Origin of the sequence: Streptomyces sp. NPDC052101, assembly GCF_040680235.1 — a bacterium.
Taxonomy (GTDB): Bacteria; Actinomycetota; Actinomycetes; order Streptomycetales; family Streptomycetaceae; genus Streptomyces.
The window spans coordinates 56348-112928 of sequence record NZ_JBFAWH010000019.1 but is presented as its reverse complement, the minus strand read 5'-3'; the positions used below and the strand labels follow the sequence as shown (position 1 = coordinate 112928).

The 56581-nt window shown below is 69.0% G+C and carries 55 protein-coding genes and 1 pseudogene (2 of these 56 cut by a window edge); 31 read left to right on the top strand and 25 right to left on the bottom strand.

All coding sequences use genetic code 11. From position 1 onward, the window contains the following. Together AB0L75_RS29880 and AB0L75_RS29875 are read right to left on the bottom strand one after the other, a co-directional pair. On the bottom strand, positions 1-668 hold the 5' portion of the coding sequence (locus AB0L75_RS29880) for a choice-of-anchor P family protein (protein WP_365186974.1). The gene continues 1771 nt to the left of window position 1, outside the view; 668 of the gene's 2439 nt are visible here — the first part of the coding sequence; the start codon lies at positions 666-668; its stop codon lies off the left edge, out of view. 594 nt (positions 669-1262) lie between these two features. After that, entirely contained in the window at positions 1263-2246 is a 984-nt protein-coding gene (locus AB0L75_RS29875) for a hypothetical protein (protein WP_365186971.1), read from the bottom strand. Positions 2247-2499: 253 nt separating this feature from the next. Between AB0L75_RS29875 and AB0L75_RS29870 the strand changes: the two genes are divergently transcribed. Both AB0L75_RS29870 and AB0L75_RS29865 read left to right on the top strand, forming a co-directional pair. Continuing rightward, positions 2500-3150 (top strand): papain-like cysteine protease family protein, encoded by a 651-nt coding sequence (locus AB0L75_RS29870; protein WP_365186968.1) that lies wholly within the window; start codon positions 2500-2502, stop codon positions 3148-3150. A 139-nt stretch (positions 3151-3289) separates the two neighbouring features. Beyond that, entirely contained in the window at positions 3290-4084 is a 795-nt protein-coding gene (locus tag AB0L75_RS29865; protein WP_365186965.1) for a hypothetical protein, read from the top strand. Between the two features lie 343 nt (positions 4085-4427). Here AB0L75_RS29865 and AB0L75_RS29860 read toward each other — a convergent pair whose 3' ends face one another. Beyond that, positions 4428-5336: a LysR family transcriptional regulator gene (locus AB0L75_RS29860; RefSeq protein ID WP_365186963.1), complete on the bottom strand. Its 909-nt coding sequence runs from the start codon at positions 5334-5336 to the stop codon at positions 4428-4430. A gap of 193 nt (positions 5337-5529) precedes the next feature. Between AB0L75_RS29860 and AB0L75_RS29855 the strand changes: the two genes are divergently transcribed. Beyond that, positions 5530-6225 (top strand): type 1 glutamine amidotransferase domain-containing protein, encoded by a 696-nt coding sequence (locus tag AB0L75_RS29855; RefSeq protein ID WP_365186960.1) that lies wholly within the window; start codon positions 5530-5532, stop codon positions 6223-6225. Positions 6226-6342: 117 nt separating this feature from the next. On the opposite strand, the gene AB0L75_RS29850 is transcribed toward AB0L75_RS29855, so the two are convergent. Beyond that, positions 6343-7272: a GNAT family N-acetyltransferase gene (locus tag AB0L75_RS29850; protein ID WP_365186957.1), complete on the bottom strand. Its 930-nt coding sequence runs from the start codon at positions 7270-7272 to the stop codon at positions 6343-6345. Between the two features lie 1064 nt (positions 7273-8336). Between AB0L75_RS29850 and AB0L75_RS29845 the strand changes: the two genes are divergently transcribed. The 3 genes from AB0L75_RS29845 to AB0L75_RS29835 all read left to right on the top strand — a co-directional run bounded on the left by AB0L75_RS29845 (position 8337) and on the right by AB0L75_RS29835 (position 15662). Continuing rightward, the gene (locus AB0L75_RS29845) at positions 8337-12179 is read left to right on the top strand and encodes an amino acid adenylation domain-containing protein (protein WP_365186954.1); all 3843 of its coding nucleotides are present in this window, start codon (positions 8337-8339) and stop codon (positions 12177-12179) included. A gap of 166 nt (positions 12180-12345) precedes the next feature. Beyond that, positions 12346-13350, top strand: a complete 1005-nt coding sequence (locus AB0L75_RS29840) for a DUF1259 domain-containing protein (protein WP_365186951.1) — start codon at positions 12346-12348, stop codon at positions 13348-13350. A 566-nt stretch (positions 13351-13916) separates the two neighbouring features. Then, a complete protein-coding gene (locus tag AB0L75_RS29835; protein ID WP_365186948.1) occupies positions 13917-15662 on the top strand; it encodes a TIGR03767 family metallophosphoesterase in 1746 nt (581 codons plus the stop codon). 1432 nt (positions 15663-17094) lie between these two features. On the opposite strand, the gene AB0L75_RS29830 is transcribed toward AB0L75_RS29835, so the two are convergent. Further along, positions 17095-17946 carry a methyltransferase domain-containing protein gene (locus tag AB0L75_RS29830; protein ID WP_365186945.1) on the bottom strand — a complete coding sequence of 284 codons (852 nt, stop codon included), beginning with the start codon at positions 17944-17946 and terminating at the stop codon, positions 17095-17097. Positions 17947-18082: 136 nt separating this feature from the next. On the opposite strand from AB0L75_RS29830, the gene AB0L75_RS29825 reads away from it, so the two are divergent. After that, positions 18083-18667 carry a TetR/AcrR family transcriptional regulator gene (locus AB0L75_RS29825; protein ID WP_365186942.1) on the top strand — a complete coding sequence of 195 codons (585 nt, stop codon included), beginning with the start codon at positions 18083-18085 and terminating at the stop codon, positions 18665-18667. A gap of 281 nt (positions 18668-18948) precedes the next feature. Further along, on the top strand, positions 18949-19377 hold the full coding sequence (locus AB0L75_RS29820; RefSeq protein WP_365186939.1) for a VOC family protein: 429 nt from the start codon (positions 18949-18951) through the stop codon (positions 19375-19377). Here the strand turns inward: AB0L75_RS29820 and AB0L75_RS29815 are convergent. Together AB0L75_RS29815 and AB0L75_RS29810 are read right to left on the bottom strand one after the other, a co-directional pair. Further along, a complete protein-coding gene (locus AB0L75_RS29815; RefSeq protein WP_365186936.1) occupies positions 19374-20081 on the bottom strand; it encodes an FAD binding domain-containing protein in 708 nt (235 codons plus the stop codon). The genes AB0L75_RS29820 and AB0L75_RS29815 overlap by 4 nt on opposite strands. A 163-nt stretch (positions 20082-20244) precedes the next feature. After that, positions 20245-20556: a hypothetical protein gene (locus AB0L75_RS29810; RefSeq protein ID WP_365186933.1), complete on the bottom strand. Its 312-nt coding sequence runs from the start codon at positions 20554-20556 to the stop codon at positions 20245-20247. A 204-nt stretch (positions 20557-20760) separates the two neighbouring features. On the opposite strand from AB0L75_RS29810, the gene AB0L75_RS29805 reads away from it, so the two are divergent. Further along, positions 20761-21597, top strand: coding sequence for a DUF2182 domain-containing protein (locus tag AB0L75_RS29805; protein WP_365186930.1), 837 nt, complete (start codon positions 20761-20763; stop codon positions 21595-21597). A gap of 276 nt (positions 21598-21873) precedes the next feature. Here the strand turns inward: AB0L75_RS29805 and AB0L75_RS29800 are convergent, their stop codons facing one another. Next, positions 21874-22407 (bottom strand): hypothetical protein, encoded by a 534-nt coding sequence (locus AB0L75_RS29800; protein ID WP_365186927.1) that lies wholly within the window; start codon positions 22405-22407, stop codon positions 21874-21876. A gap of 103 nt (positions 22408-22510) precedes the next feature. Between AB0L75_RS29800 and AB0L75_RS29795 the strand changes: the two genes are divergently transcribed. Together AB0L75_RS29795 and AB0L75_RS29790 are read left to right on the top strand one after the other, a co-directional pair. Continuing rightward, positions 22511-23269 carry an IclR family transcriptional regulator C-terminal domain-containing protein gene (locus tag AB0L75_RS29795; RefSeq protein WP_365186924.1) on the top strand — a complete coding sequence of 253 codons (759 nt, stop codon included), beginning with the start codon at positions 22511-22513 and terminating at the stop codon, positions 23267-23269. 203 nt (positions 23270-23472) lie between these two features. Beyond that, on the top strand, positions 23473-24540 hold the full coding sequence (locus tag AB0L75_RS29790) for a PP2C family protein-serine/threonine phosphatase (RefSeq protein WP_365187062.1): 1068 nt from the start codon (positions 23473-23475) through the stop codon (positions 24538-24540). Here AB0L75_RS29790 and AB0L75_RS29785 read toward each other — a convergent pair. Next, positions 24537-24962: an ATP-binding protein gene (locus AB0L75_RS29785; protein WP_365186921.1), complete on the bottom strand. Its 426-nt coding sequence runs from the start codon at positions 24960-24962 to the stop codon at positions 24537-24539. The genes AB0L75_RS29790 and AB0L75_RS29785 overlap by 4 nt on opposite strands. Positions 24963-25157: 195 nt before the next feature. Between AB0L75_RS29785 and AB0L75_RS29780 the strand changes: the two genes are divergently transcribed. The 4 genes from AB0L75_RS29780 to AB0L75_RS29765 all read left to right on the top strand — a co-directional run bounded on the left by AB0L75_RS29780 (position 25158) and on the right by AB0L75_RS29765 (position 29541). Next, on the top strand, positions 25158-25925 hold the full coding sequence (locus AB0L75_RS29780; protein WP_365186918.1) for an IclR family transcriptional regulator: 768 nt from the start codon (positions 25158-25160) through the stop codon (positions 25923-25925). Positions 25926-25970: 45 nt separating this feature from the next. Continuing rightward, positions 25971-27500: a glycerol kinase GlpK gene (gene glpK / locus AB0L75_RS29775; protein ID WP_365186915.1), complete on the top strand. Its 1530-nt coding sequence runs from the start codon at positions 25971-25973 to the stop codon at positions 27498-27500. Positions 27501-27584: 84 nt separating this feature from the next. Further along, positions 27585-28292, top strand: a complete 708-nt coding sequence (locus AB0L75_RS29770; protein WP_365186912.1) for an AAA family ATPase — start codon at positions 27585-27587, stop codon at positions 28290-28292. Between the two features lie 364 nt (positions 28293-28656). Next, the gene (locus AB0L75_RS29765; RefSeq protein WP_365186909.1) at positions 28657-29541 is read left to right on the top strand and encodes an alkaline phosphatase family protein; all 885 of its coding nucleotides are present in this window, start codon (positions 28657-28659) and stop codon (positions 29539-29541) included. 208 nt (positions 29542-29749) lie between these two features. Here the strand turns inward: AB0L75_RS29765 and fabV are convergent, their stop codons facing one another. Both fabV and AB0L75_RS29755 read right to left on the bottom strand, forming a co-directional pair. Then, complete coding sequence (gene fabV / locus AB0L75_RS29760; RefSeq protein WP_365186907.1) at positions 29750-30958, bottom strand: enoyl-[acyl-carrier-protein] reductase FabV; 1209 nt, start codon at positions 30956-30958, stop codon at positions 29750-29752. Positions 30959-31293: 335 nt separating this feature from the next. Beyond that, positions 31294-31944 (bottom strand): TetR family transcriptional regulator C-terminal domain-containing protein, encoded by a 651-nt coding sequence (locus AB0L75_RS29755; RefSeq protein WP_365186904.1) that lies wholly within the window; start codon positions 31942-31944, stop codon positions 31294-31296. Positions 31945-32015: 71 nt separating this feature from the next. Between AB0L75_RS29755 and AB0L75_RS29750 the strand changes: the two genes are divergently transcribed. The 3 genes from AB0L75_RS29750 to AB0L75_RS29740 all read left to right on the top strand — a co-directional run bounded on the left by AB0L75_RS29750 (position 32016) and on the right by AB0L75_RS29740 (position 33670). Continuing rightward, positions 32016-32252, top strand: a complete 237-nt coding sequence (locus AB0L75_RS29750) for a hypothetical protein (RefSeq protein ID WP_365186901.1) — start codon at positions 32016-32018, stop codon at positions 32250-32252. Further along, a complete protein-coding gene (locus AB0L75_RS29745; RefSeq protein WP_365186899.1) occupies positions 32249-32407 on the top strand; it encodes a hypothetical protein in 159 nt (52 codons plus the stop codon). Before AB0L75_RS29750 ends, AB0L75_RS29745 begins: the two co-directional genes overlap by 4 nt. 195 nt (positions 32408-32602) lie before the next feature. Continuing rightward, positions 32603-33670, top strand: coding sequence for a pentapeptide repeat-containing protein (locus AB0L75_RS29740; RefSeq protein WP_365186897.1), 1068 nt, complete (start codon positions 32603-32605; stop codon positions 33668-33670). A gap of 15 nt (positions 33671-33685) precedes the next feature. On the opposite strand, the gene AB0L75_RS29735 is transcribed toward AB0L75_RS29740, so the two are convergent. Both AB0L75_RS29735 and AB0L75_RS29730 read right to left on the bottom strand, forming a co-directional pair. Further along, positions 33686-33856 (bottom strand): hypothetical protein, encoded by a 171-nt coding sequence (locus AB0L75_RS29735; protein WP_365186894.1) that lies wholly within the window; start codon positions 33854-33856, stop codon positions 33686-33688. 124 nt (positions 33857-33980) lie between these two features. After that, positions 33981-34106, bottom strand: a complete 126-nt coding sequence (locus AB0L75_RS29730; RefSeq protein ID WP_365186891.1) for a GNAT family protein — start codon at positions 34104-34106, stop codon at positions 33981-33983. An 838-nt stretch (positions 34107-34944) separates the two neighbouring features. Here AB0L75_RS29730 and AB0L75_RS29725 point away from each other — a divergent pair. Continuing rightward, positions 34945-35241, top strand: coding sequence for a hypothetical protein (locus AB0L75_RS29725; protein ID WP_365186888.1), 297 nt, complete (start codon positions 34945-34947; stop codon positions 35239-35241). 237 nt (positions 35242-35478) lie between these two features. Here the strand turns inward: AB0L75_RS29725 and AB0L75_RS29720 are convergent, their stop codons facing one another. The 5 genes from AB0L75_RS29720 to AB0L75_RS29700 all read right to left on the bottom strand — a co-directional run bounded on the left by AB0L75_RS29720 (position 35479) and on the right by AB0L75_RS29700 (position 40193). Continuing rightward, on the bottom strand, positions 35479-36699 hold the full coding sequence (locus tag AB0L75_RS29720) for a S53 family peptidase (protein ID WP_365186886.1): 1221 nt from the start codon (positions 36697-36699) through the stop codon (positions 35479-35481). Between the two features lie 524 nt (positions 36700-37223). Beyond that, the gene (locus tag AB0L75_RS29715; protein ID WP_365186883.1) at positions 37224-37589 is read right to left on the bottom strand and encodes a hypothetical protein; all 366 of its coding nucleotides are present in this window, start codon (positions 37587-37589) and stop codon (positions 37224-37226) included. A 120-nt stretch (positions 37590-37709) separates the two neighbouring features. Beyond that, complete coding sequence (locus tag AB0L75_RS29710; protein ID WP_365186881.1) at positions 37710-37943, bottom strand: hypothetical protein; 234 nt, start codon at positions 37941-37943, stop codon at positions 37710-37712. 195 nt (positions 37944-38138) lie between these two features. Continuing rightward, positions 38139-39104, bottom strand: a complete 966-nt coding sequence (locus tag AB0L75_RS29705; protein WP_365186878.1) for a LuxR C-terminal-related transcriptional regulator — start codon at positions 39102-39104, stop codon at positions 38139-38141. Positions 39105-39167: 63 nt separating this feature from the next. Next, positions 39168-40193 (bottom strand): YncE family protein, encoded by a 1026-nt coding sequence (locus tag AB0L75_RS29700; protein WP_365186876.1) that lies wholly within the window; start codon positions 40191-40193, stop codon positions 39168-39170. Between the two features lie 270 nt (positions 40194-40463). Between AB0L75_RS29700 and AB0L75_RS29695 the strand changes: the two genes are divergently transcribed. Both AB0L75_RS29695 and AB0L75_RS29690 read left to right on the top strand, forming a co-directional pair. Continuing rightward, positions 40464-41204 (top strand): hypothetical protein, encoded by a 741-nt coding sequence (locus tag AB0L75_RS29695; RefSeq protein WP_365186873.1) that lies wholly within the window; start codon positions 40464-40466, stop codon positions 41202-41204. A gap of 96 nt (positions 41205-41300) precedes the next feature. Beyond that, the gene (locus AB0L75_RS29690) at positions 41301-42146 is read left to right on the top strand and encodes an SDR family oxidoreductase (RefSeq protein WP_365186870.1); all 846 of its coding nucleotides are present in this window, start codon (positions 41301-41303) and stop codon (positions 42144-42146) included. A 26-nt stretch (positions 42147-42172) separates the two neighbouring features. On the opposite strand, the gene AB0L75_RS29685 is transcribed toward AB0L75_RS29690, so the two are convergent. After that, positions 42173-42673 (bottom strand): DUF3592 domain-containing protein, encoded by a 501-nt coding sequence (locus tag AB0L75_RS29685; RefSeq protein ID WP_365186867.1) that lies wholly within the window; start codon positions 42671-42673, stop codon positions 42173-42175. Positions 42674-42901: 228 nt separating this feature from the next. Between AB0L75_RS29685 and AB0L75_RS29680 the strand changes: the two genes are divergently transcribed. Beyond that, positions 42902-44278, top strand: a complete 1377-nt coding sequence (locus AB0L75_RS29680) for a glycoside hydrolase family 43 protein (RefSeq protein ID WP_365186864.1) — start codon at positions 42902-42904, stop codon at positions 44276-44278. A 47-nt stretch (positions 44279-44325) separates the two neighbouring features. On the opposite strand, the gene cynR is transcribed toward AB0L75_RS29680, so the two are convergent. Next, entirely contained in the window at positions 44326-45234 is a 909-nt protein-coding gene (gene cynR / locus AB0L75_RS29675; protein WP_365186861.1) for a transcriptional regulator CynR, read from the bottom strand. A 136-nt stretch (positions 45235-45370) separates the two neighbouring features. Here cynR and AB0L75_RS29670 point away from each other — a divergent pair, with 136 nt between their 5' ends. Together AB0L75_RS29670 and cynS are read left to right on the top strand one after the other, a co-directional pair. Next, on the top strand, positions 45371-45964 hold the full coding sequence (locus AB0L75_RS29670; protein WP_365186858.1) for a carbonic anhydrase: 594 nt from the start codon (positions 45371-45373) through the stop codon (positions 45962-45964). Between the two features lie 113 nt (positions 45965-46077). Continuing rightward, positions 46078-46548, top strand: a complete 471-nt coding sequence (cynS, locus tag AB0L75_RS29665; RefSeq protein WP_365187059.1) for a cyanase — start codon at positions 46078-46080, stop codon at positions 46546-46548. A gap of 52 nt (positions 46549-46600) precedes the next feature. Here cynS and AB0L75_RS29660 read toward each other — a convergent pair whose 3' ends face one another. From AB0L75_RS29660 to AB0L75_RS29640, 5 genes are all read right to left on the bottom strand, one after another. Then, positions 46601-47530 carry a phosphorothioated DNA-binding restriction endonuclease gene (locus tag AB0L75_RS29660; protein WP_365186855.1) on the bottom strand — a complete coding sequence of 310 codons (930 nt, stop codon included), beginning with the start codon at positions 47528-47530 and terminating at the stop codon, positions 46601-46603. 33 nt (positions 47531-47563) lie between these two features. After that, positions 47564-47992 (bottom strand): nuclear transport factor 2 family protein, encoded by a 429-nt coding sequence (locus AB0L75_RS29655; protein WP_365186852.1) that lies wholly within the window; start codon positions 47990-47992, stop codon positions 47564-47566. A 200-nt stretch (positions 47993-48192) separates the two neighbouring features. Beyond that, the gene (locus AB0L75_RS29650) at positions 48193-48675 is read right to left on the bottom strand and encodes a carboxymuconolactone decarboxylase family protein (RefSeq protein WP_365186849.1); all 483 of its coding nucleotides are present in this window, start codon (positions 48673-48675) and stop codon (positions 48193-48195) included. Positions 48676-48903: 228 nt separating this feature from the next. After that, the gene (locus AB0L75_RS29645) at positions 48904-49464 is read right to left on the bottom strand and encodes a nitroreductase family protein (RefSeq protein ID WP_365186846.1); all 561 of its coding nucleotides are present in this window, start codon (positions 49462-49464) and stop codon (positions 48904-48906) included. Positions 49465-49652: 188 nt separating this feature from the next. Further along, positions 49653-50735 carry a S1 family peptidase gene (locus AB0L75_RS29640; protein ID WP_365186843.1) on the bottom strand — a complete coding sequence of 361 codons (1083 nt, stop codon included), beginning with the start codon at positions 50733-50735 and terminating at the stop codon, positions 49653-49655. A 505-nt stretch (positions 50736-51240) separates the two neighbouring features. Here AB0L75_RS29640 and AB0L75_RS29635 point away from each other — a divergent pair. From AB0L75_RS29635 to AB0L75_RS29605, 7 genes and pseudogenes are all read left to right on the top strand, one after another. Next, a pseudogene (locus AB0L75_RS29635) lies at positions 51241-52407 on the top strand (epoxide hydrolase). Between the two features lie 144 nt (positions 52408-52551). Beyond that, the gene (locus AB0L75_RS29630; protein WP_365186840.1) at positions 52552-53031 is read left to right on the top strand and encodes a DUF3574 domain-containing protein; all 480 of its coding nucleotides are present in this window, start codon (positions 52552-52554) and stop codon (positions 53029-53031) included. 185 nt (positions 53032-53216) lie between these two features. Continuing rightward, positions 53217-53594, top strand: a complete 378-nt coding sequence (locus AB0L75_RS29625; protein ID WP_365186837.1) for a potassium-transporting ATPase subunit C — start codon at positions 53217-53219, stop codon at positions 53592-53594. Between the two features lie 180 nt (positions 53595-53774). Continuing rightward, the gene (locus tag AB0L75_RS29620) at positions 53775-54017 is read left to right on the top strand and encodes a hypothetical protein (RefSeq protein ID WP_365186834.1); all 243 of its coding nucleotides are present in this window, start codon (positions 53775-53777) and stop codon (positions 54015-54017) included. A gap of 179 nt (positions 54018-54196) precedes the next feature. After that, positions 54197-54679: a DUF6083 domain-containing protein gene (locus tag AB0L75_RS29615; protein WP_365186831.1), complete on the top strand. Its 483-nt coding sequence runs from the start codon at positions 54197-54199 to the stop codon at positions 54677-54679. 125 nt (positions 54680-54804) lie between these two features. Beyond that, positions 54805-55626: an alpha/beta fold hydrolase gene (locus tag AB0L75_RS29610; RefSeq protein ID WP_365186828.1), complete on the top strand. Its 822-nt coding sequence runs from the start codon at positions 54805-54807 to the stop codon at positions 55624-55626. 620 nt (positions 55627-56246) lie between these two features. Next, positions 56247-56581, top strand: partial view of an amidohydrolase family protein gene (locus AB0L75_RS29605; RefSeq protein ID WP_365186825.1) — the 5' end (the start) only. Its footprint extends 457 nt past the window's final position; the window shows 335 of its 792 coding nt (coding positions 1-335); its start codon is at positions 56247-56249; the stop codon falls past the right edge of the window.

Below are 56581 nucleotides of genomic sequence, written 5' to 3'. Positions count from 1 at the left end.
TCGAGGGCCGTGTACAGCTTGCCGGCAGCGCTCCCACCCTGCGGCCGCTGGTACGTCACCATGACCGAGCCCGTCGGGCCGACCGCGATGTCCCCGTAGTCCCCGGACCCCGCCGCCTGCGGGGCGGAGAAGGCCCCGACACCGGAGGCACCGGCACCGGTGACCTTGGCTCCGACCGCGGTGATCGCGTTGTTGTGGCCGCCGTCGGTCCACACCGCCCAGACGCTGCCGGCCCCGGTGGTGATGGTGGGCTGGTCGGGCTGATCGCCGGAGGCGAAGTCGGCCAGCCGGGAGAAGGTCTTCCCGCCGTCCGTCGAGAGGACGATGTGGACGGCGCCGGATGTCGTGTCGGCGTCCAGGTAGACCAGGAAGAGGTTTCCGAAGGAGTCCCAGGACAGGCTGGGATCACAGCATGACTTCGCCAGGCCGTCATTGCCGTCGGTGATGGTCCGGTGCGTCCAGGTCGCCCCGTGATCGGTGCTGTACGCCGCGGTCATGCCGACGCCGGCCCCGTCACCGTTGTTCGACACGGCCGCCAGGTGGCTCGGGTTCGTTGGATCGACCGCGATGGCGCCCTCGGCCTGATTCCCCGCGCTCCGCGTGACATTGACGACCGCGCCGACCGTCGCCGCCCGCGCCGGCGCCGCCAGCGCCGCCGTCAGCCCCAACCCCCCGGCTAAAAGCAACAGGCTCGTGGTCAGCGCCGTACAAGCACGTCTGATGGAGCCACGTCTCTTGCGCATGCGATCCCCTCCCCGTTGGCGGCGTCCACCGCGCGAATGGCATGATCGCGACAAACGAGTCGCGATGTCCGAGGCTAGGCGCCTGGTGTTCCTGCGGAAGGGGTGCAGCTGTGAACGTTCTGTGCGGTCCTGCCCGTTACCGGAACCACTGGGATCCAGTTCTTGGGCCCTGCCGCCGCCCGCGCCAGGTCGGGGTCGGTCGGGTCGGGGCGACGGCGACCGGCAGCGCGGTGGTGGCGGCTGTCAGCAGAAGGAACCGGCCGTCAGCAGCCCACGGTCACCGGACGACCCGGGGCGGGTGTGCCGACCGGAGGGGTGTCGTGCGCGGTGTGGCCGCGGCCGTGGCCGTCGCGAACGGACCCTGGTCCGTGCCGGTGAGGAACAGCCCGCAGTCGGCGTCCGTGGAGCTCTGCGACGCGTTGGCATTGACCTTGACGAACAGCGGCCGTACAGCGAAGCGGCCATCCGTGGCGAGGCAGCGCAAGCGGCTCCGCCACGAGCGACGCGGTGGCAACCGCCTCAGTCCCATTCCCATGTGATGCCGAGGACGCCCGGCCGAATCTGCTGCTCCACGAGGTGGACCGAGCCATAGGCGTTCAGTGTCAGATCGGCGATCGCCTCAGGAGGGGCGGTCGCCGAGGGACGGGCGAAGCGACGGCAGTGGACGGGCAGGGCGGCGCGGTCGAAGCCGACCTGGAGGACATACTGACCGCCGCCGTAGGTGAAACCACGAACGTACTCATGGCTGGGCTCGCCGGTTCCGTCCTCGAAGCGGTACCCCAGGACGGCGGTCTCCCCGACTCTCAGCCGCCCGTCGAAGAGCAGCTCGACGACGATCACCCCTGAAGCGCCGTGCCGCCGGATCCGCCCGACCCGGCAGTTGCCGAGACCGCGTACCCGTACCCGTTCCGTGTCGCAGCCCGGGTCGCCGTGATAAATGGCGAGATAGCGGTCGACGCCATCGCGATGGGCCCGTACGACATGGTGCGAGTCGCGGGCGGCGAGTTCTCGATCGGCACCGATGTGAACGTGCTCGTAGTGGATCACGGTGTGCAGCCCGCCGTCCGCCGGTGCCGCCAGACTCGCCAGCAGCGATTCGACCGCGGCGGCGGGTTCGAGGAGGGTGCGATACGGGCGGGCCGGGGGATGGTCGCTGGTGGCACGCGGGCCCAGCAGGCGGGTGAGGGCGTGCGAGGGAAGTTCCAGGACCTCCTCGAGCGCGGTGACGGCACGAAGCGACTCGGGCCGCTCGGGCCGCCGCACACCGCGCTGCCAGTAGCTGAGGCTGGTCACACCGACACGTATGCCGCGCTGGGCCAGCCGGTGCTGCACACGATGCAGAGCCAGCCCGCGTGCGGCAAGCGCGGCCCGGAGCGCGACGGAGAACGGGCCGGTGCGCAGGGCTTCGGCGAGTTCGGCCTCGGGGGTGGGGCGGCGGGAGGAGCGGAGGGCGGGGTCGCCGGGGCGTGGGGTGGCACGGCGATTGGCACTGTGAGCTGCCATTGGGCCCCTCCCCTCCCCCCACCCCCCTCGGATTGTTTATCTGTGAACGTTCACTTCCCCGTCCCGGAACGGGGCGTCACTTGCACTGCCACCTGCTGGTACCTGCCGTGGCGTTCACAACCGTACGGGTGGAATTCACTTCGCCGCCAGCCCTGTGGATAACTTCATTGACCGAGGCCTGACAAGAGATCGATGCTGCTGTCGCAGCGTCCGGACGCGCTCCTCCACCCCCACCCTGACTGGGAGGAACGCCATGTCCACTACCACCCCGGGCCGCAGACGCCTGGCGTCAGCGGTCCTCGCGGCCACCGCCGTGCTGACGGCCGCCCTCGTGCCGACGGCCACCGCGCACGCCGCTCCACTCTCCGCTCCGCTCTCCGCTCCCCACGCCGCTCCTCGGGCCGCCGCTCACCCCATCGTTGCCGCCGCCAAGCGCCTCAACATCACCATGCAGGCCCAGCAGAACAGCAACTGGTGCTGGGCGGCGAGCGGCAACACCATCGCGTCGTGGTTCGGACGCAACTACACCCAGAACCAGTTCTGCGACGCCGCTTTCAACCGGCCCCAGGGCAGCACCTGCGGCAACTGGCAGGCGGCGTTGGACGACGTACAGAACGCCCTCGACTGGATGGGCATCAACCCCGGTACGTACGTGAGCGGTTACCTGCGCTACGGCACCGTTCAGAATGAGGTCAACGCCGACCGCCCCATCGAGACGCGCATCGAGTGGAGTTCCGGGGGCGGGCACATGCATGTGCTCTACGGCTACGACACCTCCGACAACCAGGTCTACTGGGGCGACCCGTGGCCCTCCAACTACCGCTACAACTGGGGGGATTACGACTACTACGTGAGCAACAACTCGTTCACGTGGACCCACTCGCTCTACGGGATCGGAGCGTGACCCCATGACCCCGATCCGCACGTCACCGATCCAGACCACGCCGACCCAGACGTCATCGAGCGGCACGTCACCGACCCCGGCGTCACCGAAGCGCCCCGCAGCGAACCGGCATGCGCCCGCCGACCGCAAGCCCGTCCGCATGAGCACGGCGGTCGTGGCGCTCGCCGCCACCGCGGCCCTCGCCGCACTCACCCCCGCCACGGCCCACGCTGCGGCCGCCGACGGCTTCCCCGCGCCCTTCACCGCCGGCGACACCGCTCAGGCGCGCGAGGCGGCGTCATCCCCGGCCACCCTCCTCACCCTCTCGCGCTTCTTCGCCCGCGATGGCGCGATCGCGCAGAGCGCGGCCCGGCCGCACCTGGTCGGGCCGTCGGTAACCGTCTACTTCCTCGACCCGGGCTTCGTGGCCGGACGCCCGGGCGCCCCTGTCGCCGACCCGCAGTTCGTCGCGAGCAAGGCGGTCTCCGCGAACGGCCAGGTCGCCTCGGTGTGGACCGTACGGACGGCGAAGGGGTGGAAGGTCGTCAACATCGCTACCGGCGGTGACGAGACCGACTACGTCAGCGAGGCGCACGGCCTCGGAACCGTCTTCCGGGAACCGCAGATCGACGCCTGGTACGTGGTGCGCGACGGCCGTGTGCTGCCGCTCGACCCTGACGCGCGGCGTGCCGTGGGGAAGAGCGGCGTGACCGTGGCCGCCTACCAGCGCCTGGTACACAAGAAATACGGCGACAAGCTCCCTGGGTCCGCCTACGACCGAGCGGGCAAGGGCGGCGGTTACGGCGGTACGGCCGCGCCCCCACGCGCGTCCGCCGAGCCCGCAGCGACCACCGGGGTAGCCGTCACCGCGGGCGCCGCCACTGCGGCCGTCGCCGCCTTGCTCGGCACCTGCTTCGGCGTCCGCCGCATGCGGCGCAGGCGCCTCGTCAGCTGAGCCACCTCCCCGGCACCGCGCCCCCGTGCCTCAGGCCCACCCGGTCTGCGGCACGGGGGCCGCTCGCCCGGCCCTTACGGGGGGGGCGCTGGCGTGGTCGAGCGAACCGCCCATGGCTTGGGCCGCCTGGACCCCCTGGTCAACGTCAGCCTCATGGGCCTGATGTACGGGACCCACGCGGCCGTCCCGCACCCGCTCAAGGCAGCCGTCGAGGAGCGCGCGAAGAACTGGAACCCCAGCGCATCCGCGTCTCCGTCGCGGAGCTGCTCATACTCCCCACCGAGCAGTGCCGATACCGCAGCCCCAGCGTCGGACCGCCGCGGCCCCGGGGTGCTGGCTGGGCTCACCAGGTCTTCGCGGCGGCCAGGAGAGACTCGCGCACGAGCGTCAAGTGGGGGTTGGTGGCGCTACCCGGGCGTTGCACGAGGTAGGCGGTGTTGATCGGGGGGTCCTGCGGCTGGTGGAGCAGCTGGAGGGCGCCGGAGGCGAGTTCGGTGCGGCACAGGTAGCTGGGCAGGACACTCCACCCGGCGCCGGCGGTGACGGCGGTGAGGACACCGCGCAGGTCCGGGACGGTGATCGTGGCCTGGACATGCAGCCGGCGGTTGAAGACGTGGCGCCAGTACCGGCGGGCGATCGGCAAGTCCTCGGCGTAGGCGATCAGCGGGAGGCTCTCCAGGGTGGTGGGCAGCTCTTGCCCCTTGAGCTGTTCGGCCCATACAGGTGTGGCGACCAGGACGAATTCCTCGTCGGCGAGGAGTTCGGTGTGGAGCGTGCGCCCACGGGGCCGGCGGGTGGCGACGACGAGGTCGTGGCGTCCGGCCCGCAGTTCTTCGAGCAACGGTTCGGTCAGTCCGATGGCCACCCGCAGCCGGACGCCCTGCGTGACCAGCGGGGCCAGCACCCTGAGGCCGACGACGCCCATGAACTCCGCGGGCCCGGCCAGATGCACCGGCGCCGCGACGCTGCCGGACTCTTCGCCGGTGATTGCGGACAGTTGGTCGAGGGGCACCGACAGCTGCCCTGCGAGTTCGTCCGCGTGGGGCAGCGGGGTGACGCCGTGTGCCCGGCGCTCGAACAGCTCGCGGCCCAGGCGGTTCTCCAGCGCCCGGATCTGCATGGTCACGGTGGACTGCGACAGGCCCAGTCGTCGTGCGGCGGCGGTGAAGGATCCCAGGCGGTGCACGGCGAGGAAGGTGCGCAGCAGGTTCAGGTCCAGTGGACTGCTCCCATGAGTCTCCTGATCGCTCACGCTGTCGAGCCTACGAGGTGCGCAGGCAAGCCACCTGCCCACCCGTCCCCTTGCAGGGCATCGGTTCGTCGATACCTCGTATCGGTGCCTTCATTGGCGCCGATAGTCCAAGACCTTTAGTTTCGAGCATGAGTGCGCCGACGTTCTGAGTACGCAGCGTCAGAGCACGCCCCCGACTCTCGGAGACCACACCATGTCGAAGATCCTTTTCGTGATGACCGGCGCCGACCACTGGACGCTGGCGGACGGCACCAAGCATCCGACCGGCTTCTGGGCCGAGGAGGCCGTCGCCCCGTTCCAGGCGTTCACGGCCGCCGGCCATGAGATCGTCATCGCCACGCCGGGCGGCGTCGTACCGCCCCTGGACCAGGGCAGCCTGGCGCCGCAGTTCAACGGCGGCGAGGAAGGCGCGAAGAAGATGGCGGACGCCCTCGCCGCGATCGGCGAGATCCAGCGCCCCATCAGTCTGGAGGACGTCGACCTCGACGACTACGCCGCCGTCTTCTACCCCGGTGGCCACGGCCCGATGGAGGACCTGGCGGTCAACGTCGACTCCGGCCGCCTGCTCACCTCGGCGCTGAAGTCCGGCAAGCTCCTCGGCGTGGTCTGCCACGCCCCGGCTGCTCTGCTCGCCGCGGTCGAGCAGGACGGCACCAACTCCTTCGCCGGGTACAAGGTGGCCGCGTTCACCAATGCGGAGGAGGCCCAGTCGGGCCTTGCGGACAAGGCGAAGTGGCTGCTGCAGGATCGTCTGACCGAGGCGGGTGTGCAGGTCCAGGTGGGCGAGCCCTGGATCCCGAACGTCGTCGTGGACCGCAACCTGGTGACCGGTCAGAACCCTTCCTCCTCCGCGCCCCTGGCGGCGGAGCTGCTGAGGAAGCTGGCCTGACACGCGCAATCGCCGATCGCACAGGGGGGACTGGGGGCCACGTTCACCAGCCCGGACAGAGTTGGTTCACTTTTACGACGGGGCCCGCCAGGCAGCCTTTTAGCGCCCGGTCTTGCTTTAGCGCCCGGTCTTGATGAGCGGCACGTCTCGTGTGAATTTCCGGAAGCCGACGCTGTAGTACAGCCCGCGCGCCGCGGGATGCCCCGGCGCGCCCAGACAGGCGACCGTCATGTGATCGGCCCCGGCCTCCCGTGCCAGATGCATCCCGCGCAGCAGCATCGCCCTGCCGAGCCCGAGCCGCCGGTAGTCCGGATGTGTTCCGACCGGTTCGAATTCGGCGGTGCTGTTCGCCTCGTCGAGCCACATGATCGTCGATGCGGCCATGGTTCCGTCCGGCGCCTCCACCAGGACGTGCAGGTCGCCGCGGTACGGCGGTGTCCGCCGGACGCCCTCGTAGCCCTCGGCTGTGTATGTCGACGGGGCCCAGGCGTCCACATGGGCCTGGACCGCGGCCTGCGGCCCGGCCTCGTCGGCGGTGCGGAAGCGGAAGCCGTCCGGCAGCACCGGCTGTTCCACGTCATCGAGGTCCCGCTCATTGAGTTGAGTCCAGGAGCCGGTGTCGCCGAGCGAGGCCGGATCGGTCTCATAGCCGTGCGCCGCCCATCGTTTCAGCGCGAACTCAATCGGCGAACTGCGGCTCACCGTGCGCTCGATGCCGACCGTCACACCGTCGTACCAGTCGATCACCTCGTCCACCAGCTCGCTGTGGTCGGGATGGAGCTGATAAGCCAGATAGGCGCTGGTGACGTCCTTCACCGACCCGTCGTTCCGCGTCACCTGGTGTAGCAGAGAGGCCCAGCCCCACGCGACCAAATCGTCACCGGAGAACCACAGCCGACGCAGCCAGCTCTCGCCTTCGCATGCATGCCCTTTGCCCCAGATCCAGGCCAGCTCTCCGAACGACGCGTCGCTGTTCACCAGGTCGGGTCGGACGGCCGTAACCCGCTGCGCCAGGCTCTGCATGAGCTGCACGTCCGCGGCAGTCATGAGACCGGAGTCATCCATGGTGCGCCACTGTGCCAGGGCTCCGCGAAGCCGTCGGACCATTTCCCGGGGCGAGGGTTGCCGCAGCCGGCGGCACAACGCCCAAAGCACATCGGTAGCACATCATTGGGCTGCCCGGATCGTACTGGTGGCAGTGCCATCAACTTCCGTCAGTATGACTGTCGTTGACGCCGTCCGGCTCCGGAGCGGTTCGTTTCAGGCCCACGCCCACGAATCCGGGCCGCCACCCTCCCAGTGAATCCCGTCCCAAGCCGCTATATCCAGCTCGTCCGGGTTTCCAAGCCCGGCATCCTGGAGAATCACCGGCAAGTCGTGCAGGGAACGAGCGGTACCGGCGAGCCGACCATTCACCCAGACTTTGCGCCGGCCCTCAGGGGAGGGCGGGCCTACGATCACAGGCTTCATGGCATCCAGCGAACAGGCTAATGCCGCGCGCTGCCTGTCCGAACGAGCCAGACGCGGGAATGCAGGAAGCCGAGGTTTCCTCTTCAACGGTGGTACAGCATTTCGTGTGTGGTGGTGCGAAAGCGGTCTCATCGTTCCACAATGGTGCCCGGTGAGGACATGTCCGCCAGCTGGCCATAGCGAAACAGCAAGAAGGAACAGGGTGAGGTGACGACTCGGAGCAGAGTTCCACCCCCAGGCCAGGTGACGTGGGACAGCGGCGTCCCACAGGCCCTGCGGCATTCGGATGCGCACTGGCCAGGCGGTCCGCCGAGCACGGACTGCGATCTGCTGATCAACACTGGGAGTGACCGCCTCGAAAATGCCGTTTAGCGGCTGCGCAAGCACGAACCGAGGTCCACGCCGTCCGACCGAGCTGATCTCACGTTGGCAGCGGGCCTTGGATCAGCCGGTAGATGCCGCGAAGGGCCTGGGCATCGACGCCGCGGTTCTCGTCGCGGAGGACCTGGCGCTCACATCGCCACGTCGGCCGCCGTACGGCTGACCGCCAGCGACATCACAGCCGACATCGCAGGCCTGGCCCAGTCCGAGCCTGATCGGGGCGCGCCGGAGGACCATGCACCCTCGCTCAGGGGGAAACCATGACCAGAGAAGCCTCCCGTTCCACAACCCGTGTCCAGAACCTTCGCCTGGACAGATGCCTGCCCAGCCTGCTGCGGGAACAGGCAGCCGTGCGGCCCACCACGACCGCCGTGACCAGCGGCACCGAGGGCCTCACCTACCGGGAGCTGGAAGGCGCCGCCACCCGCCTGGCCGGCTGTCTGAACGCGCTGGGCATCTCCCGGGACGACTGCGTCGGCCTGTACACCGAACCGTCCCTGGACCTGATGACCGGCGTGTGGGGCATCCTCTTCGCCGGCGCAGCCTATCTGCCGCTGTCCCCCGAGTACCCCGAGGAGCGGCTGCGCTACATGATCGAGGACAGCGCGACCCGCGTTGTCGTCACCCAGGAGCATCTCGCGGCCCGGCTGCGTGCCCTCGCGCCTCACGGCATGCGCGTCGTCGTACTCAGTGACATCGGGCACAGCTCGTCCGGCGCACTGCCGACGGCCGCACCCGCACCCGGTGACTTGGCCTATGTCATCTACACCTCCGGCAGCACCGGCCAGCCCACGGGAGTGCTGATCGAGCACGGCAGCATCGTGTCCCAGATGCAGTGGATGCAGTTGTGCGGGCACCTCGGCCCGGACACCACGGTGCTGCAGAAGACGCCGATGAGTTTCGACGCGGCGCAGTGGGAGATTCTGGCGCCGGCCGTCGGCGCCCGTGTGGTGATGGCCGCACCAGGCAGCTACCGCAACCCGGAGACGGTGATCACGGCCGTCACCACGCACGGGGTCACCACACTGCAGTGTGTACCGACGCTGCTGCAGGCCCTGCTGGACACCGAGCAGATGGGCGCGTGCACGACGTTGCAACGGGTGTTCTCCGGCGGCGAGGCGCTGTCCCGTCAGCTGTCCCGGGCCTTCCTCGACGTAGTCCCCTGGGCTTCCCTTGTCAACTTGTATGGGCCGACCGAGTGCACCATCAATGCCACCGCCCACCTGGTCGACCCGGACACGCTCGGTGAGGGCAGCGGCCCGGTTCCGATCGGAGTGCCGGTCGACAACACCCAGTGCTACATACTGAACGAGAACATGGCTCCGGTGGGCATAGGGGAAAAGGGTGAGCTGTACATCGGGGGCGTCCAGCTGGCCCGCGGCTACCTGAATCGGCCCGAGCAGACCACGTACCGGTTTGTTCGCTCCCCCTTCATGCCGGCTGAGCGGCTTTACCGGACGGGAGACCTGGCCTACTGGAACCCTGACGGCACGATCCAGTTCACCGGCCGCACCGACAACCAGATCAAGCTGCGCGGCTACCGAGTGGAACTCGACGAGATCGCCCTGGCCATCGAGGAACACACCTGGGTACGCCGAGCCGCCGCAATCACCGCGGACGATCCGCGCACCGGTTCCACCAACCTACTGGCCTGCATCGAACTGAATCCGAAGGAAGCCGCCCTGATGGATCAGGGCAACGCCGGGGCACACCACCAGTCGAAAGCCAGCAAGCTCCAGGTGAGAGTGCAGCTGTCGAACCCTGGCCTACGCGATGCCGACGAACTCGAGGGCAGGCCTGTGGTGCCCTTGCCGGGCCGGCGGGAGACGGCGCGGCAGCGGCGGGAGGTCTTTGCCCGCAAGACGTACCGCTTCTTCGACGGTGGTCAGGTCACCCGCGACGACATCCTTGCCCTGCTCGCCCCGCGCCCCACCCGCCAGCACTCACGCAGCCTCGCGGACCTCACATTCGACCAGTTAGGCGAGCTGCTGCGCTGGTTCGGCCAGTTCCGCAGCGCGGAACGACTGCTGCCGAAGTACTTCTACGCCTCACCCGGCGCGCTGTACGCCACGCAGTTGTACCTGGAAACGGGCGGTCTGGACGGCCTGGGCGCGGGTGTGTACTACCACCACGCCGCTGACCACACCCTGGTACGGATCGCCGGGGCCCCGCAGTGCCGCGACGCCCGCCTGTCCGTCCACTTCATCGGCAAGTTGCGAGCCATCGAGCCCGTCTATGCGAACAACATCCGCGAGGTGCTCGAACTGGAAGTCGGTCATATGCTGGGCGTCTTCGAGGAAGTCCTGCCCCAGTACGGGCTCACCATCCGGCCCGACGCTTTCCGGCCGGCTACGAAGGAAAAACTGGACGTCTCCCCCGAGGACCACTACCTGGGCACCTTTGCCATCGACCGCAACGACGGCTCGCCCGTGCACGACCCCACCGAGATCTTCGTCCAGGCCCATGAGGGCCGCGTGCACGGTCTGCCGGCGGGCCAGTACCGATGGACCGGCCGCGACCTGGAGCACATGTCCGACGGAGTCGTCCTGCCCAAGCATGTGATCGCCATCAACCAGCAGGTGTACGAGCGGTCGAGCTTCGGCATCACCGCCGTGAGCCGCGCGGCCGATGCGTGGCTGCAGTACATCGCGATGGGCACCAAGCTGCACCACCTGCAGCGCAACGCCGGGCGCATCGGCCTGATGTCCTCCGGCTACAGTTCCAAGACCGGCCATCCGCTGCCCGCCGCACAGCGCGTCGACGACATCCTCGCCTCCTGCTCGGTACCCACCGGCCCGTCGTACTTCTTCCTCGGCGGCAAGGTCAGCGAGGAGCAGATCCGCAGCGAGGGCATGCACGAGGACACGGTGCACATGAAGGGCCCGTCCGAGATGATCCGTGACGACTTGGCCAAGCGGCTGCCCGACTACATGGTGCCCAACCGTGTCCTGGTGCTGAACGAGTTGCCCTTGACCCCCAGCGGAAAGGTCGACGTGACGGCCCTGGCCGCGCTGGAGCAGGTGCGGTCGGCCGACACCAGCAGGCCCTACGTCGCGCCTGCCACCCCGGCGGAGCGGTGGCTGGCCGACGCGTGGGCCAAGGCCCTGAACTACGAAGACGTATCAGTAGAAGACGATTTCTTCGCTTCCGGCGGCAACTCGCTGATCGCGGTCGCACTCGTCAACCGCATCAACCGAGTGTTCGGACTCCGTCTGCCGCTCCAGATCGTCTTCGAATGCCCGAAGCTCGCCGATCTCGCCGCCCGCATCGAGGACCACGGCGTCGCACCCTCCTCGCGGCTCGTACCGCTCCACACCGAAGGCACCGGCCGTCCGGTGTTCTGCTGGCCGGGCCTCGGCGGCTACCCGATGAACCTGCGTCTGCTGGCTCGCCAGGCCGGCGTCGGCCGACCGTTCTACGGCATCCAGGCGCACGGTATCAACGCAGGTGAAACGCCGTACCCGACAATCCGTGAGATGGCGGCCGCCGACGTGGCCGAAGTGCTGCACACCCAATCCGACGGGCCTTACAGCCTGTGGGGCTATTCCTTCGGAGCACGACTTGCCTTCGAAGCGGCCTGGCAACTCGAGCAGGCCGGCCACCCCGTCGACCACCTGTTCTTGATCTGCCCTGGCAACCCCAGGGTCCGGGCCGAGGGCGCCGACGGCTTCGGTCGCGAAGCGTCCTACCGCAACCCCGTGTACGTCTCCATCCTGTACTCGGTGTTCACCGGCAGTGTCAGCGGCCCCGGAGTGGACGCATGCCTCCAGACCGCACACGACGAGGACTCCTTCGCGCACTTCGTCCACAAACAAATGCCTGATCTGGACGAGGAGTTGATCCGCCGCATCATTCATGTGGTCGCAGATACCTATGAGTTCGAATACACCTTCCGCGAACTCACCGAGCACCGGCTGAACACACCTGTGACCATCTTCAAGGCCGCCGGCGACGACTACTCCTTCATCGAAGCCCGCTCCGGCTACTCCAGCTCCCCGCCGACCATCATGGAACTCACCGGTGACCACTACAGCGTCCTGAAGGACGAAGACATCACAGAACTGGCCACAGCAATCCGCACCCGGCTGAACGGCCAGGGATGAGTGCGGCTACTGAAGAAACCACTCCTGGTTGTGGGGCACACCGCAGCCTCGCTACGTGAAGTCACCCGTTTGTCCGGGTGGGTCGTCACGGCAACTGCATCAGATGCGGCTTCGCTGACCACGTACGCACCTTCGACTTCGACAACGATCTCGATGAGGAGTGGTCATGACACCCCGTTCGCTCAACAAGCCCGCCGCCGGGACCACGGCCGCGCTCCTGCTGGTGACGGGTGCCGGCCTGCTGACAGGCTGCGGTACCCAGAAGAGAAGCGGCACCGCGGACGGTACGACGATGGCCGCGGCGCAGGCCGCCTTCCGCCATAGACGCCTTCAGCAGCCCGTGCAGACCACGGAGGCGGACTGGAAGCCGGTCACCGACGCCCTGGGGCGCACGGGCAGCATGGCGAACGGCACCGTCTACCGCATCCCGCTGCTCCGCAAGGACCTCACCGTCACCACCCAGGGCGTGACCGTGAAGCCGGGCCTGTCACTCGTCGGCTACGCGGCCTTCGCCAAGTACAGTCACGAGACCATCTTCATGGGCGACCTGGTCGCCACCGAAGACGAACTGCCCAAGGTCACCGACGCTCTCCAGGCCGCCGGCATCGAGCAGAGCGCCCTGCACAAGCACCTGCTCCAACAGTCCCCGGCGATCTGGTGGACGCACATCCACGCCATGGGCGATCCCGTGAAACTCGCCAAGGGAGTGAAGTCCGCGCTGGACGCCACCGCCATCCCGCCCGCCTCGCCGCCCCCGGCCACCCAGCCGCCCATCGCCCTGGACACCGACGGCATCGACAAGGCACTCGGCCGCAAGGGCATGGCCGACGGCGGCATCTACAAGTTCACGATCGCCCGCAACGAGACGATCAATGACGGCACCCACGTGCTGCCTTCCGCCCTCGGGCTGACCACCGGCATCAATTTCCAGCCGCTGGGCGACAACAAGGCCGCCATCAGCGGCGACTTCGTCATGACCGCACCCGAGGTGCAGAGGGTCATCCAGGCGCTGCGCAAGGGCGACATCCACATCGTCGAACTCCACAACCACTCGCTGGACGAGCAGCCGCGCCTGTTCTACCTGCACTACTGGGCCACCGCTGACGGAGTCACCCTGGCCAGGACGCTGCGCCTGGCCCTGGACGCGACCGCGGCGGCTCCCGCGTCGTGATCGGCTGGGGCCAGATCGGCTACGGCGCGTGCCGTCGGCGGTGTCCTCCGCCGTCTTCACCGTCGCCGCCGTCCGGGGCCGTACCCGATCAGTGCTGATGACCGGTGCACTCGCTGCGGCCGTCTGGCCCCACGCGGCATCCTGCCCACAGCCCCGCTGACGGTCGTCCCCTTCCCTCGCGGCCGATCGCGGCCCGCTCACCTCCTGCCGCACGCGAACAGGCCGACCAGGGCCGTGCCGACGTCCTCACAGCAGCCTTCAGCGTGCCTCTGGGATCAGCCTGCGGACCCTGGCCACCCGCACCGGGCTCTCCGCGGGCTGATGTCCGGCGAGCGCTTCCCCACCCGGATGTACGCCGCCGCCATCGCCCGCGCCTGCGGCGCCGACCCAGATGGCCTGCGCTGACTACATGGCAACTCAAGGCGTCCCAGCGACGCGTTCACTCTGTTTCCCCCAAGTTTTCCTCCAGGCCCTGGACGTCTGTCTACTCGTCAGTAAGGATTCCCGGCGGACGCGTCCGGAAGCCGGACCTGGCCACCAAGAGCCGTCATGGGCAAGGGGGATTCATGAGCGGGATGAGCCGCCGTCGTTTCGTGTCAGGGCTGTCCGGGGTCGCCGCCGGCGCGGCTGCCCTGCCGGTGCTGACACCCGGTCGCGCAAGGGCACTGGACCAGGCCCTGGCAGCCACCGCGGCGCGTGCGGTGCGGATCGACGGGACCACGCTGGAGCAGGTGGCGACGCCGGTCGGTGACGGGGCGTACAAGCGGCTGGTCGCGGGTCCGGGCTGGCCGTTGGTGGTGCGCGCGGAGCTGGCCGGCGCCGCGACCGGGAGAGATGACCGCCGGACGGGGCTCGCCTCCTTCGTGCAGTTCACGGACCTGCACCTGACGGACACCGAGTCACCGGTGCGATTCGAGTACCTGGCGCGGTTCAACGACAGCGCGCATCGTCCGCAGGAGACACTGACCGTGCGGGGCGCCTCGTCGCTCGTCGAGCGGGTCAACCAGGTGCGCCAGGGCCCGTACACCGGCCTGCCGTTCCGTTTCGTCATGGCCACCGGCGACAACACCGACAATCACGAGCGGATCGAACTCGACTGGTACCTGACCGTCATGAGCGGCGGACGGATCACGCCGAACAGTGGTGATCTCGCCCGTTACGAGGGCGTCCAGAACTCCGGCAGCGCCCAGTACTGGAACCCCGGGTCCTCCCTCCAGGACGCCTACAAGGCCAAGGGGCTGCCCCAGATCGACGGATTCCTGAGCGGTGCGATCCGCCCGTTCGACGCGCCCGGCCTGTCCGTCCCCTGGTACACGACGGTCGGGAACCACGACGACAGCATCGAGGGCAGCCTGCCCGACCTGGGGCTGCTGAACGATCTCTACACCGGTTCGCGCAAGCTGGAGGGCTGCGACGACGCCACGGCGGCCCAGCTGGCGGACGCGGTGCTGCACGACCCGGGCGAGGCCGTACTCCTGCTGGGCAAGCTGCTGACCAGCGGCGGCGCGATCCGTACGGTCACGCCCGACGAGCGGCGCCACCCGTTCACCCCCGCCGAGTTCGCGCAGGCGCACCTGAACCCCGCGTACACCGGCACCGGCCCTGTCGGCCACGGATTCACCAAGGACTCGGTCAGCAGCGGGCATCTCTATTACACCTTCGACCTCGCCGACGGCGTCCTCGGTATCAGCCTCGACACCACCAACCGAGCCGGTTTCGCGGACGGTTCCCTCGGCACCGCACAGCTGAACTGGCTGGAGTCGGTCCTCAAGGCGCACAGCGGCCGCTGGTACGACAGCAACGGCAGCGTGGTGCGCGGCGGATCCGACAGCCGTCTCATCGTCGTCTTCAGCCACCACACCAGCGGCACGATGGGCAACCTGCTGCCCGACCCGTACCACCCGTTCGAAGCCCGCCACAGCGGTAACGAACTGGTCGCCCTGCTGCAGCGCTTCCCGAACGTGATGGCGTGGGTCAACGGCCACACGCACACCAACCAGATCATTCCGCACGGCCACACCGTCGCCGAGCGCGCCTTCTGGGAGATCAACACCGCCTCCCACGTGGACTACCCGCACCACGCCCGGGTCATCGAGGTCGCCGACAACCAGGACGGCACGCTGTCGCTGTTCACCACGCTGATCGAATCCGCGGCGCCGTACCGGACCGACTTCAACGACATCTCGGACCCCGGCCTGGCCGCGCTGTACCGCGAACTCGCCTACAACGACCCGTATGCCACGCCCGGCACTCGCATCGGTACCGCCGCCGACCACAACACCGAACTCCTGCTGACCAAGCCGGCGACCTAGGGTACGGATCGTGATGACCCCCGCACAGATGTAGCGCGTACGGGTCGCATAGGAGCGGGCCGCCACGATGAGGGCGAAGCCCAGGCCTCCGAAGGCCAGGCCGCCGAACCACACCATCCAGGTGAGGTCCGCGCTGGTGGGAAACGGCGGCTTCGGCTCGAAGGCGGGTGTCACCCCGATGGCGCTGAGCAGGGCCATGACGTTGAGGACCACCCCGTACACCGACAGGGCGCCGCCGGTCAGCCAGGCCGGGATCAGTGGCAGCAGACGGGGGACCCGGCGCCCGGACAGGAACAGCGTCCAGCGGGGGAAGATCATGCCCCACCGGTACATCAGCCCTGTCAGCAGAAACACGCCGAGCAGCGCCGCCATCACCGACGCGTCGAGCCCGACCGATGCGAGCGACTCGGCGGCTCCCGCGTCCTCGTTCAGTTTCCGCCAGCCCTCCGCCGTGACGCCCAGCGCATCGCCGCCCAGCGTCCAGATGGTCTTGAGTCCCGCCCAAGGCAACAGGCCGCACATGAGCACGTATGCCGTCGCCTGGGTCCGCACCGGGGCCATGGAGGCGCCCGGGTGGACCAGCGCGCCGTCGCCGGCCCCGGTGTGCGGGTTCACGCACCGCGGGCAATCGCCTCGCCGCCTGCGACGATGCGCCACTGCGGTCATCAGTAGGAAAGTGGCGCCGACGGCGTTCAGCAGGGTGTGGACCACCCCGGTGGCGCTCTCGATCCCGGAGAGCGTCACCAGCGTCACGACGATCTCCGTCACGCCCAGTGCACTCGCCCCGAAGACGAGGACGGCAGCCGCGAGCCCCGCCCACACCGCCACCCGACCGGGCCTGCCGAGTGGCCGGGTGGTGGACCAGGCCGCGGCGCCACCCAACAGGGCGAGGGCGGCGAGGCCGCACTGGGCTGCCGGAACGTAGGTCTCGTGCGGCTTCACGGGCACGCTGGTCCCCGTCGCCGCCCCGGTGATCTGGACGACGGCGTACACCGCGCCCCACACGGAGGCGGCGCGCGGCACCCACAAGGGCCATCGCCGCCACCACGTCGTCCACGTCATGGCCTCGGGCGGTGGCCCGGCATCGATGTGTCTCTGCGCGTTGGTGGAAACCGCCACCGCAACCTCCGTATGTCGGCCGTCTTTCAGACAGACACAAGGCTTCGCGGCGGACGGGCTGGTCACATCGCCCGCGCGGACCACCTGCCTCGCCGCGCGGCGGACTGGGTGTCAACCGGCGGGATGATGCTGCCGGATGACGCTTCGGTCAGCGGCGGGTCAGGGTGACGGGCATCGAGGCCAAGCGCCAGGCCAGATGGGACTGCTTGAAATCGGCGCGCTCCCCAGCGTCACCGCGGCAATCCGAGACGGAGCCCGTCGAAGAAGACGCCGTCACCAACCTGTCCGGCCGGCACACCTAGGGCCTGCCCGATCAGCGGGCCGGGCGGTCCGCCGTGACCAGCCACGACGTGGTGCGCAGCCGGACTGTGCCGTCCGTCGCCTGGTGGTCGCGCAGATGGTCCGTCAGGGTGCGGCGAGCGAGGGCCCGTGCCGTCGCGTCGGCCTGCTCCATCAGGTGACGACCGGGGCCCGTTCCCAGCAGGAACTCCGCCGCGTCCTCGGCTCCGTGTCCCCATGTCCCGTAGGCCTGCGTCTGGTTGATGGTGATGCCGGTGAATCCGGCGGCGGTGAGGACCTCGCGGATGCGGTCCGGCGCGGCCAGGGAGAACATGCCAGGCAGCCCCGGCCGCCCGAAGTCGCCGACCGGCAGGAAGTCGCGCAGGGCTGCCATCGCCAGCACCCAGTCGTTGAGCGCGGCATCGGCCGGGCAGACGAACGCCAGGTGCCCGCCGGGTCGCAGCGCCCGGCCGACGTTGCCGAATGCCGCTACCGGGTCGGCGAAGAACATCACCCCGTAGCGGCTGATCGCCGCGTCGAACGCGTCCGCCTCGAATGGGTGCGTCTGCGCGTCGCCTTGTGTGAAGGAGGCGTTGGTGATGCCCTCCCGCTCTGCTCGGGCCCGGGCCTCGGCCAGCATCGGGCCGGACAGGTCGAGGCCCAGCGCGCGCCCTTGGGGCGCCCGGAGCGCAGCGAGGCGCGTGGTCTGCCCGGAGCCGCAGCCGAGGTCGAGGGTCCGGTGGTCCTCGGCGATGTCGGCGGCGTCGAGGAGCGGCTTGTTGAAACCCTCGTTCACCGCGTTCCAGCGGTCCTGGTTGCGGGCCCAGTGGACACCTTCAGGGCCGTTCCACGCCTGAGCCTGCTCAGTGTTGACGATGTCTGGCACGGGTGCCTCCTGTGATGGATCGCGAAGAATGGGCGTACGCCCAAATGGTATGGGCACGCGCCCATACTGGCAATCCCCCGCTACTATCCAGGAGGTGTGCCCCTTTGAGGGCGGCGGAGGAACGAAAGAGGGGCCCATGTCACCGCGCGGAGTAGCGACGCCGAACGTACGCGAGCGGCTCTTCGCGGCCGCCGAACGCGTCGTGGAGAGGGACGGCCCCGGCGCGCTCACCAGCCGGTCCGTCACCACCGAGGCGGGCTGCGCCAAGGGGCTGCTGCACGCGCACTTCGCGGGGCTCGACGAGTTCGTGGCCGAACTCTGCCTGGACCGGTTCGCGCGGACGGCGGCGAAGGCGCAGGAACTGTCGGGGCTCGCCGGACAGGGCACGGTGGCGGGGAACCTCGAGGCTGTCGCCCTCGCACTGTTCGACTCCGGCGGCCCCGCCATCTCGGGCCTGGCCATGACTCGCCCCGCCGCCGCGCTGCGCATCCGCAAGGCCCTGGAAGGCGGGGCGCCCGGGTTCACCGCGATCCAGGAGGCCATCACCGGCTATCTGAAGCACGAGCGGGAGCTTGGCCGGGTGGCGGAAACCGTCGACCCGTGCACGGTGAGTCTCGCTGTCGTCGGCACCGCCCATCACCTCCTGATGACCAGCTGGCCGGGCACACCTGACCCACGTCCCTCCATGACGCGCCTGGTGGCCGCGCTGGTGAACGGCTAGTCAGGAGCGGAGCCACGGGCGTATGGCGGCAACGGTCGCGGTGCCGCGAACGACGTCCGCCCTCTTTCCGAGGAAACGGCGTTGTCCCAGTCCGTGATGGTCACTAAGATCGTTTGTGTGACTGCCGGGTCGGCCATGGGCCATGCACGAGTGGGGCTCCCGGCCTCGGCATGAGCCCGAGGCGGGCAAGGAGCCCGCCCTTCTTCTCCACGTCTTCGTTCCCGGCGCCCCGCGTGCGGCGCCCGTTCCAGCGGATCTCAAGACCGGAGAGACAGCACCCCATGCCCTATGCCCAGCAGTACCCTCATCAATCCGAGCTGCCGACGGCCGGCGTGCAGCTGAACCACACCGCCGTCTACGCAAGCGACAGGCATCTGTCCGCCGAGTTCATCGCCGCGATCCTGGGCCTGAAAGTCGGCGCCCCGTTCGGGCCGTTCCTTCCCGTCGACCTCGGCAACGGCGTGACGCTCGACTACTACGAGAAGAGGGACGAGCCGATCCAGACGCAGCACTACGCCTTCCTCGTGCCGGACGAGCAGTTCGACGGCATGATCGCCCGTCTGGAGGCAGTCGGGGTCACCTACTACGCCGACCCCGGCCACACCGACCCCGGCCGGATCAACCGTCTGTTCGGCGGCCGTGGCGCCTACTTCGACGACCCGGACGGCCACAACATGGAGATCATGACCCGGCCTTACATCCGTCCCTAGCAGGCCAACAGAGCGGCGACCTGCGAGCGGACGACGTCCCATGCAGCCGTCGGCAGGTCGCCGACGGCCGTCGAACGCAGCGCGTCAAGGGTCTCCTCGGCGTCGGCGGCGCACGCGGCACCGGCGCTGAGCACTTCGTAGCCGTCGCGTACGGCCACCCGCAGTCGGCCGCCACCCTCGTCGGCGTGCACCGCCGAGGCGACGACGAGGGGCGGCGGTCCACCTGCCTCACCGGGTAGTTTGCGGTACGCGCAGGCCAGCGGTTCACACCAGCGCAGGTTCAGCAGGACGGGGCTCTTGGCCACCAGCTCGGCCAGGTCCGTCTCACGGACGCCCTCGGATTCCAGCACCGTCGCCCGGGCATCCAGAGCAAGCGCCGCCGGCAGCAGACAGCGCAGCGTGCTGCCGACGAGGTTGCCGCCGACCGTCGCCGTCCGGCGTACCGCCCCGGTGCCCACCGTCGTGGCAGCCAGGCGCAGCACGTCAGGCACCCGGTCGTCTATCCGGTGCAGGACCACGGCACCTCCCACGGTCTCCCGACCCAGCACATTGGCCTCCGGCAACTCACGCAAGGACATCGCCAGTTCGGGAAAGCCGTCCCGCTGCCATGTCGCCCACATCAGTGTCGCCCCTCCGATGGGCACCGCCCCCTCCGCCAAGCATTCCTGCGCTTCGGACACCGTCGTGGGCAGACGCAACAGCACGGCAACGGACCTGCTTTCCTGGGTTGTTGGGCCAAGGCGGTAGGTAGTGTTTTGGCCACCTCCCGCCGCCAAGGCAGTTTCTCGCCAAGGTGGGGGCGCGTAAAGGGCTCACATGCGCACACCGAAGGGCCAGGACGCGGGGCAACCTCTGCCGGCCGGAGAATCAGCTCGGTTCCGCCGGCGCGATGCTGCGGACCGCGACGTCGAAGATTGCGAGTTCGGGATCGGCACCCACCTCGCGGAAGAGCCGCGGTGCGGCCGGTGGCTCCGCAGCCGTGCGCATCGCCTCCAGAGCGGCGCGGTCTCGCCACAGTGTTTGAATCCGCCAGCGTCCGTCCGGCCCGCTCAGCAACTCGGTCCTCACCAGTCCGTCGGGGAGGGGGCCTGCGACAAGATCACGGTAGGCCGCGACCAGGTCGGCTTCACGCTCGGGCGCAACGACGGCGCTGACCTCGGTCAATACCTCTCCGGTCATCGTCCTCATCTCCCTGTTCTCACGGTACGCGGCACGAGCGGTACGCGGCACGAGCGCTCTGCGGCACGAGCGGTCACCGCTGGTATGCCCACCCTCTTCTGCGAGATGCACGCTGCCGGTGGCGTACCGGGGCCCACGCGGATCGTGGCTCGCGGCGCGGATGGGGACGTGGTCTCCTGGACTTGTCCGCAGGAGGACAGGCCGATGCGTTTCACCCGGACCTCCGTCTTCGTACCCACCCGGTCGACCGCGCCGACCGGGGCAACTGGTGGCCTGCGGCCGAAACGAGATCTCGCGTTCGCCTGGCTCCTCGTCGTCCTGATCGCGGTGCCCGCGTGGGTAGTCACGATCACCCAGGCACGGGGCATGGGGGTCGGGCCCGGGACCATGGGGATGGCGCTGCCCCCGTTCCTGCTGCTGTGGGTGACGATGATGGCGGCCATGATGCTGCCCTCCATGGCGCCGGTGGCCATCACCTGGGTGCGGGGCATCGGCCGCCGGTCTCCCGGCTGGATCCGCGCGGCGCGCACCGCCGTGTTCGTCTGCGGTTACCTGCTGGTGTGGACCGCGTTCGGTGCGCTTGCCTACGCGGCCCTGGCCGGCACCGGCCACCTGGTGACCGGCCGTCCGACGGCCGGGCGCTGGATCGGCCTCGCCGCGTTCCTCCTGGCGGGCCTCTATCAGCTGAGCCCGTTCAAGTACGGGTGCCTGCGGCACTGCCGCGCCCCCATGCCCCACCTGTTGCGCTACGCCGGTTTCCGTTGGCCGGCGCGTGACCTGAGGGTGGGAGTCCACCACGGTGCCTACTGTGTGGGGTGCTGCGCCGGGCTGATGGTCGTCCTTGTTCCGCTCGGCGTGATGAACGTGGCGGCGATGGCCGGCCTGGCTGTGGTGATCTTCGTGGAGAAGCTGTGGTCCCGGGGCCCCGTGGTCGCCCGGTTCGTGGGCGTCGCCTTCCTGGTCCTGGCGGTGCTCGCCCCGCTCCAGGACTGGCTGCTGCCGGGGCTGCGAGGCCCGATGCCGGCTATGGGCGCCCTGTGACTCCTCGGACCCACGTCCGCCAGGTCGCCAGTGGAGCCACGTCCGCCAGGCCGCCCGCCAGCAGCCGAAGCAGCCGGCGCCGGACACGCAGAACGGCACCAGGTAGCAGCCGTGGTGGCTCGCCGACGGTCGTCCATCGATGCACGATGGGGGCGCCCTCACGTCGACTCCCGCACCACGAGCCGGCACGGAACCGTCCGCACCCCCGCTGCCGCCTCCCCCTCGTCGATCGCCTCCAGCAGGCGCAGGGCGGCGACCGCCCGATCTCCGCGATGTTCATGTCGATGGTGGTGAGAGGAAGCCGTCCGTGTCGGGGGCCGTGCGCAGGACCGCGTCGGCGGCACGGCGGCTCCAGGCCTCGCTCCACTCGCCGAGGTGGACCCGGTCGGTGGACAGGCCGAGGCCGGCCGCAGCCAGGTGTGCCACCGCGTGAGGGGCCCGGTCGGGGGCGGCCGCGTGGTGCTCGGGGCCGGTGGCATGGGGGATGCGCGTACGGCCGGTGGACAGCAGAAGCTCTACGGCCAGCTCGGCGCCGCCCCTGTCGTCCGAGACGACGGACATGTCTGTGGGGTCCGTCGACGGCGAGAGCGCGTAGACCACCGGCATCGACTCCAGGCCCGTCATGGCGGTCAGCGGCGGGCGCGCGTCCGTGCGCCGATCGGTGACGATGATGCCGTCGACCCGGCGGTCCATGAGGTTACGCAGATGGTGTTGCTCCCGGATGGCGTCGCCACGCGTGTCGCACAGCAGGACCGAGATCCTTCCGGCGCCGAGCGCGTCCTCAGCGTTCAGACCACGGCGTCTGAGCACGGCGCCGGTGCCCCTGACGGGCGATTCCGGCCGCCGTAGATCCACCGCCACCGCATGCTGATCCTGCCTTGCCCATGCAAGATGCCCGGCGCAGTCTGGTCCTATGGGCGCTCAGGACGGCCCCACGCTCATCACGTCCGTGCAGCGGGCCTTCCGGTTGCTGGAGGCGGTGAGCGCGCATGAGAACGGCGCGCCGGCGAAACAGCTCGCACGCGAGACCGAGCTGCCCCTGGCCACCGCCTACCACCTGCTGCGCACGCTGGTGCACGACGGATACGTGCGGAAACTGGACGACGGCGGCTTCATCCTGGGCGACAAGCTGAACTCCCTGCACTCGGCGGGCCACGCTCAGACGCTGCTCAGCCGAGTCCGCCCGGCGCTCGCCGCCCTGCGGGACGAGCTGTCCACCGCCACGTACCTCACCTTCTACGAGGACGGCGAGATCCGGGTCGCCGAGATCGTCGACAGCCCCCGTACACCGCGAGTGGATCTGTGGGTGGGGTTCGAGGACGCCGGACATGCCACCGCCCTGGGCAAGTCCGTGCTCCGCGAGCTGGACCGTGATGCCCGCCGGGACTATCTGTCCAGGCACCACCTGGCCGATCTCACACCACGGACGATCACCAGTGTTCCGGAACTGCTGCGCAGGATCGAGTCGTCCCCCTTGGCGCCGGCCGTCACGGATCTGGAGGAGTACTCCCTCGGCACCGTGTGCGTTGCCGTGCCCGTCTACAGCGGGGACACGATCGGCTCGCTCGGGGTCTCGCTGCCGGTGGAACGGCAGGCCCAGCTGCAGGAGATCCGGGCGCGCATGATCCCGATCGCGAGCCGCGTGACCAGGAGCCTCTCGCTCACTATCTGAAATTCCGCTCCTTGTGGCTGCCCACGCCCAGCCCGTTTCCTTATCGAAAGGGACATTCCGGGTATCCACCCCATGCAGGCGAGGACTACGGACGAAGTATGAGCCAGGCTCGACATCACGGCGGCGACCACGCGTGGATGCGGCTGTTCAGGAACCGTATGGCCGGTGCCCGGGAATCGGTCCGCCGGTGTGCCGCCGGGCACATGGCCCCCGGAATGTGCGTGCTGCCCGTTGTGGTCGTCACCGTCGTCGTGTTCATCGACATCGTGGGAGGGATCTGGCTGCCGTTGCTGGCGGCCGGACCCGCGCTGGCCGCCGCCACCAACGGGCCGCGCGGTGTGCTGGGCGTCGGACTCCTGTCCGCCGCGCTGGGCGCGACGCTGGGCATCGAGCACGGGGTTCCCGCGGGCGAGTTGGCAGCCGTACTGTCCGCCCTGCTGGCCGTCACCGCGGCGAGCGGTCTGGCCAGCACGCTGCGTGGCCGTCGGGAACGGGTCCTCGCGGCGGTCCGCTCCGTCGCCGAGGCCGCCCAGCACGCACTGCTCCAACCCGTCCCGGAGACCGTCGGCCCGTTCCGGGTGGCCGTCCGCTACAGCGCCGCGGCGGCCGAGGCGAGGATCGGCGGGGACCTCTACGCCCTGGTGCCCACCCCGCACGGAGTCAGGCTGATCGTCGGCGATGTGCGCGGCAAGGGGCTCCCCGCCGTGGGAACCGCCGCCCTCGTGCTCGGGGTGTTCCGCGAGGCCGCCTATGACGAACCCGACCTGCTGGCCGTCGTCGACCGGATCGAGCGGAGCCTGTCCCGCAACCTCGGCCCTGACGACTTCGTCACCGCCGTGGTCGCCGGATGCCCCCCGTCCGGGCACTTGGAGATCGTCAACTGCGGGCACGCGCCTCCGCTGCTGATATCCGCCGATGGAGACGTCAGGCCGGTGGAATCCACTCATCCGGCGCCGCCGCTCGGGCTGCGTGCCCTTTCGGGGCAGGCGCCCCGCCTCCAGCATCTGCCGTTCACGGCGGGAGAGCAGCTCCTGCTCTACACCGACGGGGTCACCGAGGCACGCGATCAAGACCGTGCGTTCTATCCGCTGGCCGACGGCGTGGCCCGCCATGCGTCCGACGACCCGGTACGCATGCTCACTGCCCTCCATGACGAGCTGCTGGCACATGTGGGCGGTCGTCTGCACGACGACGCCGCTCTGCTCCTGCTGCGCAAGCAGACCGCGGACGGGAAGATCCCCGAGCCTGCTCGGGCAGAGGCCGCGCTCTAGACAGCGACGAGATCGGCCCACCGGGTGACCCCGCCAGGGTGGACACGTATGCCATGGCGAGTCGCCAGGGCGTGGACGATGGTCTCGCCCCTGCCGTGCTCGTCCGGGTCGATCCCGGCGCAGGAGCGCCCTACCAGGTACGCGGGTCCCGCGTCTGTGACCTCGACGCGCAGAGTGCGGACACCGTCACCGGGCACCCAGGTCAGACGCAGTACGGCCGGGGGGCAGGCATGCACGATCGCGTTGGTGACAAGCTCGGAGACCACGAGCAGCACGTCCTCGGCGACCTCCGAAGGCACGTTCCAGTCGGCGAGTGCCGCCGCCACGCTTCGGCGTACGACCGAGACCGCGCCGGCGACGGGCGGCACCGGACACACATGTACGTCTGTCGTCCGGAGCACCGTGTTGAGCTGTGCCGCCATGGTCTCTCCCGCTGGTGTGTGCTGCCGGTCCGGCGCCCTGTCTCGGCGCATCCCGGCTTCGCAGCAAGTTAGGCAGACAAATCGGGCAGGTCAATGAACGGCGGTCGGCATTACCGAACGGGGATCTTCACTGCGGCTCTGCGGCGGCCGTCCGCCCGCGAAGCGAAGCGTCCACGGCGGTAATAGGCTCGCCTCATGGCCGGCCCAGTCCAGTCGATCGAGCGGGCGGCGGCGATTCTGCGCCTGCTCGCCGGTGGGCCCCGCCGACTGGGGCTCGGCGAGGTGGCGGCCTCGCTCGGGCTGGCCAAGGGCACCGCCCACGGCATTCTGCGCACCCTCCAGCACGTGGACTTCGTGGAGCAGGACGCGGCGACCGGGAAATACCAGCTGGGAGCCGCCCTGCTGCACCTCGGCACCAGCTACCTGGACGTCAACGAGCTGCGCTCGCGCTCCCTCAACTGGGCCGATGCTCTCGCTGCCCGGAGCGGGGAAGCGGTTCGCCTGGGGACGCCCCTGGAGGGCAGCGTGCTCATCGTCCACCACGTGTTCCGGCCGGACGACACCTTCCAGACCCTGGATGTGGGCTCGCTGCTGCCCTTGCACGCCTCGTCGCTGGGCAAGGTGCTGCTGGCCTTCGGGACCGCGACGATCGAGCCCGCCCAGCATCCTGAGCTGGAGGCCTACACCCGGCACACCCTGGTCGATCGCGAGCAGCTCACCCGGGCTCTCGCCGAGGTCCGGGAACTCGGCTGGGCGGCCGAGATCCAGGAGATGAGCATGGGCGAGGCCGGGCTCGCCGCGCCGATCCGCGGGCACGGCGGCCTCGTCGTCGGCGCCATCGGACTGTCCGGGCCGGTCGAGCGGATCTGCGACAGCCAGGGCCACCCCCGTCCGAGTCTGATCACCCTGATCCGTGAGGCCGCGCGGGCGATCTCCAGAGACCTGGGAGCCGCCCGGTGGTAGGCCGGGCCGGCCGCCGCCTCGCCCCGTCGGAAGGCAGACCCGATCATGGCTGAACGGTATGTAATGTCCATCGATCAGGGCACCAACTCGACCCGATGCATTCTGTTCGACCACCGCGGGCGGCTGGTCTCGGTCGCGCAGAAGGAGCATCAGCAGCACTTCCCCAAGCCCGGATGGGTCGAGCACGATGCCGTCGAGATATGGCAGAACCTCCGGCGCGTCGTACCCGAGGCCCTGTCCGAGGCCGGCATCGACACGGGACAGGTCGCCGCCGTCGGCCTGGCCAACCAGCGCGAGACGACGGTGCTCTGGGACCGGCGTACCGGCGCCCCACTGGGCCGGGCGATCGTCTGGCAGGACACCCGCACGGCAGAGCTGGTCGAGGAACTCGGACAGCACCCCGGCGAGGATTTCTTCCTGGAACGGTGCAGTCTGCCGCCCTCGACCTATTTCTCGGCGCTGCGGATCCGCTGGCTGTTCGACCACGTCAAGGGCCTGCAGCAGCGCGCCCTGGACGGCGAGGTGCTGTTCGGAACGATCGAGAGCTGGCTGATCTGGAACCTCACCGGAGGGGCCGACGGCGGCCTGCACATCACCGACGTCACCAACGCCAGCCGCACCATGCTGATGAACATCCGCACGCTCACCTGGGACGAAGAGCTGCTGGCCTTCTTCGGAGTGCCCCGCCCGATGCTGCCCGAGATCAGGTCGTCCGCCGAGACGTACGGCGACGCCCGCTCGCTGCTCCCGGGTGCCGCCATCACGGCCGCGCTCGGCGACCAGCAGGCCGCGCTCTTCGGCCAGACCTGCTTCTCCCCCGGCGAGGCGAAGTGCACATACGGGACCGGCAGCTTCCTGCTGCTCAACACCGGCAGCGACATCGTGCGGTCCCGGCACGGGCTGCTCACCACCGTCGCGTACAAGATCGGGGACCAGCAGCCCGCCTATGCGCTGGAAGGGTCGATCGCCGTCACCGGAGCACTCGTCCAGTGGTTCCGTGACCGCCTGGGCCTGATCAACAGCGCCCCTGAGATCGAGACCCTGGCGCGGACGGTCGAGGACAACGGCGGCTGCTACATCGTCCCCGCCTTCTCGGGTCTGTTCGCACCTCGCTGGCGCAGCGACGCACGCGGGGTCATCGTCGGCCTCACCTCGTACATCACCAAGGGACACCTGGCACGTGCCGTCCTGGAGGCCACGGGATGGCAGACACGAGAGGTCGTCGACGCCATGAACGCCGACTTCCCGGTCCCCCTCCGGCAGCTCAAGGTGGACGGGGGCATGACCGCCGACAACCTGCTCATGCAGTTCGTGGCCGACGTGCTCGACGTACCCGTGGTGCGGCCCATGGTCGCCGAGACGGTCTCCCTCGGCGCCGCCTACGCGGCCGGGCTCGCCGTCGGCTACTGGTCGGACCTGGAGGTGCTGCGCCGCAACTGGCACCGGGCCGCGCAGTGGCTGCCCGACATGGACCCCGCACTGCGCGACGCGGAGTACGAGAACTGGCAGCGGGCCGTCGAACGGTCCCTGGGATGGGCCAGATCACCGCGCCCCGCCGACCCCGGCCCGCCGTGAGACGACGGCCGCCCGCGAAGGAAGCCGGCCACCGGCGCTGCCGCTGCCCCGCGGCCTTGGCACACCTTGTGGGAAACTCGACACGTGATCATCGAACATGCGTACGCACATATGGCCTCGGACGACCAGGACGAGTGGCCCTGGTCCGTGCCTTGTGTACGCGGGCTGCTGGAGGACGGGCTGCGGTTCACAGCGCCTGTGACCTTTCTCGTCGGCGAGAACGGCTCGGGCAAGTCCACTCTGGTCGAGGCCCTCGCGGAGGGCTTCGGTCTCGACTCCTGGGGCGGCTCGCACGACTGGCGTTACGCGAGCCACCGCCCCAAGTCGGTGCTGGGTGAGCGAATCCGGTTCGACGCAGCTCCGCGCGGGCGGCGCATGCTGGGGAGCTGGTCCGCCCGCAAGGGGTTCTTCCTGCGCGCCGAGACGGCGCTGGACGCCCTCGGCCGGGAAGGGTTCGCACCCGACTCGGTCAGTCACGGGGAGGGCTTTCTCGCCGCGTTCCGGGGGAAGTTCCTCCAGCCAGGACTGTACGTGATGGACGAGCCCGAAGCCGCGCTTTCCTTCGCGTCCTGCCTGGAACTGCTCGGCCATATCGACCAGTTGGCGAAGAACGGCGGCCAGGTCATCTGTGCCACCCACTCTCCGCTGCTGACCGCCCTGCCCGGTGCGGACATCATCGAGGTCGGTGAGCATGGCATGCGCCGGGTGGCCTGGGACCAGCTCTCTCTGGTCGACCACTGGCGCCGCTATCTCGCCCACCCGCAGTCCTATCTGCGCCACGTCCTCGACTGAGCGGATGCCCACGGGCCCAGTCAACCGTTTCCCGAGCACGTGCCGAGCACCGAAGCCACTGTGGTCACGGAAGTCGGCACCGGGTGCGTCGGCGCCTCGACGGGATGCACAGGTAATTGCAGACCAAACTCCATCCGGGCCGTGGCGACCGGTTCGGGTGCGGAGCCCGGGTGTCCGGGGGCAACCCTCCGGAAGGTGAATACAGGGGATGGATGAGCCTTCGCCGGCCGACGGCTGTTTGACGGGTTTTCACTACAAGTCACCTGAAGGCCCGGACTGCGCCGCTCTAGTCTCCTACCGCCTGATCAGAAAGGACCTGATCAGTGGACAACCTCCCGCTCTCCGCTCACTCAGGAGGTCCACCGTGTCCTTGCTGTCCCGCATCAAGCGCTCGCGCCGAGCGCTCGCCCTCGTCACCACCCTCCCCGCCGCCCTGGTCGGGGTGTGGGTCGCCGCCCCGGCTGCACAAGCCGCCGCTCTTCCCACCCCCGACCACGTGGTCGTCGTGGTGTTCGAGAACCACTCCTACGAACAGGTCATCGGCAGCTCAAGCGCCCCGTACCTGAACAACACGCTGAAGGCCGGCGGCGGCAACCTCACCAGCTCGTTCGCCATCACCCACCCGAGCCAGCCGAACTACCTGGACCTGTTCTCCGGGAACAACCAGGGCATCACCAACGACAACTGCTACACCCCGCAGTTCAGCAGCGCCGCGAACCTCGGCTCCGAACTCATCGCTGCCGGCAAGACATGGGGCAGCTACAACGAAGGCCTGCCCTCCGAGGGCTCCACGGTGTGCACCAACTCCGCCACCAAGTACGCCCGGAAGCACAACCCGTGGTTCGCCTTCAGCAACGTTCCGCTGAACACGGCGCACACGTTCGCGCAGTTCCCGACGGACTACACGACCCTGCCGAAGGTCTCGTTCGTCGTCCCGAACCTGTGCAACGACATGCACGACTGCTCCATCAGCACAGGTGACACCTGGCTGCAGAACAACCTCAGCGCCTACGCCACCTGGGCCCAGACCCACAACAGCATCCTGGCCGTCACCTTCGACGAGGACGACTCCTCGCACAGCAACCACATCGCCACGGTGTTCTACGGTGCACACGTCGCGCCGGGCAGCTCCACCTCGACGCACTACAACCACTACAACACGCTGCGCACCCTCGAGGACCTGGCCGGTCTGACGACCCACGCCGGGGCCGCGGCCAGCGCCTCCGACATCACCGGCATCTGGAACTGACCCCGGGCCGGGCGCCACACATAGCCCGCTCTCGGCAGTGATACAGCATCAAGTCCGCCGCCTCCCCGGAGGCGGCGGACCTGCCGTACCGGGTGGCCGACGGCCTGGAGGGCGCCCATTGCCCCGGCTCCGCCCGGCCAGCCACAATGTGACCGGAATGCCAGCCGGCCCTGGTCACAACCGCGTGAGCCGACCCAGCGGTCATGCTCTAATCCGCTGTCGCGGGCCAGGGAATGTCGACATCGGACGCTGTGTCGTAGTCGACGCCAGGCACATCGAAGCCGTACAGGCGGTGGATCTCGCTGGTGAGCCAGTCGAGGTCGGCGAGGGAGGCGATGTTGTCGTTCGTGGCGCTGTGCCAGCGGCCTGCGATCGTGTCCTGGGTGGCCTGGTCAAGTTCCCGGTGGTCCAAGCGGATACGGCCTTGTGGGTCTGTCCTCAGGTCAGCCCTTCCGGTCAGCTGATCCCACAGCTCGACCATCTGAGCCGTCGGGGAGGCCATCGCGTCGCCGAGTACGCCGCGTAGCAGGCCCAGGTACAGGGCGATGCCGGGGATGGCGGTGGAGGACTGGGTGACGGCCGCGCTGTTCAGCGAGATGAAGGCGCGGCCTCCGTGCCGAGCGGCGAGTAGAGCGTTCCAGGCGTCTGCGGTGTCCTGCAGATGGGCCTTGGCTGCACCGATGGTGCCCTTTCGATGGATCCGTTCGATCAGGGGAGGGCCGATGTAGGACAGCGCGCAGGTGGTGATTCCGTCGGCCAGCAGGCCGCGGGCGGCCAAGGTGGTGATCCAGCGTTGCCAGTCGGCGCCGCCCATCACCGCCACGGTCTGGGTGATTTCGGCGGGGGAGGCTGCTTTGGTGGTGACGGTCGTGATGACGGGGCGGCCGTCGTCGAAGGCCAGGGTCTTGGTGGTGTGCGGGCGGCCGATCGGTCTGACCGCCGATGTGTAGACCTCGTTGGTGTCGGGGTCGGTGCGGCGAGGGGCGGCGACAGAGTAGATCAAGTGATCCACGGGCCCGAAACGGCGATTCAGTACGTCCGCTGTCTGCTGCTTGACGGTGTCGGAGAAGGCGTCGCCGTTGACGAACACGAACGGGAGGTCGGCCTGGCTTGCCAGATCGGCGGTTGCCGCGGTGCGGTACCAGCCGGCCGTGCCCGTGCGGCGTGCGGGTGCCTTCTCCAGGCACACTCCAACGCCCTGAGCACGGTGGCGGGCGAGGGCGACGATGGTGGCGGCCAGCCCGAATCCGGCCGAGGAGCCGATGACCAGCACCGTGGGCCGCCGTGCTGCGTGGGCTGAGCAGCGGGGGGCGGCAACGGACTTCCACATCTGCTCGACCGCCGCCCGGCATCCGGTCGGGTGGGCGTCGAGGAAGAGAAAGCCTCGGTGCAGCGGGGTGATGACACGCTCGTTCATCGAGATGCCCCTTCGACTCGTGGTGCACGGTGAGGCGTTGCTCCTTGTGCCGCTCCAGCAGGGCGGTGCACGGGAGGTACGAGAGTTCACCTGATGCCATGGTCGGCCAACCGGATGGGATAAGTCCAGGTTGTGAGTTTCATAGACACAAGCCCCCCGCCTGAACCTCTTTCACTCCTCTTGCTTCCAGTGCGCCCTGCTGATGCCTCACCGTCAGGACCACGACGGTCATAGCTTGTTCTTCATGGCCCCCCGGGAGGGCAATCGGTGGGCCGGGCTCGCAGGTGCGGCGCGCCGTCGATGGTGGCTCACTCCCCGGCACCGGAGCCGCCTTGCTAGGGGGTCTGCGCCGATCCCTGGGTTTCCATGGGCAAGGCCAGAGCGCGCAGATGCGTATGCAGCACATCGAGGCATGCCCGCGGATTCAAGATCTCAGGGTGCAGGACTGCATTGAGGCCGAGTCCGTCCAGGAGCGCCGTCAGCCGTTCGGTCTCGACGTCGATGTCCAGGCCGGGGCGAAGGACACCGGATGAGTCGAGCCGGGCGAGCACGCGGCGCACCAGCCACCTTGTGCCTTCGGCGGCCCGGCGCGACAGGTCTTTGAAGGTCGGGTCGGTACGGGCCGCCGCGTTGAAGTCCACGAAGACGGTGACCTCGGCGCGGCGGCGTTCATCGAGGGGCAGAAGCTCGGCCAGGAGCCCGGCCGCGAGTTCAAGCTGTTCCGGGCTCGGGTGACGGCCCAGGTCCCCGATCTGGTCGACGTGTTCAAGCAGGCGACCGCTGACCCGGTCCAGCATCGACTGCATCGCGAAGTTCATCAGCTGCTCCTGGCTGGCGAAGTAGTGACGCAGAGAGCCGATGTTGAGTTCAGCCTCGGCGGCGACGGCGCGCAGCGAGGTGCGGTGCAGTCCCTCGCGGACGACGACTCGGAACAACGCGTCGACGACGCGGCGGCGGCGAGCTTCGGGGTCCACGTGCTTGGGCATGGAGCCTTTCTATCACGCCTGTGATACAACGGATGTATCACAGGCGTGATAGAACGACTGGAGGCTACTTCGTGGAGACGTATCTCAACCTCATGCTCATCAGGTTCGGCCTGGTGGCGGGCGGTCTCGTGGTGCTGGCGCTGCTGATATTCGCCATCGCCCTGTCTCTCAAGCGCAGGGGCAGGCTCGACGAGGTACGACGCTATGCAGACCCCGTGGTGAAGGCCGGGCTGCGCGCCGCCGCCGAGCGCGTCGCGGGCGGGAGGAGTGGCGCATCGCAGTCGCGGCGACAGGGCGGCCGACGGTGACCGGCCTCGCGGCGACGTCGCCGGACCTTCTGCACCACCTCTTGGTGGACCGCGCGGTCAAGGTCGTCATCGTGATGGCAGCCCTGGGCATTCTGGCGCTCGGGATGACGGTGATCTGGCGGAGGGCCGGACGCCCAAAGGATCGACCCGACTGAACCCATAACACTCAACGGAGGCAACTCATCGACGGCTTCGCCGATTTCGTCGTTCAAGGGTCAAACCCCGACTCCCATGACCACGTCGGTTGACCGTGTTCAGCCCTGCCCTAAGATCCCATGCCTATGGGGGGATCTGTTCGTGGCCGCTCGCGTCTGACTCGCACCGTTGCCGTCGCCTCGGCCACACTGGCGGTGCTCGTCGTGCTGGGCGTTGTGCTGCTCGTTCTTCCGGGGCTGGTGGTCGACCATGACCTCGCTGGCGGCCACCTTGCCGCGGCGGACCGGTTGAGCGCAGTGAACAACGTGCGCGCCACGCTCCTGCAAGCGGTGGGCGGCGCGGTCGTGCTGTTCGGCGCCTACGCCACATGGCGGCAGTTGCGCGTCAGCCAGGACGGGTTGAACGCGACCCGGGAGGGACACATCACCGATCGCTTCAGCCAGGCCGTGGACCAACTCGGCAGCGACAAACTGGACGTGCGTATCGGGGGCATCTACGCACTGTGGCGGATCGCGGACCATTCCGTCCGCGATCACGAGGCGGTCGTCTCGATCATGGCGGCATATGTTCGGACGCACCTGCCCTGGCCGCCGCAGGAGCCCGGATTCCCGGCAGCGGACGCCTCGATCAATTCGGTGCGCCCGCTGGAGACTCGCGCCGCGGACGCTCAGACGGCGCTGACCTGTCTCGGAGTACTGTGCCAAGAGCGCCGCCCTGAGTGGCTCAACATCAGCCTGACCGACCTGAGAAGAGCGGACTGTGACGGGCTGTGGCTCCACGGAGTCAACCTCGATGGCTCATGCTTGGAGGCGGCCAGCGTCTTCCGCGTCAACTTGAGCAAGGCGTCTCTCATAGCGGCCAACCTGCGGCATGCCGAGTTCGGAACCTCGATTCTCCACCAGGTCCGTTGTATCGAAGCCGATCTACGCGGCGCGCGCCTGGTCAAGGCCGACTTGCGGGATGCGGACTTCTCCCGTGCGGACCTGCGGGAGGCGAACCTGCGCAAGGCACGTGCCATTGACGCCGTGTTCGCCGGTGCGGACCTGCGGATGGCCGACCTCCGAGGCTGTGACCTCAGCGGCGCCGACTTGCGGCAGGCGAAACTGGAGAATGCGCTGGCGAGCGACCTCACGATCTGGCCTAACGGTTTCGACGCGCAGACGGCCGGCGTCGTCGTCACCGCCGACCCTGGTGCCGAACCGGACAATCTGCTGCCGGCCGCGGCGATCACGAGGCAGGTCCCTCCTCTGCAGTCGGCCTGATCTCTGGTGGCGTCTTCACTGAGTTGAGCGATCAGGCCACCGGGCCGAGACGCCGTCCGCCCCAGTGGACGCCTTGATGAGGAAGATGGGCGCGCCGCCGGAGTGGGCGGCATGGACCGGCTTCGCTGCGGTCAGGCTGTTGGCGGTGCCCTTGCGGCGGCGATGTGCTTGCACATGCTCGGCCATCACACCTCTCCTGCGATCGGTACGGACACGCTGTGGAACAGTCTGGACAGGCGCTCAGCGGGGGTACCTGACGAGGCCCCAGGGCCGAAACTAAATACTCGTCAGGTCGATCACCGCCTTGTGCTCACCTCAGTTCGCCGCCGGACCGCTCCGCGCGGAGCATGGAGAAGATCACCTGATCGTGCCACTGGCCGCCGCGCCACTGCGCCGAGCGCAGCACGCCCTCTCTGACGAAGCCCGCCTTCTCCAAGGCGCGTTGCTCGGCGATGTTGGCGCAGTCCGTCCAGGCTTGGAGCCGTTCGGCCCTGGTGTGGTCGAAGAGGTACTAGGCCAGCAGTCGCTGGGCCTGGGTGCCTATGCCGCGGCCGTGCGCGGCAGGCACCAGTCAGGTCGAGATCGTCGGCGGTCACCGGGCGCAGCGTGATCTCATCGGACATGGAACGACTCCTGATCCTCTCGACCACACGGTTCGACCTCGTATGGCCGGCGGGGCAACGGCGTCTGACTCTTCCACACATCAAGCCCCGCCCCGGCAGGTGCCAGGCGGCACGCGCCTGGCAGGATCCGGTGCGTCGGACAGGCCCTGCCTCGGCGCGTACGTCCACGGCGACTTGAGGACACCCGTCGACAGCGGGATTGCAGAAAGTCTCCAACGCGCCTCAGCCAAACGGTGTCAGCGGATCAACTCGACGGGCCGGGCAGCCATGGCCGGTTCGGTCATGAGGCAGCCGACGATCTCGTAGATCGTCTTGCCAACCGTGGCCGACACTGCGGCATTTGATCACGTGTGGGACCGCCTTCGGCGGTGGCCTCCTCCGCACAGTTGGAGCCGGTCAAGCAGCGGAGCAAAGGCGGGATGAACCGTGCACCTTCATCCGTGCAGCCGACCCAGAGTGGCAACGAAAAGAATATAGACGCCTTTTTATCTTATCGGCGCTATTCACTTCCCGGCCAAGGACCAAGCCAGTGAGGATTCCCCGCATTCGGCGCGCCGCCAGAAAATTTACCGATCTTGCTTATTAATCTCCGCAACTGCACGAAGTCGATCTGTCACAGATCACATCCACTTCACACCACCGGAGAAAAAAATGCACAAGTTCCACAAAACCGCCGTCCTGATCGCCGCCCTCACGAGCCTCGGATTCGTCAGCGCCGGCGCTGCCCAGGCCCACGGGGGGCAAGGCGGCGGGGGCCACAACGGCAGTCGCTTCAGCGCCCTGCAGAGCACGACCTGCCGATCGCACGACCTGAACCTCGACGTCCTCGGCGCGGTCGGGCTGCTCAACGGCCTGCTGGGCAACGGGCTGAACGGCGAAGGCGACGCCGGCGCGCAGGACACCCACCTGGGCTCGACCATGGGCTGCAACAACAGCGTCGGCAAGTAATCCAGACCCCCCTCCCCCGGCGCCCCGCTCACGGACGTGGGCGCCGGGGGTGTCAGCTGAAGTCGGCCCGTGACTCCCAGCAGGCAACGGGCCAGCTTCATTTGAAGGGCCTAGCCCGCCGGAGTCGGCCGCTTCGCCGACTCCGGCCCGGCGGCGGAGGGCCAGGAGTGCCGCAACGGCGCGGCGGTGGTCCTCCGCAAGGTGCGCACCACCAACCGGCTTACTGCATCGGGCTGTTCAGCCGGTGAAGGCGGTGGTGCCGTTCGGGACGCCGAGCCCGGAGGGGCCGTCGTACCCGGTGGTCCCGGTGCAGAGATAGGAGCCACCACAGCTGCCGTTCGAGCCGCTGGTGACGTCGTACAGCGCCGAAATGTGCGCGTACGGGAAGGACGCCGGGGAGGAGCCGGCGGACGGGGCGCCGCCCAGCGCGTAGGTCGCCGCGATCAGCGGGGAGGAGGCGCTGGTGCCGCCGAAGACCATCCAGCCGGTGGCCGAGCGATAGCTGTCGTAGACCGCGACGCCGGTGTTCGGGTCGGCGACCGCCGCGACGTCCGCCACGGTGCGGTTGGCGCAGCCGGTGTCCTTCTGCCAGCTGGGCTTGGCGTCGTACTTGGAGCAGCCGGAGCCCGCCCCGCTCCACACCGTGTCGGTCCAGCCGCGGGAGTTCGAGTCGGCCTTCAGGGACGTACCGCCCACCGCGGTCACGTACTTCGAGGACGCGGGGTACTCAGCGCCGTAGCCGTTGTCGCCGGAGGAGACGGTGATGGCGACACCCGGGTGGTTGAAGTACGAGGAGTCGTACGTCGCGTCGTTCGACGACTCCGCGCCGCCGTAGCTGTTGGAGACGAACTTCGCTCCCAGCTGGACCGCGGTGTTCAGAGCCGTGCCCAGGTTGGTCATGCTCGACGAACTGGCCTCCACAAGCAGGATCTTGCAGTTCGGGCAGGCCGCGCTGACCATGTCGAGGTCGAGGGAGATCTCCTCGGCCCAGCCGGAGTCGCCGCGCGGGTAGTGGGTGCCGCCGCTCTGGCCCACCTTCTTGAAGCAGCCGTTGGCGGTGGTGCAGGCGGAAAGGCCGTACTGGGAGCGGTAGACGGCGAGGTCGGACTCGGCGGTCGGGTCGTCGTAGGCGTCGACGATCGCCACTGTCTGGCCCGAACCGCCGCCGGTGGACGGCAGGTTGTACGCCGACTGGAGCGAGGCGGGACCGTAGCCGGAGGGCGCGGCGGCTGCGGTCAGGGCGCTCTCGGCGTGCGCCGACTGCGGGGTGCCCGAGGTGACCTGCAAGGCATTGCAGGCCATCTCACCCTTCTTCGTCGGGGTGGCGCATGCATGGGCGACCGTGACGCCGTGGGACAGGCGGGCGGCGGTCTGGGCCGCCTGGCCGACGGGGGCGGCCAGCGCGAGGGCGGCCGTGGCGAGCGTGGCCACGGCGGTGAGGGAAACGGTTCTGCGCAACGTACGTCCTCCACATGGTGGGTGTACCGAGAAGGGCTGTGGGGGGTGCGCGGTACGACCTCGGCGCGGGGTGTGCGCCGTGGCCGCGCAGAACGTACGGATGTCGGGGCCACGTCAACAAGATGGACGTTGAAGCGGGAACGTTCCTTTGCCCTTCCTGGGACGTTCATATACCGCTCCTGAACAAGCCATGGCTGAAAGTCGGCCTACCCATGGCTTGACCCAGGCCGGGATGGAGGGCGGGGAGACGTTCCGCTCCCGCACCGGCGCAGCGGCGAAGCTGGCACCGCTCGATCGCGATGAAACGCGTGCGGTCAGGAGAATCGAGCGCGGCGTCGGATGCCTCGTGCACCGACGCCGCGCTGCGCAGCTACGAGAACGGCCTGGTCACCGTTTCATGCCGTCTGAGGTGTCGCCCGCCCTTCGGCATCGTCGGCCTCCGGGGTCACGGTCGGCATCGTGCCGTGTGCCGCGACTGGTTCCGTTGGCCCGCCGGGAGGGCCGTCGGGCCAAGGACACGGGCCTCAGTAGGTGCCGTACTGCGGCGGGTAGGACGGCGTCTGCTGCGGGTAGGACGGCGTCTGCTGCGGGTAGTACGGCGCCTGCTGCGGGTCGCAGTGCGGTTGGTTGTACTGGTAGCCGCCCGATGTGGCCACCGCCGTCGCCTGCGAGTTGGCCACCGCGGTACCGCCTCCCACGGCCACCGCCGTTGCCTGTGAGTTGGCCACCGCGGTGCCTCCTCCGACGGCCACGGCGGTCGCCTGCGAGTTGGCCACGGCGGTGGCCTGGGGAGGAGCGCCGTAGCCGCCGGCGAAGCTGACGCCGACGCCGAGGGCGGACAGCCCCGCGAACGCTACGGCCACGACGGCGGCGCGCTGAAACCTGCGCATGGTTGGTTCCCTTCTCAATCGGGTGTGAAGCCCTGATCAACTGCCCATCGTGAGCATATATGGGTTATTTGTTGCATTTTGGGATCAGGAGCTCTCCATGCGCGCCGTGTCGGTTGGTGGCTACGACCGCAGGAACCCGTCTCCGTGCGCGCTGATGTGGGCTTCCAGGGCGCTGAGGGCGTCCTGGGTGGCCTGTGCTGCGCCCGAGCCGCGCTTCTCCGCGTAGTAGGCCGCGCCGAGCTTCTTCAGCAGCTCCCCTCCGGCCCGTTGGGCCTGGATCTCGTCCACCTTCTCCTTCCCCTGCTGCAGAGCCTGCTGAGCCTGCTCCTTGGCCCTGTCGAGAAATCCGGTCATGTCTGCCTCCACCTAAGTGTGCGGTCGTCTCCACCGGCCGGTGGGACGCGTATCTCCTCATGAGATCAAACTTGGGCAAGCCATCCATGCCCCGCACCGTGGGTGATTATGGCGGGGGCCGTACGCCCGGCGGTGTGGCGAGGAGGATCCGGGTCAGCGGGCGAGGAACCTCGGCAGGCCCGTGTCTGCACAGCTTCACAGCCAGCCGCGCCGTACCGCCTGCGCGCCTGCCTGGAAACGACTGGTCGCGGAGAGCCTGGCCAGCAGGCGGGTCATGCGGCGGCGCAAGGAACGTTCGCTGATGCCGAGTTGACGTGCTACGGCCTCGTCCTTCAGGCCTGTCCCGAGAAGCGTGAGCAGCGCTCGGTCGGGGGGCGCCGGGGCGGGCTCGGCGGCGAGCGCGGACTCCGGAGAGCCGAGGGGGGTGGCCTGTGCCCACAGTGCCTCGAAGAGCGCGACGAGTGCCTGGGTCAGCGCGGACTCGCGGACCGCCACGGCGGTCTCCATCATCCGGTCCGTGCTGGCGGACAGCGGAAGCAGGGCGCGGCGGCGGTCGGCGATGAGGAGCTTGACCGGGATCTCGGGCAGGACGCGGATGCGCTCGCCCGCCCGGGTGAGGCGGAGGGCCTGCGCGTAGCCGCCGGGGGCCGCGATGACGTCGGCGGCGTGGACGGCCCGGCAGCTGACGCCGCGGCCGAGCACGTCCAGCATCGGATCGAGACTGTCGTCATCGGGGTCGAGGAAGGGCGGGCCGACGAGGACGAGCAGTTCCCGCTCGGTGGCGGACAGCAGGTCCGCGACGTTGGCCGCGATGGCGGGGCCGCCGTGCACGACCTCGGTCAGGCGGCGGGTGTCGTTGTGCAGCCGTGTCTCGCGGAATTCGTCCGCGAGCTGGTCGGCGGCTTGCTGGGAGGCGGTCGAGGTCGGTGCGGCGGCTTCGGATGAGAGCGCCGAGGCCGACGCGCGGGTCGACGGGGACGTGCGCGCCGTTGGGCAGCGGGCCGCGAGTTCGACGGCTCGGAGCCGGGCGAGGGCACCGCGGACGGCGGGCTCGGGCAGGCCGGTCGCTTCGGCGTACGTGGCGGCGGTGCCGGGGAAGTCGCGCAGCATCGCGCGGTAGACGTGCTCGGCAGCGCTGTCCAGGCCGATCGGCTCCCACATCGCGCGCCTCCCCCGTCGTCGCGTACCGGGCCGGGCCGACCCTAGCCGACGCCCTGTGAGAGGTCAGGAAGTGGGGCCCAGAGCAAGGCCGTTGGGGTAGGCGAGGCCGTGACCGAGGGTTCCCGTCACCCTGCCGGAGCCGGTGGCAAGGGCGGACACGGAACCTGTGGACTGGTACTGGGCGAGGTAGACGGACTTGCCGTCCTTCGATACGGCCAGGTCACCGAAGGACGGTGTGACGACGAACTGCCGGGCCTTCAAAGTGCGCGTGTCGACGGCTGCGACACCGCTGCCGGTGTCGGAGGCATAGAGCGTCCGGCCGTCGGGGCTCAGGACCAGATCCAGCGGCCGGCCTCCGACAGCGACCTTCTTGGGTGCCTGGGCGGGCTTGCTGGTGTTGTAGACGTCGACCGCGCCGCCGTAGTAGTCGGTGGCATAGAGCTGTTTGCCGTCGTGGCTCAGCCGGACGCGGCGGGCGAAGGGGGCGCCTGCGGAGAAGACGGCCTGCTGGGCTCCGGTTCGGGCATCGAGGGCGACGACGTCCTTTCTGGAGTAGACGCCGATGTAGACGGTCTTGCCGTCGGCGCTGACGACGGCGCCTTCGGCGGGACCGGGCAGCGTGACCGTCCTGACGACCTGCTTCGTGGCGGTGTCCACGATGGCCAGCTTCTGAGCGACCATCGAGGTGACGTACGCGTGCTTCTGATCTCCGCTCAGGGTCACGTAGTCGGCGTCGATGCCGAGCGGCACGGCGGTGGTCATCTTCTTGGCGGAGGTGTCGACGACGCCGAGGGTGCCGTTGTGGAAGTTGGCGACGTAAGCGGTGCGGCCGTCGCGGGTAAGGGCGATGGACCATGGCTCGGCCTCGACACCGACGCCGATACGGGCGGACTCCTTGCCGGTGGACGGATCGATTCCGACCAAGTGGCTCTGCCCGTCACCGCTGTCGGTGGCGTCGGAGGTCCACAGGGTGCCAACCGTTCGGCTTGTCATGGGAGTTGTGGAGGCGTGGGCGGCGGTGGACCTCGTGGCGACGAGCGCGGCGACGGCGAGCGCGGTGGGGAGTGTGCGCGATGTGCGGCGTGCCATGTCCAGACCTCCGGTTGGGAAGCGATGGGGACCGGTGCATTCCTGCGGCCACCGGAACGCTAGACGTCCTCGCTGGTGGTGTCGACGGACCGGAGGCCATCCGGCGGCACCTTCCCGGCCGGTTCCGGACACCGGCCGAATCCGGCCAACTGGACGTGGCAGAACGGCTGTTGAGGACACGGGGACGCTGGTCGCTCACGTGTCCTCGCACTTCCCACTAGGGTGAGCCGTGGATCAGGATGTGAGGTCGAACAGGCAGGGGGACCAGCGGTGGCAGAGGCGAACGGCCCGGCGTCAGAAGGGACTTCGGGACGCGTACTGAATCCGCTGTGGATCATCTCCCTCTTCCTGGGTCTGGCCGAGGTGACGGTCGGAGTGGCTGCCACTCAGGCCGAGGGCTGGATTCAGGGGATGCTCGCGGTCTTCTCCGTCGTCTTCCCGTCCGCGGTGGCGGTGGCCTTCTTCCGTACCCTTCTCACCCGCCCGTTCGTGCTGTACGCGCCGAGGGACTACCCCGACGCACCGAGCATCGAGGCGTACGTGACAGCTGTGTCGTCAGCGGCGGGCCGGAATCTGGAGAACGTCGGGTCTGCCGTCAGGCTGGCACTCGAAGAGGTCGTTGTCCCCCGGCTGCCGGCAGCTGATCAGGAGAGGACGGAGGATCTGATCGAGGAGGCCGTGCAAGCTGCGGTGGGCGACTTCCAGCGGCGCTCGGTCGAGGTCGACCTCAGCGGCATCGATCCGTCCATGGAAGTGGCCGTGCTCACCTTCCCGTTGGACATGGTGACCGTCTCTCATGTGCTGGACACCGTTTACCTGACCATCTCCGACCTTGTGGATGCCTACACCTATGGCAGTCAGTGGATCCTCGTCGATCCCACAACTGGTCGCAGGCTGACGGACATCGGCAGTGCCTCGCTCTCTCCGGCCGGCATCCCCAGGGAGGACAACCGAAGCCTCCGGGAGATCGGGGTGCGGCCGGGCAGTCGCCTGCTCGCCAAACGTATGTAGCCGCCGTAGCCAAGGCGCTTCCCAACCGCCGCAGACACCGCAAAGGCCCGAGCCGACGCTCGGCATACTCACCGCTGCCGCTTGGAGGATGTGACGATGATTCTGGTGACTGGCGCGAGTGGGAACGTGGGAACGGCCCTCCTTGCTCGTCTTCATGCCGACGGCGTGGCCGCGCGGGCGGCGTACCGTGATCCGCACACCACGGCTCAGGTGATCGAGTCGGGCGGTCAGGCGGTGACGCTCGATCTGGCCATGCCTGACACGATCGGTCCCGCGCTCGAAGGCATCGAAACCGTATTCCTTCTCGGCGCGACGAGCCCCGCCCAGACGACGCACGAACTCAACATGCTGGAAGCCGCCTGTGCGGCGGGTGTGCGGGTGGTCAAGCTGTCGGTCTGGCGGGCCGACGAAGGACTCTCACCGATCGCCCGGCTCCATCAGCCCGTCGAGCAGTCGCTGGTCACGTCCGGTCTGCCCTGGACGATCCTGCGCCCCAACTTCTATCTGCAGAACTTCCTGCGCCAGCCGTCCATCCGCGAGGCCGGGGAGTTCAGCCTCCCCTTGATCACCGCGCCCATCAGCTTCATCGACACCGGCGACATCGCCCGTGTCGCAGGGCGGGTTCTCACCACCGACGGCCACGACGGCTGCGTCTACGACCTCACCGGGCCGAAGGCACTGACCTACGTTGAAGCCGCCGAAGTGTTCTCCGAGGTCCTCGGCAAGCCGGTGCGCTACGTGGGCCTGCCGGACGACGTAGCGCGTGCGGCCATGCTGTCTCGCGGGATGCCGGAGTTCTACGTCGACGCCCTGGTAGAGGTTGCCCGCGCCTACCGCGACGGCGGTGCCGAGACCGTCACCTCGACCGTGGCCGACCTCACGGGCCGTGCGGCCCTCGGATTCGCCGAATTCGTGCGCCGGAACCGCGCCGCCTTCGCTTGACCACCCAGGCGTCCGAGCCGGTGCGGTCAGTCGCGGAGTCGCTCGGTGGCGAGTGCCGCTGACCCTGCCACGGCCAGCACCAATCCGATGGTGAAAGGGAGCCATCGGTGTTCGATCAGGTCAACGGCGCTCCACCGCAGTACGCCGGCCGCCTGCGCGTCGTTCGGGTCTGCGGGGTCGTACACCACGGTGGTACGGACGCGCCCCTCGTCGTCCCTCGGGCCGCTCGGCACGTAGAGGGTGTGCGCAAGGCGGGACTCGGCGGTGAACTCGGGCAGCCCCTCGGCGTCACGGAAGCTGAGCCACACCCCGCTCGTGGAACACGCGGTGCCGCGACCGGTGGAACACGTCCGGAGGACGGAGGCGTCGCCGGGAACCCGGTGTCCGTGTGCGCGGAGTTCGGATATCCGGTCGGCGCCCTCGACCACCTCGACGATGTTCGCGGCAAGGATGCCCACTCCGAGCAGCGCCATCACCAGCGCGGCGGCAGGACGGCTCCATCGTCTCGTACGTGTGTTGAGCTGCACCTGTTCACGCTATCCGGCGGTGATGCGGGGACTGCACCCGGCCGGGACGTTCGTCCTTGAAGGCGGCACCCGGCTCGGGTCACAGACTTCACCAATGATGCACGAGGCGGTTGACGCGCACATGGCCACACCCTACCTTCTGATCGATTAACCGAACTCTATTCGATATACCGAACAGGCTTATTCATAGATCCAGCAGCGGCCCACACGACACGCCTTGGAGCACGCATGACCACCTCCCGCCGCCACTTCCTCGGCCTGGCGGCCACCACCCCCCTGGCCGTGACCGGTGCGCTGAGTCTCGGCGCCGGCACCGCGCACGCGGCCGACTCGGCGTACGTGATGTGCTACTTCACGGAGTCGACCAGCCTTGGTGAGGGCACCGACTACGGCCTCCACCTCGCCGTCAGCACCGACTCGCTCAACTGGATGCCGCTGAACCAGAACAACCCCCTCGTCACACCCACCGAAGGCGACCTCGGGCTGCGCGACCCCTTCATCCTGCGCAAGCAGGACGGCACGTTCGTCGTCCTGGCCACGGATCTCAAGGGCACCGACTGGAGCTATGTCAGCCAGTACATCCATGTCTGGCACTCCACCGACCTGCGCACCTTCACCGGCTACCACCGGCTGAAGCTGCACGACATGAACACCCACTGCTGGGCACCCGAGGCGTTCTGGGACGCGGGCCGGGGCCGGTACGCGGTCGTCTACTCCGCCGTCAACGACAGCGGGCACAACGTCATCATGGTCAACTACACGACCGACTTCGTCACCGCCTCCGCTCCCCAGGTCTTCTTCGACCCCGGCTACGACGTGATCGACGGTGACATGGCCGTCGGCGTCAACGGCGTCAACTACCTCTACTTCAAGAAGAACCAGACACTCGTCGGCGCGAGATCGACCTCCCTCGAGCCGGGCAGCTTCACGGAGTTCAGCACCGCCGTCTCCCATGGCGGCACCGAGGCACCGACCCTCGTCAAGTCGCTGACATCGAAGGCCTGGTACCTGTGGGGCGACACCTACACCCCCAACGGCGTCTTCTACGCCTGGCAGACCACCGACCTCGCCTCGGGCACCTGGACCGCCCTCGACCAGAAGACCTACACCCAGCCGTTGAACTCCAAGCACTGCGGCATCACCGCCATCAGCCGGACGGAGTACGACAACCTGGTCGCCAAGTGGGGCTCGCCCACCTGGAACCGCCTCAAGTCCTATAACTGCCCGGCCCGTTACATCCGCCACAGCAACTTCGTCGGCCGTATCGACACCTACCCCATCGACCCGCCCACCGACTCCCAGTGGACCCTCGTCCCCGGACTCGCCGACAGCGCCGGTGTCTCGTTCCGGTCGGTCAGCTACCCCGGCCGCTACCTCCGCCACTACGACTACCAACTGCGACTGGACCCCGGCGACGGTACGTCGACGTTCGCCGCGGATGCGACGTTCTACCGCACAGCGGGCCTGGCCGACGCGGGGTGGGCGTCGTTCCGGTCGTACAACTACCCGACCCGCTACATCCGTCACTCGGACTATGTGCTCCGCATCGACCCGATCTCCACGGCCACGGACCGGCAGGACGCGACGTTCCAAGTCGGGTACTGAGCGTGTAACGGCCTGCGCAGAGATGGCCGGATTCCGCTCGCCGGCACCTACGGCGGTGGGGTGTATCCGCGGGTCTGGATGAGGTCGTGGGTGAGTTCGGCGAAGGCGCGGGTGGCGGCGCTGCGGTAGGCGCCTTCGCGGTACAGGAGGGTGACGGTGCGCGGCGGCAGGGGTGGGTCGAGCGGGACGGGGGTGAGGTGGGGGTGGTCGTGGGTGACGGCGTCGGGCAGGACGGTTGCCAGGGAAGTGCGCCGCACGATTTCGGTGAGGGCCTGGATGGAGTTGGCCTCGACCGCGATACGGGGGGCGGCCCGGTGCCGGGCGAAGTAGGCGTCGATGTGGGTGCGGGTGGCGAAGTCACCACTGAGCAGGGCGAGTTGCACGTCCTTGAGGGCCTGTACCGGTAGGGGTTCCGGCCGTCTCCGGGAGCGGTGGGTGCCGGTGACGAGGCCCAGGGTCTCGGTGAACAGCGGCGTCGAGGTGACACCGGGCAGATGGACGCCGGTGAACGCGATCCCGAGGTCGAGGTCGTCAGCGAGCAGGGCCGCTTCGATGCGGTCCTGGGTCGTCTCGGTCAGGGCCAGGCTGATGCCGGGGTGGCGGGCGTGGAGTTCGGCGATGAGCGGGCCGACGAGGTAGGCGGTGAAGGTGGGCGTGACACCCAGGCGTAGGTGGCCGCGGGAGAGGTCCTGGACGTCGTGGACGGCTCGTTCGGCGGCGGCCAGGTCGCGCAGTGCGCGGCGAGCGTGGTCGGTGTAGACGGCGCCGGCGTCGGTGAGCCGGACCGTGCGGCCGGTGCGATCCAGCAGCTGCACGCCCAGGCCGCGTTCCAGTTGCTTGATCTGCTGGGAGAGCGTGGGCTGGGAGATGTGCAGGTCTTCCGCGGCGCGGGTGAAGTTGCCGTGTTCGGCGACGGCGAGCAGGTAGCGCAGGTGACGCAGTTCCAGGACGGCCATAAAGCAACTATAGGAGCAGCTATAGATGCGAGCAATGACTTCTATGGCTAATAGCTCTTGGACTCTATAGCCGCAGGTCGTGCAAGGTGGATTTCGCCAGCCCCCAGGGGCCGGTCGCCACCGAAGGGAGTGACCCATGCAGGACCTCGCCGAGGGCGTCGCCCGTTTCCAGCGGGACGTCTTCCCGGCCAAGGCGGAACTCTTCGCCCACCTGGCCACACATCACACGCCGCACACGCTGTTCATCGGCTGCTCCGACGCCCGCGTCGTTCCGGAGCTGCTCACCGGCTGCGAGCCGGGTGAGCTGTTCGTCATCCGCACCGCCGGCAACCTGGTCCCGGCCTACACCCCCGGCGCGGACGGCGTCGCGGCGAGCGTCGAGTACGCCGTCACCGTGCTGGGCGTGTCCGACATCGTGGTGTGCGGGCACTCCGCCTGCGGCGCGATGACCGCCCTCGTCCAGAGCCAGGACCTGAGCACCGCACCGGCGGTCGCCGACTGGCTCCGGCTCGCCGACGCCTCGGTGGCCCGTACCGCCGTCCCCGGTGACGTAACCGCCCTGGTGCGGCAGAACGTGCTCGCGCAGCTGGCGAACCTGGCCACCCACCCGTCGGTCGCCCGCGCCCTGGCGGAGCGGAAGACCACCCTGCACGGCTGGGTCTACGACATCGGCACCGGCCGCGTCGAGGAACTCTCCACGGCAGGCTCCGGACCTGCTCTCGCGGCCTGACCCCTCCCCCGGATCCGGCGTCGCGTCCGTGACACCGGGCCGGGCCCCACGCACCTGACACTTCATCCTCTGACCGATGAATTGGTCCACTGAGAGACAAGGAAGTACTGATCATCATGCACGCCCAGTTCGACCCCGCCGCCCGTCAGGTCCTCGCCAACGCCGCTGTCGAGGCCAAGACCCGCAAGAACCTCTCCTGGCAGCAGATCGCCGAGGCCGCCGGCCTGTCCGTCGCGTTCACCACCGCCGCGGTCCTCGGCCAGCACGCCCTGCCGGAGCAGTCCGCCAAGTCCGTCGCCGAGCTGCTGGGCCTGGACGAGGACGCGGTGATGCTGCTGCAGGCCGTCCCGACCCGCGGCTCGATCCCCGGCGGCATCCCGACGGACCCGACGATCTACCGCTTCTACGAGATGCTCCAGGTCTACGGCACCACCCTCAAGGCCCTGGTCCACGAGCAGTTCGGGGACGGCATCATCTCCGCGATCAACTTCAAGCTCGACGTGCGGAAGGTCGCCGATCCCGAGGGCGGCGAGCGCGCCGTCATCACCCTGGACGGCAAGTACCTGCCGACCAAGCCCTTCTGACCCCGAGGCCGCGTCACAAGCCGTGCATCACGGCACCGGCGCCCCGGCGCGATCAGCCAGCAGTGGCAGGGCGTGAACTGCCATGGAAAACCTGGCTGGTGTGCCAGTCGCGGTGGGCGGCCGCGACCGTGCCCGCGCCGGGCTGCGGGCCGATGAGTGGACGGCCCGCGAGGGCTATGACGTGCTCGCGGGCGGCCGGGCTGTGCCCGACGAAGCGCTGGGAGACCAGGATGCGGTGACCTCCCCCACTCTCGGCTTCGCTCGAGCGGGGGGACCCCCATCCGACACCGAGGACGCCCTTGTCGAAGAGCTTGTGGTGCAGCGAGCACAGACAGAGCCCGCTCTCGATGTCGTCGGGGCCGCCCAACGCCCACCAGCGCACATGGGCAGCCTCCAGCCCGACCGGCATCGCGCCGATCCTGCCGTCGTAACCGCAGAAGGCACACCGGTACTCGTAAGCGGTCAGCACCAGCTCCCGCATCCGCCGGTCTCGCCGTCTGCGCGCCGTCGAGAGAGGCCCGGTCAGCGCCGGCTCCGGTTCCAGGCCGACGGCTTCGCACAGCTCGCCGTGGAGCGAGGGCGGGAAGTGCAGGTCGAGCAGCAACTTCACGATTCTGCCGAGCAATTGCGGCTCGCGTCGCAACGCCGCCCTCAGGTCCGGCGCGAGCCGTCCGGTGGCACCCGTCCCCCGGAGGTCCCGCACCCCGCTCCCGGGGCTGCCGGGCCCGCGGTCGGTGTGCACTTCCCATACGCCGTCGCTGACCAGGTGGTGGAAGGGGTAGGCGGGCGTCGTCTTGTGCGGCGGGCCGTATTCGGTCAACAGGCTGTGCAGGTCCCGCTCCACCGCGCTGTATCGCAGGCCGCCCTCCGCATCCGCCTGGAACCGGCCGAGGGCGTAGAGGAGCAGCAGCGGCTTGTGCGGAGCGCGGGTTCCGCTCCTGGTCCACTGCCTCAGCTTCGCGGTCCGCTCCAGCCAGTCCATGACAGCTGATCGTAGACGGCCGCCCTGCCCCTCCTACTTGGCTTCCTGCGGTTGCACGGCGGTGACGAGAGCACGCTCCCAGTGCTGGGTGTCTGCGTACTCGCGCATGCTGACGATCTTCCCGTCGCGGACGGTGAAGACACCGCTGTTCTTCTGCTGGTACGGCCTGCCGGTGCGGCCCGTCGCCCAGGAGTCCCACTCGGCGAACACCTGCTCGCCCTCACCGAACAGGTTGGTGACCCTCAGCCCGACCTGCCGGTCCGGATCGAGATGAGCGAAGGCGGTCGCGAGAAACCCGTTGATCACCTGGTCCCGGCCCTCCCAGGTGCCGGAGATCGGCAGCTCTCCGGCGTACCAGCAACTGCCGTCCTCAGCCCACGAGTTCCAGATGGCATCCTGGTCACCTGCCGCCAGCGCGTCGAAGTAGCCTCGCACCACGTCCTTGGGCCCGCTGCTCACCATGAGATGTCCCTCGCCTCTCCTCGTACCGAAGGGCTCCTTCGCCCGGCATCAAGTCAAACGGCAGGGAAGGCGTCGACCAAGAAGCGATCAGCGCACACAGCGATCAGCAATCGTGATCGCCGCAGGTCAGGCGGGATGCCTCATATCGATGCCTGACCGTGGCCAGCTCATGAGGCACCCTGTCCCCTGTCCCCTGTCCCTCATCCGAGTCGGCCGGGCTCGTAGTCGCCGCCGCGCTGCCGGACGATGACGCCCATGCGGTTGGTGGCGTTGATGAGGGCGATGAGCATGACCAGATCGGAGAGCTGGTCCTCGTCGTAGTGCTTGGCGGCGGTCGACCAGGCCTCGTCGGTGACGCCGCCGGCCGCGTCGGCGATGCGGGTGCCCTGCTCGGTCAGGTCCAGGGCGGCGCGCTCGGCGTCGGTGAACACCGTGGACTCCCGCCAGGTGGCGACCAGGTTGATACGGGTGGAGGTCTCCCCCGCGTGCGCGGCGTTCTTGCTCCAGACATCGGTGGCGTAACCGCAGCCGTTGATCTGGCTCGCGCGCAGCAGCACCAGCTTCTGGGTCGCGGCCGGCAGCGTCGAATCCTGAAGGATCGTCTTGCTAGCCAGGCCGAAGTGTCCCGCGGCCCTGGCCGCGGTGGAGGTCGGGTTGCTGAACAGGTTCACACGAGCAGCCACTGTGCACTCCTTGGTGTGGTCGTAGCCGGTCGATCAGAAGACACCGCCGACCCGATCCTTGTGACACCGAGGTTGGGGCGAACAGTCGGGTCGCGGCGCCGGCTGCGATGCTTTTCGTGCCGACGCTGGGCCAAGCCGTCCTTCACAGGCGTCTCGCACACCTTCCCGCCCTGCGCCTCTGCCCGCAGCCGCATGTGTGCCGCCCGGCGTTGTCGACACGGGTTCGTGCTACTCCGACAGCGACCAGGGAGCGGAGAGCAGATCGGCGATGCTGCGCCGGTCGCGGCTCTCCGGTGGCTCTCCGGCCGCCTTGCCCAGCGCGATCATGGAGATGATCGCCCATCCCGGGTTCGGGCGCAGTTCCTTGGTGAGGCCTTCCAGATCGAAGGCGCGGAACTGGTGGGCGGCCAGTCCCATCGCCTGAGCCTGGACGGTCATGTGGGCGATGGCCTGACCGAGGTCGTAGTCCGCGAACTCGGAGTAGAGCAGCTGCGTCTCGCCGACGTGGCGGCGCGCCAGCGTGACGACGAGCAGGCCCGCGTCCGTCGCCCACCGGGCCGAGCTGGGCGCGAGGTGGCGCACCACCTGCTCGTGCGTCGGCTCGCCGGGCCGACTCGCGAAGAAGCCCCATGGCTGGGAGTTCCCCGCGGACGGTGCCCACCGCGCGGCCTCCAGCAGCAGGCCCAGGGAGTGGTCGTCGACGGCGGCCGAGGGGTCGAACCGGTAGGGGCTGAACCGTTCGGCCAGCAGAGGATGGATGCCGACGGGCGGTTCGAGATCACGTTGCATGTCCGGGTGCAACCGATCACCGTACTGCCGTATTCCGGCGCCGACGTCGATCGTCGTACGGGCGTGTTCCAGGGCCGGAAGACTGCGCTGCTGGAAGTCGCCGCACGTGCGGATGCCTCAACCAGCCCCCGGTGAGCGCTGGTTGAGGCGGTTCCGTCACGGTCACGGATCGACTGGCGACCTTCCGGTTACGGAAGCGTGGCCCCCTCCGCGTTCAGTGCCGCCGGCACCGGCTGGAAGAAGGTCTCACCGCCGGATGTGCAGTCGCCGCTGCCGCCCGAGGTCAGCCCGATGGCCGCGTCGCCGTCGAAGAGTGCACCGCCGCTGTCGCCGGGCTCCGCGCACACATTGGTGTCGATGAGCCCGGAGACCGAGCCCTCCTCGTAGTTCACGGTCGCGTCGAGTCCGGTGACGCTCCCGCCGTGGAGACCCGAGGTGCTCCCGCTGCGCTGGACCGATTCGCCCACGTAGGCGTCGGCGGCGCGGGTGATCTGCTGGCTGCTGCCGTCGTAGAGATCGACGGCACTCTCGTGGTCGCTGTTCGCGTCGTCGTACTGGACCAGGGCGTAGTCGGTGCCGGGGAACTGCGAGTCGACGGTCTGGCCGACCTCCCCGCCGCCCTGCGAGTCGGACCATGACGAGGAGGCGTTGCCGCAGTGTCCGGCGGTCAGGAAGTACGGCGCGCCGTTCACCGTCACGTTGAACCCGAGGGAGCAGCGCACACCGCTGCCCCAGATGGCGTCGCCGCCCGCGATGAACGGCTTGAACGCGGTGGCGGCCCGACGTACGACAACCTTGTCACCGAGCGAGTTGACCACGGTGTTCAGCCGGGTGCGCTTGGCTCCGGTGACCGTCGGGTCGACGGTCACCACCACCTTGTCCTGGCGGGGATCGATCGACCAGGCGGTGCCTGCGATCCGGGCCCGCTGGGTCAACGCACCCAGGGCGCCGCGCAGTTGGGTGGTCGAGTAGCGCACGGTTCTGGGGACCGCGCCGGTGCCGCGGACCTGCGCGGCCGCGGACGGGTCGGTGATGTTGACGACGAACCGGTGGGCCGCGGCGTCGTAGTAGGAACCTGCGGCACGGGAGCCCAGTCGCGTGACGAGTGTCGCGGCGGATGCGGCACGGGCCGCGGCCGGGGTGGACGCGGCAGCAGCGGGGGCGGCCGTGGCCGAGCCGGCGCTGGGGAGCAGGGCCGCGCCTGCTGCGAGGACCGCGACGCTCGCTGCGGTGAGCGTGCGGGTGGTGAGAGCTGTTCGGCGGTGTGCCATGTGGAGCCTCCAGTGGGGGTTGCCCCGCCCACTCGACGGGCCGGGGCCGGAGGTGTGACGGACATGGGACGCCCTGACCCCAAGAGTCAGACGTGCCCATGCCAAACGCCGACGAGTATGGCGATGTACTCCCGCCACAACAAGGAAGGATTCCGGCCGCACATCCGGTACGACGGCCAGCCGGGCGCCGCCACCATCTCCACACTCCGAGCCCCCGGCCCGGCGCCCCGCGTCACGCACAGTGCCTACCATCGCGCCGGCCGCCCACGCTCGGTTCACCCACCGCTGGCCGATACGCAACCTTTCCGTCCGGAATCCGGACCAGCCGTCATATTTTTGGAACCCTCTTGGCTGACCGATGACCTGACACGACACCACACCGTCAGCCCGACCGGTGACGCCCTGAGCCGCACCGCAGGAAACCGCGGGGGCGACAGCGGCGGACTCTGACGCCCGCTCAGCGCGTCCCGCCCAGTGGCGCGGCGCGGGCTGTAGCGTGCGTCCCATGCCGGACGCGCCGCTCCGACCCGAACCGTTCACCCCGTACACCGCCCCCGCCGCGCTCCAGGACCTCCGCGCGCGGCTGCGTGCGACGCGGTGGCCGGATGCGCCCGAGGACGCCGGCTGGTCGCTCGGGACCGACCTCAGCTATCTCCGCGAACTCGTCGCCTACTGGGCCGAGGAGTTCGACTGGCCGGCGCAGGAAGCCGCGCTCGCCCGGCTCCCCCGCTTCCACGTCCCCCTCGGCGGCCTGGGAATCCACTTCGTGCACGCCCGGGCCGGGCCCGTCCTCCCACTGATCCTCGGCCACGGCTGGCCGGACTCGTTCTGGCGCTACACGAAAGTCATCCCGCTCCTCAACGACCCGGGCGCGCACGGCGCCGACCCCGCCGACGCGTTCGACGTGGTCGTGCCCGACATGCCGGGCTACGGGTACTCCGACCGTCCCACCGGCCCCCCGCTCGACACCATCGCCGTCGCCGGTCTGTGGGCCGAGCTGATGAGCGTCCTCGGCTATCCGCGGTTCGGAGCGGCGGGCGGGGACCTCGGCAGCCATGTCAGGCGCTATCTCGCCCTCGACCACCCCGACCGGGTCGTTGCCGTCCACCGTATGGACGCGGGCCTGCCCGTCTTCACCGGTGACCCGGCGGACCTCACACCCGAGGAACGCACCTGGCTCGACGGCGCCGCGGCCTGGGGCGCGACCGAGGGCGTCTACGCCGCCGTACACCGTACGAAGCCCCAGACCGCCGCCGTCGGGCTCACCGACTCGCCGGCCGGGCTGGCCGCGTGGATCGTCGAGAAGTTCCGGGCGTAGAGCGACTGCGACGGCGACGTCGAGCGGAGTTTCGCCAAGGACGAGATCCTCACGAACGTCACGTTGTACTGGCTCACCGGGACGATCGGGTCGTCGATGCGCATGTACCACGCGAACGCCGCGATCCCGGCCGCGCAGCACGCCCGCCGGGTCGAGGTATCGTCCGGCTTCTCGCTCTTCCCCGGCGACGTCGTCCGCCCGCCTCGGGCCTGGCTCGAACGCACGGCGAACGTCGTACGCGTGACCGAACCCGCGCGCGGGGGCCACTTCGCCCCCTTCGAAGAGCCGGACCTCTACGCAGAAGAACTGCGCGCATTCTTCCGCCCCTACCGCACGGCGCCGTCGTCCGGATGAACCCCGCACGATACGCACCACACGACAAGCAATCCGTTCGTCCGCCACTCGACAAGGTGAAACGGACGGCGAAGCTCAGCGCGTTCAGTGCACCCGCCGCTACTTTCCGAGGGGATCGTCGGACGAGACCCCAAGGACGTGCCTGTGCCCCGCACAAACTCTGCTCGCCTCCGCATGGCCGTACTGGCCCTCGGCACCGCAATCCTCTGTGCGAGCGCCCCCGCCGCCTACGCGACTCTTGTCGACGGAGGTGGGCGCCCGGCCCAGGCCTCAGCACCCGTCAGGGCACCGGGCACGCCCTACATCAAGACCGAGCTTCTGTTCGGGACCGCCAAGCCCGACGGCGGCCGTCCGGTGACCGACAAACAGTTCCACGCTTTCGTCGACGAGTTCATCACCCCTCGCTTCCCGGCCGGCCTGACCATCGAAAACGCTTCCGGCCAGTACCGGGACTCGCACGGAATCATCGAACACGAGCGCTCGTACAAGCTCACCCTCCTCTACCCGAGGGGCGAGGCCAACGCCAGCAGCGGGAAGATCGAGGCGATCCGGGCCACCTACGACAAGCGTTTCCACCAGGAATCCGTGGCTCGCATCGATGACGTCGAAAGCGTCGATTTCTGATCACATCCGCCAGACGAAGACCATCCGTCCGACACCAACGCCGAAGGCACCGATCAGGCCACCCCAGATGTTGCTCGACAGGTCGCCCGGCCGGCGGGCTGGGGACTTCCGGAGCGCATCCCATCGGGGTGACCGTCGTTGGACCGTTCATGATCACATCTCTGTGCCGAGTCGTTCTCTCAGCGGTGTCTGCGGTCGTCCTCACCGCCGGTACCGCCACAGCAACCCCCGCAGCAGTCGCCCACAAGCAGAACCTGACCCTCACCAACGATGCCAACGGGCAGGCCGTCGCCGCGCGGGCGGGCGACGACATCACTGTCCGGCTCGTGGGAAAGCAGGCTGATGGCGAGACGTGGATGTGGAGCACGCCCACCGCCGGCGACGACGAGGTGCTGCGGAAGACCACCAGCAGCGTGGACGCGAAAGGCGACGCCAGTGCGGTGTTCCACGTCCAGTCCGGTGGAACGACCACGCTCGCCTCACAGATGCGCTGCGTGTCCGGCCCTGGCCAGGCCTGCCCTCATGCAGTCATGCCGTGGCGGGTCACCGTGACGGCGCAGTGATGCCGACTACGGTCTCTCCATTCCGGCTGAGCCCGAACCTGGCCGAGCCGGGCCCTCTTCACGGCCCAGATGGACAAGGGTCTACTCCCCCTCGCGCTCGCCGACCGATCACAGCTCTACCCGATCGGGCGGTGAGCACGTTCAACGCCATGCCGCACTCGCCCTCTAGGATCCGTGCCTGTGACAGAGGTACCCGAAGAGTTGATCAGGCTGGAATGTTCCGCCGAAGAAGAACGCGCGAAGCTCGCGGGCCTCACCGGTGAGGCGTACGACGCCCAGTTGCGCCGCTGGCGCCAGAAGTTCGATGCCGTACAGGCGGCCATCACCGCGCACGCCGAAGCCACAGACGCCAGCCGGCACGAGGTGGAGCAGGCCGTGAAGAGGGCCGTACAGCACGCGCAGGAGGATCCGGCCGTCGAGTAGCCGACGTCCGGCGCAATGCCGCTGGCCCAAGTTGCCGGACGCGTTCGCCCGCGACGCCCTGGTCGGCACGGAGTATTGCCCGGTGCCCGCTGGGCACTCCGCGTGAGCCTGTCCTCTGCATCACTTGCGCCCCGGTCGCGCCCTACCCCGTCTCTGCGGCGGCCCGCACGCTCGACTCCATGGGGGAAGACGACAGCATCGTGCCGTTACTCGGCCCCGACGGACACCGGCAGTGGTCGCCCGGTACACCCCAGCCGTGGGAGAACGCCGACCGCGCGCAGGCCGCCGTCGACGGTGCCACCGGCCCCGAGCCGCCCGCTCCCCCGTCGTGCCCGAACTGCGGGCTCGCCGGGGAACGGCGGCTCACCTATACCGGGCAGCACGTTCTCCTGGAACCTCGGCTCACCGTGCCCGCGCATCTGGTGCCCGGAGGGCACCGCTGGTACATCGACGCGAACGGGATCGCTTGGAACGGTGGCCTGGACGCACCGCTCCCCGGAGCCCACTGCCGGATCCCCCACCAACTGGCCTGCCCCGGCCTCACACTCGACGAGATCCAACCCTGGCGGTGGCTGGCCGCGGTCCGCGACTACAACGGGCTGCTCGTACAGCAGACCACGCACGAGAAACGCCGGCACGAAGGCCTGCCGGACGCCGGCTGAGCGACGTCAGCCGTATAAGCGCTGGGCGTGAACTCCCGTGATTCCATGACCGCGCACATGCAGGTGCCGAGTACAACCTCTCTGCCGCCCTGCCGTCCTGCCGATCATGAAGCTAGGGTGCGGGCATGAATGCCATCACCCTGCGCGGCGCCACCATCGACTACGACGATCTCGGGCCCTCGACCGGACGGGCGGTCCTGCTGATTCACGGGCACCCCTTCAACCGCACCCTGTGGGCACCCCAGGCCAAGGCACTGAGCGAAGCCGGGTACCGGGTCATCACCCCCGATCTGCGTGGCTACGGCCGCAGCAGCGTCACCCCCGGAAAGGTCTTCCTCTCCGACTTCGCCGATGACCTCGCCGCGCTCCTCGACCACCTCGGCATCGAGCGAGCGGTGGTCGGCGGCGTCTCCATGGGCGGCCAGATCACCATGGAGTTCCAGCGCCGCCACCCTCAGCGGGTGCAGGCACTCGTCCTGTCCGACACCTCCGCCCCTGCCGAGACCGACGAGGGCAAGAAGTTCCGAAACCACTTGGCCGACAGGCTCCTTGCCGAGGGGATGGACGGCTACGCGGACGAGGTGATCGACAAGATGCTCGCCGCGTACAACGTCGTTGAGATGCCGGCTGTCGCGGACCGGGTCCTGGGCATGATGCGCGCCACCGATCCCCGTGGCGCAGCGGCGGCACTGCGTGGGCGGGCCGAACGCCCCGACTACCGTGACACGTTGGCCTCCGTCCGGGTACCGGTGCTGATCGTTGTCGGCGCGGACGACGTCTATACGCCGATCGCGGAAGCCGAGGCGATCCGTGGTCTCGTCCCCCAGTCGACCATGACCGTCATCGAACGAGCAGGGCATCTGCCCAGCGCCGAACAGCCTGAGCGCTTCAACACCGCCCTGTTGGACTTCCTCACCACACAGGTGACCCCCTTGACTGAGCCGTAGCTGACCCTGGCAAGCGTCGTCGACCTTGCCGGCGGGCGGGTGGCGTCCGCCCGGCGAGAGCGGTGGTTCTTGCCCGGGCCGGCTCCCTAGGGGCCACGATCCCCGTCGAGGCGGGCTCTGGGCTCGACGGGGCCCGCGCTGCCGACGGGCAGGGGCGGCGCGCGCCCTGGGCGGGGGATCTGCGGGGCGGGGACCTGCGGGGACGGGGACCTGCGGGGCGTACGACCTGGCCGGGGCCGACGTGACCTGGACCACACGCCTGTAGGTCTTCCGCCACGGCCGCTGGAAGCGTAGGTTCCGTTTACCCCGCGACAGCGCCCTTGAGGGCGCCGGTCCGCCGGTCCCGGGGCGGCGGACCAGCGGGGGCCAAAACTGCACACATCACAGGACTGGGCCACAGCCCGGCAGGACCTCGCCCGCATGGCGCGACATCCGCCCATGCCGTGACACCAGGACGGATCGCGCCCCTACTGATGCCGACGCGGCCGATTGACGATCGGGGTGCGCGCGGCGGCACACAGCAGCTAGGCTTGCACTAAGCGATCGCTTAGCCACTTGTGTGCCCTTGGCAACGATGCCAGGAGAGAGGCGAGAAGCCCGTGCCAGTCATCGATGCACGGATGCAGCACCCCACGCTCCGTCACTCCAACCACGAGATGTTCGAGTCGTTGCGCCGCTGGACGGGGCAGGGGCTGCTGGCAGAGCCCTTGCCGGTCAAGTCCACCATGGCCGCCATGGCCGCGGCAGATGTGGAGATCGGTCTTTCGGCGGCCTGGTACGGGCCCCAGGGCCCACTGATCAGCAACGACGAGGTGGCCGAGTTCGTCGGCCAGTCCGACGGCCGGCTGCGCGGGGTCGCAGGCGCGGACCTCACCCGGCCCATGCAAGCCGTACGCGAGCTACGCCGCGCCGTTGAGGAACTCGGCTTCCTGGCCCTGCGCATCGTGCCCTGGCT

Coding starts and splice junctions, on each gene's coding strand:
- AB0L75_RS29875 (WP_365186971.1), bottom strand. CDS start 2,246: ATGGCAGCTCACAGTGCCAATCGCCGTGCCACCCCACGCCCCGGCGAC.
- AB0L75_RS29870 (WP_365186968.1), top strand. CDS start 2,500: ATGTCCACTACCACCCCGGGCCGCAGACGCCTGGCGTCAGCGGTCCTC.
- AB0L75_RS29865 (WP_365186965.1), top strand. CDS start 3,290: ATGAGCACGGCGGTCGTGGCGCTCGCCGCCACCGCGGCCCTCGCCGCA.
- AB0L75_RS29855 (WP_365186960.1), top strand. CDS start 5,530: ATGTCGAAGATCCTTTTCGTGATGACCGGCGCCGACCACTGGACGCTG.
- AB0L75_RS29850 (WP_365186957.1), bottom strand. CDS start 7,272: ATGACTGCCGCGGACGTGCAGCTCATGCAGAGCCTGGCGCAGCGGGTT.
- AB0L75_RS29845 (WP_365186954.1), top strand. CDS start 8,337: ATGACCAGAGAAGCCTCCCGTTCCACAACCCGTGTCCAGAACCTTCGC.
- AB0L75_RS29840 (WP_365186951.1), top strand. CDS start 12,346: ATGACACCCCGTTCGCTCAACAAGCCCGCCGCCGGGACCACGGCCGCG.
- AB0L75_RS29835 (WP_365186948.1), top strand. CDS start 13,917: ATGAGCGGGATGAGCCGCCGTCGTTTCGTGTCAGGGCTGTCCGGGGTC.
- AB0L75_RS29825 (WP_365186942.1), top strand. CDS start 18,083: ATGTCACCGCGCGGAGTAGCGACGCCGAACGTACGCGAGCGGCTCTTC.
- AB0L75_RS29820 (WP_365186939.1), top strand. CDS start 18,949: ATGCCCTATGCCCAGCAGTACCCTCATCAATCCGAGCTGCCGACGGCC.
- AB0L75_RS29810 (WP_365186933.1), bottom strand. CDS start 20,556: ATGACCGGAGAGGTATTGACCGAGGTCAGCGCCGTCGTTGCGCCCGAG.
- AB0L75_RS29805 (WP_365186930.1), top strand. CDS start 20,761: ATGCGTTTCACCCGGACCTCCGTCTTCGTACCCACCCGGTCGACCGCG.
- AB0L75_RS29795 (WP_365186924.1), top strand. CDS start 22,511: ATGGGCGCTCAGGACGGCCCCACGCTCATCACGTCCGTGCAGCGGGCC.
- AB0L75_RS29790 (WP_365187062.1), top strand. CDS start 23,473: ATGGCCCCCGGAATGTGCGTGCTGCCCGTTGTGGTCGTCACCGTCGTC.
- AB0L75_RS29785 (WP_365186921.1), bottom strand. CDS start 24,962: ATGGCGGCACAGCTCAACACGGTGCTCCGGACGACAGACGTACATGTG.
- AB0L75_RS29780 (WP_365186918.1), top strand. CDS start 25,158: ATGGCCGGCCCAGTCCAGTCGATCGAGCGGGCGGCGGCGATTCTGCGC.
- glpK (WP_365186915.1), top strand. CDS start 25,971: ATGGCTGAACGGTATGTAATGTCCATCGATCAGGGCACCAACTCGACC.
- fabV (WP_365186907.1), bottom strand. CDS start 30,958: ATGAACGAGCGTGTCATCACCCCGCTGCACCGAGGCTTTCTCTTCCTC.
- AB0L75_RS29755 (WP_365186904.1), bottom strand. CDS start 31,944: ATGCCCAAGCACGTGGACCCCGAAGCTCGCCGCCGCCGCGTCGTCGAC.
- AB0L75_RS29735 (WP_365186894.1), bottom strand. CDS start 33,856: ATGGCCGAGCATGTGCAAGCACATCGCCGCCGCAAGGGCACCGCCAAC.
- AB0L75_RS29725 (WP_365186888.1), top strand. CDS start 34,945: ATGCACAAGTTCCACAAAACCGCCGTCCTGATCGCCGCCCTCACGAGC.
- AB0L75_RS29715 (WP_365186883.1), bottom strand. CDS start 37,589: ATGCGCAGGTTTCAGCGCGCCGCCGTCGTGGCCGTAGCGTTCGCGGGG.
- AB0L75_RS29710 (WP_365186881.1), bottom strand. CDS start 37,943: ATGACCGGATTTCTCGACAGGGCCAAGGAGCAGGCTCAGCAGGCTCTG.
- AB0L75_RS29705 (WP_365186878.1), bottom strand. CDS start 39,104: ATGTGGGAGCCGATCGGCCTGGACAGCGCTGCCGAGCACGTCTACCGC.
- AB0L75_RS29700 (WP_365186876.1), bottom strand. CDS start 40,193: ATGGCACGCCGCACATCGCGCACACTCCCCACCGCGCTCGCCGTCGCC.
- AB0L75_RS29690 (WP_365186870.1), top strand. CDS start 41,301: ATGATTCTGGTGACTGGCGCGAGTGGGAACGTGGGAACGGCCCTCCTT.
- AB0L75_RS29680 (WP_365186864.1), top strand. CDS start 42,902: ATGACCACCTCCCGCCGCCACTTCCTCGGCCTGGCGGCCACCACCCCC.
- cynR (WP_365186861.1), bottom strand. CDS start 45,234: ATGGCCGTCCTGGAACTGCGTCACCTGCGCTACCTGCTCGCCGTCGCC.
- AB0L75_RS29670 (WP_365186858.1), top strand. CDS start 45,371: ATGCAGGACCTCGCCGAGGGCGTCGCCCGTTTCCAGCGGGACGTCTTC.
- AB0L75_RS29660 (WP_365186855.1), bottom strand. CDS start 47,530: ATGGACTGGCTGGAGCGGACCGCGAAGCTGAGGCAGTGGACCAGGAGC.
- AB0L75_RS29655 (WP_365186852.1), bottom strand. CDS start 47,992: ATGGTGAGCAGCGGGCCCAAGGACGTGGTGCGAGGCTACTTCGACGCG.
- AB0L75_RS29645 (WP_365186846.1), bottom strand. CDS start 49,464: ATGCAACGTGATCTCGAACCGCCCGTCGGCATCCATCCTCTGCTGGCC.
- AB0L75_RS29640 (WP_365186843.1), bottom strand. CDS start 50,735: ATGGCACACCGCCGAACAGCTCTCACCACCCGCACGCTCACCGCAGCG.
- AB0L75_RS29615 (WP_365186831.1), top strand. CDS start 54,197: ATGGGGGAAGACGACAGCATCGTGCCGTTACTCGGCCCCGACGGACAC.
- AB0L75_RS29610 (WP_365186828.1), top strand. CDS start 54,805: ATGAATGCCATCACCCTGCGCGGCGCCACCATCGACTACGACGATCTC.